The 57,671-nt window shown below is 41.8% G+C and carries 51 protein-coding genes and 2 tRNA genes (2 of these 53 only partly in view); 32 read left to right on the plus strand and 21 right to left on the minus strand.

Annotated features, from left to right (window positions below; translation table 11 throughout):
• On the plus strand, window positions 1-734 hold the 3' portion of the coding sequence (locus tag OQ289_RS11765; protein WP_002995274.1) for a sigma-70 family RNA polymerase sigma factor. 127 nt of this gene lie to the left of the window's left edge; only the last 734 of its 861 coding nucleotides appear in the window; its start codon lies off the left edge, out of view; it ends in the stop codon at window positions 732-734.
• Window positions 735-804: 70 nt separating this feature from the next.
• Here OQ289_RS11765 and OQ289_RS11770 read toward each other — a convergent pair whose 3' ends face one another.
• Window positions 805-3,675 (minus strand): M16 family metallopeptidase, encoded by a 2,871-nt coding sequence (locus OQ289_RS11770; protein ID WP_270087054.1) that lies wholly within the window; start codon window positions 3,673-3,675, stop codon window positions 805-807.
• Between the two features lie 112 nt (window positions 3,676-3,787).
• Here OQ289_RS11770 and xerD point away from each other — a divergent pair, with 112 nt between their 5' ends.
• The 5 genes from xerD to OQ289_RS11795 all read left to right on the plus strand — a co-directional run bounded on the left by xerD (window position 3,788) and on the right by OQ289_RS11795 (window position 8,541).
• Window positions 3,788-4,681 carry a site-specific tyrosine recombinase XerD gene (xerD, locus tag OQ289_RS11775; protein ID WP_270090877.1) on the plus strand — a complete coding sequence of 298 codons (894 nt, stop codon included), beginning with the start codon at window positions 3,788-3,790 and terminating at the stop codon, window positions 4,679-4,681.
• A gap of 125 nt (window positions 4,682-4,806) precedes the next feature.
• Window positions 4,807-5,088, plus strand: a complete 282-nt coding sequence (locus OQ289_RS11780) for a hypothetical protein (protein ID WP_270087055.1) — start codon at window positions 4,807-4,809, stop codon at window positions 5,086-5,088.
• Window positions 5,089-5,303: 215 nt separating this feature from the next.
• Window positions 5,304-7,637: a TonB-dependent receptor gene (locus OQ289_RS11785; protein ID WP_270087056.1), complete on the plus strand. Its 2,334-nt coding sequence runs from the start codon at window positions 5,304-5,306 to the stop codon at window positions 7,635-7,637.
• A 47-nt stretch (window positions 7,638-7,684) separates the two neighbouring features.
• The gene (locus OQ289_RS11790) at window positions 7,685-8,326 is read left to right on the plus strand and encodes a hypothetical protein (protein WP_270087057.1); all 642 of its coding nucleotides are present in this window, start codon (window positions 7,685-7,687) and stop codon (window positions 8,324-8,326) included.
• A gap of 143 nt (window positions 8,327-8,469) precedes the next feature.
• Window positions 8,470-8,541, plus strand: a tRNA-Arg gene (locus OQ289_RS11795).
• 128 nt (window positions 8,542-8,669) lie between these two features.
• Here the strand turns inward: OQ289_RS11795 and rpsU are convergent.
• On the minus strand, window positions 8,670-8,861 hold the full coding sequence (gene rpsU / locus OQ289_RS11800; protein WP_270087058.1) for a 30S ribosomal protein S21: 192 nt from the start codon (window positions 8,859-8,861) through the stop codon (window positions 8,670-8,672).
• 203 nt (window positions 8,862-9,064) lie between these two features.
• Window positions 9,065-9,697 carry an HAD family hydrolase gene (locus OQ289_RS11805; protein WP_270087059.1) on the minus strand — a complete coding sequence of 211 codons (633 nt, stop codon included), beginning with the start codon at window positions 9,695-9,697 and terminating at the stop codon, window positions 9,065-9,067.
• A gap of 86 nt (window positions 9,698-9,783) precedes the next feature.
• On the opposite strand from OQ289_RS11805, the gene OQ289_RS11810 reads away from it, so the two are divergent.
• Window positions 9,784-9,857 (plus strand) — tRNA-Ile (locus tag OQ289_RS11810).
• A gap of 105 nt (window positions 9,858-9,962) precedes the next feature.
• Here the strand turns inward: OQ289_RS11810 and OQ289_RS11815 are convergent.
• Window positions 9,963-10,118, minus strand: coding sequence for a hypothetical protein (locus OQ289_RS11815; RefSeq protein ID WP_270087060.1), 156 nt, complete (start codon window positions 10,116-10,118; stop codon window positions 9,963-9,965).
• A gap of 192 nt (window positions 10,119-10,310) precedes the next feature.
• On the opposite strand from OQ289_RS11815, the gene OQ289_RS11820 reads away from it, so the two are divergent.
• Together OQ289_RS11820 and OQ289_RS11825 are read left to right on the plus strand one after the other, a co-directional pair.
• Window positions 10,311-10,625 (plus strand): type II toxin-antitoxin system TacA family antitoxin, encoded by a 315-nt coding sequence (locus OQ289_RS11820; protein WP_270087061.1) that lies wholly within the window; start codon window positions 10,311-10,313, stop codon window positions 10,623-10,625.
• Window positions 10,594-11,088 carry a GNAT family N-acetyltransferase gene (locus OQ289_RS11825; protein ID WP_270087062.1) on the plus strand — a complete coding sequence of 165 codons (495 nt, stop codon included), beginning with the start codon at window positions 10,594-10,596 and terminating at the stop codon, window positions 11,086-11,088. Before OQ289_RS11820 ends, OQ289_RS11825 begins: the two co-directional genes overlap by 32 nt.
• Before the next feature lie 189 nt (window positions 11,089-11,277).
• Here the strand turns inward: OQ289_RS11825 and OQ289_RS11830 are convergent, their stop codons facing one another.
• The gene (locus OQ289_RS11830; RefSeq protein ID WP_270087063.1) at window positions 11,278-13,797 is read right to left on the minus strand and encodes a tetratricopeptide repeat protein; all 2,520 of its coding nucleotides are present in this window, start codon (window positions 13,795-13,797) and stop codon (window positions 11,278-11,280) included.
• A 361-nt stretch (window positions 13,798-14,158) separates the two neighbouring features.
• Between OQ289_RS11830 and rsgA the strand changes: the two genes are divergently transcribed.
• The 3 genes from rsgA (at window position 14,159) to OQ289_RS11845 (ending at window position 17,075) form a co-directional block, all read left to right on the plus strand.
• Complete coding sequence (gene rsgA, locus OQ289_RS11835; protein ID WP_270087064.1) at window positions 14,159-15,211, plus strand: ribosome small subunit-dependent GTPase A; 1,053 nt, start codon at window positions 14,159-14,161, stop codon at window positions 15,209-15,211.
• Between the two features lie 70 nt (window positions 15,212-15,281).
• Window positions 15,282-16,142: a hypothetical protein gene (locus OQ289_RS11840; RefSeq protein ID WP_270087065.1), complete on the plus strand. Its 861-nt coding sequence runs from the start codon at window positions 15,282-15,284 to the stop codon at window positions 16,140-16,142.
• A 6-nt stretch (window positions 16,143-16,148) separates the two neighbouring features.
• Window positions 16,149-17,075 carry a DUF4350 domain-containing protein gene (locus OQ289_RS11845; RefSeq protein WP_270087066.1) on the plus strand — a complete coding sequence of 309 codons (927 nt, stop codon included), beginning with the start codon at window positions 16,149-16,151 and terminating at the stop codon, window positions 17,073-17,075.
• 107 nt (window positions 17,076-17,182) lie between these two features.
• Here OQ289_RS11845 and OQ289_RS11850 read toward each other — a convergent pair whose 3' ends face one another.
• A complete protein-coding gene (locus OQ289_RS11850; protein WP_270087067.1) occupies window positions 17,183-18,511 on the minus strand; it encodes a metal-dependent hydrolase family protein in 1,329 nt (442 codons plus the stop codon).
• A 699-nt stretch (window positions 18,512-19,210) separates the two neighbouring features.
• Here OQ289_RS11850 and OQ289_RS11855 point away from each other — a divergent pair.
• Window positions 19,211-20,311 (plus strand): hypothetical protein, encoded by a 1,101-nt coding sequence (locus tag OQ289_RS11855; RefSeq protein ID WP_270087068.1) that lies wholly within the window; start codon window positions 19,211-19,213, stop codon window positions 20,309-20,311.
• Window positions 20,312-20,349: 38 nt separating this feature from the next.
• On the opposite strand, the gene OQ289_RS11860 is transcribed toward OQ289_RS11855, so the two are convergent.
• Both OQ289_RS11860 and OQ289_RS11865 read right to left on the minus strand, forming a co-directional pair.
• Entirely contained in the window at window positions 20,350-20,874 is a 525-nt protein-coding gene (locus OQ289_RS11860; protein ID WP_270087069.1) for a GNAT family N-acetyltransferase, read from the minus strand.
• A gap of 64 nt (window positions 20,875-20,938) precedes the next feature.
• The gene (locus OQ289_RS11865) at window positions 20,939-21,541 is read right to left on the minus strand and encodes an FMN-binding negative transcriptional regulator (protein WP_270087070.1); all 603 of its coding nucleotides are present in this window, start codon (window positions 21,539-21,541) and stop codon (window positions 20,939-20,941) included.
• Between the two features lie 71 nt (window positions 21,542-21,612).
• Between OQ289_RS11865 and OQ289_RS11870 the strand changes: the two genes are divergently transcribed.
• Together OQ289_RS11870 and OQ289_RS11875 are read left to right on the plus strand one after the other, a co-directional pair.
• Window positions 21,613-23,100: an aminotransferase-like domain-containing protein gene (locus OQ289_RS11870; RefSeq protein ID WP_270087071.1), complete on the plus strand. Its 1,488-nt coding sequence runs from the start codon at window positions 21,613-21,615 to the stop codon at window positions 23,098-23,100.
• A gap of 595 nt (window positions 23,101-23,695) precedes the next feature.
• The gene (locus tag OQ289_RS11875) at window positions 23,696-24,007 is read left to right on the plus strand and encodes a hypothetical protein (protein WP_270087072.1); all 312 of its coding nucleotides are present in this window, start codon (window positions 23,696-23,698) and stop codon (window positions 24,005-24,007) included.
• Window positions 24,008-24,068: 61 nt separating this feature from the next.
• Here the strand turns inward: OQ289_RS11875 and OQ289_RS11880 are convergent, their stop codons facing one another.
• From OQ289_RS11880 to OQ289_RS11895, 4 genes are read right to left on the minus strand one after another with little or no spacing between them, the layout of a single operon-like run.
• On the minus strand, window positions 24,069-25,436 hold the full coding sequence (locus OQ289_RS11880; RefSeq protein WP_270087073.1) for a RagB/SusD family nutrient uptake outer membrane protein: 1,368 nt from the start codon (window positions 25,434-25,436) through the stop codon (window positions 24,069-24,071).
• Between the two features lie 45 nt (window positions 25,437-25,481).
• On the minus strand, window positions 25,482-28,664 hold the full coding sequence (locus OQ289_RS11885) for a SusC/RagA family TonB-linked outer membrane protein (protein ID WP_270087074.1): 3,183 nt from the start codon (window positions 28,662-28,664) through the stop codon (window positions 25,482-25,484).
• Complete coding sequence (locus OQ289_RS11890) at window positions 28,654-30,597, minus strand: TlpA family protein disulfide reductase (RefSeq protein ID WP_270087075.1); 1,944 nt, start codon at window positions 30,595-30,597, stop codon at window positions 28,654-28,656. Before OQ289_RS11890 ends, OQ289_RS11885 begins: the two co-directional genes overlap by 11 nt.
• Window positions 30,567-31,454: a hypothetical protein gene (locus OQ289_RS11895; protein ID WP_270087076.1), complete on the minus strand. Its 888-nt coding sequence runs from the start codon at window positions 31,452-31,454 to the stop codon at window positions 30,567-30,569. The genes OQ289_RS11890 and OQ289_RS11895 overlap by 31 nt, the downstream gene beginning before the upstream one ends.
• Window positions 31,455-31,633: 179 nt before the next feature.
• Here OQ289_RS11895 and OQ289_RS11900 point away from each other — a divergent pair, with 179 nt between their 5' ends.
• The 7 genes from OQ289_RS11900 (at window position 31,634) to OQ289_RS11930 (ending at window position 42,686) form a co-directional block, all read left to right on the plus strand.
• Complete coding sequence (locus OQ289_RS11900; protein ID WP_270087077.1) at window positions 31,634-32,026, plus strand: hypothetical protein; 393 nt, start codon at window positions 31,634-31,636, stop codon at window positions 32,024-32,026.
• Window positions 32,027-32,874: 848 nt separating this feature from the next.
• The gene (locus OQ289_RS11905) at window positions 32,875-33,492 is read left to right on the plus strand and encodes a helix-turn-helix domain-containing protein (RefSeq protein ID WP_270087078.1); all 618 of its coding nucleotides are present in this window, start codon (window positions 32,875-32,877) and stop codon (window positions 33,490-33,492) included.
• Window positions 33,493-33,725: 233 nt separating this feature from the next.
• Window positions 33,726-34,619, plus strand: a complete 894-nt coding sequence (locus OQ289_RS11910; protein WP_270087079.1) for a hypothetical protein — start codon at window positions 33,726-33,728, stop codon at window positions 34,617-34,619.
• A gap of 18 nt (window positions 34,620-34,637) precedes the next feature.
• Window positions 34,638-36,347 (plus strand): hypothetical protein, encoded by a 1,710-nt coding sequence (locus tag OQ289_RS11915; protein WP_270087080.1) that lies wholly within the window; start codon window positions 34,638-34,640, stop codon window positions 36,345-36,347.
• 20 nt (window positions 36,348-36,367) lie between these two features.
• The gene (locus tag OQ289_RS11920; RefSeq protein ID WP_270087081.1) at window positions 36,368-37,522 is read left to right on the plus strand and encodes a PIN-like domain-containing protein; all 1,155 of its coding nucleotides are present in this window, start codon (window positions 36,368-36,370) and stop codon (window positions 37,520-37,522) included.
• Window positions 37,523-37,659: 137 nt separating this feature from the next.
• Entirely contained in the window at window positions 37,660-40,317 is a 2,658-nt protein-coding gene (locus OQ289_RS11925; RefSeq protein ID WP_270087082.1) for a hypothetical protein, read from the plus strand.
• On the plus strand, window positions 40,317-42,686 hold the full coding sequence (locus tag OQ289_RS11930) for a hypothetical protein (protein ID WP_270087083.1): 2,370 nt from the start codon (window positions 40,317-40,319) through the stop codon (window positions 42,684-42,686). The genes OQ289_RS11925 and OQ289_RS11930 overlap by 1 nt, the downstream gene beginning before the upstream one ends.
• Before the next feature lie 99 nt (window positions 42,687-42,785).
• Here the strand turns inward: OQ289_RS11930 and OQ289_RS11935 are convergent, their stop codons facing one another.
• From OQ289_RS11935 to OQ289_RS11945, 3 genes are read right to left on the minus strand one after another with little or no spacing between them, the layout of a single operon-like run.
• The gene (locus tag OQ289_RS11935; RefSeq protein WP_270087084.1) at window positions 42,786-43,553 is read right to left on the minus strand and encodes an ImmA/IrrE family metallo-endopeptidase; all 768 of its coding nucleotides are present in this window, start codon (window positions 43,551-43,553) and stop codon (window positions 42,786-42,788) included.
• Entirely contained in the window at window positions 43,540-43,947 is a 408-nt protein-coding gene (locus OQ289_RS11940) for a hypothetical protein (RefSeq protein ID WP_270087085.1), read from the minus strand. Before OQ289_RS11940 ends, OQ289_RS11935 begins: the two co-directional genes overlap by 14 nt.
• Before the next feature lies 1 nt (window position 43,948).
• Window positions 43,949-44,539: a hypothetical protein gene (locus OQ289_RS11945; protein WP_270087086.1), complete on the minus strand. Its 591-nt coding sequence runs from the start codon at window positions 44,537-44,539 to the stop codon at window positions 43,949-43,951.
• A gap of 161 nt (window positions 44,540-44,700) precedes the next feature.
• On the opposite strand from OQ289_RS11945, the gene OQ289_RS11950 reads away from it, so the two are divergent.
• The 3 genes from OQ289_RS11950 to OQ289_RS11960 are packed head-to-tail and all read left to right on the plus strand — an operon-like array spanning window position 44,701 to window position 47,045.
• Window positions 44,701-45,462 carry an SMODS-associated NUDIX domain-containing protein gene (locus OQ289_RS11950; protein ID WP_270087087.1) on the plus strand — a complete coding sequence of 254 codons (762 nt, stop codon included), beginning with the start codon at window positions 44,701-44,703 and terminating at the stop codon, window positions 45,460-45,462.
• 1 nt (window position 45,463) lies between these two features.
• Window positions 45,464-46,639, plus strand: coding sequence for a nucleotidyltransferase domain-containing protein (locus OQ289_RS11955; protein ID WP_270087088.1), 1,176 nt, complete (start codon window positions 45,464-45,466; stop codon window positions 46,637-46,639).
• Entirely contained in the window at window positions 46,605-47,045 is a 441-nt protein-coding gene (locus OQ289_RS11960; RefSeq protein ID WP_270087089.1) for a hypothetical protein, read from the plus strand. The genes OQ289_RS11955 and OQ289_RS11960 overlap by 35 nt, the downstream gene beginning before the upstream one ends.
• Window positions 47,046-47,191: 146 nt before the next feature.
• Here OQ289_RS11960 and OQ289_RS11965 read toward each other — a convergent pair whose 3' ends face one another.
• The 3 genes from OQ289_RS11965 to OQ289_RS11975 all read right to left on the minus strand — a co-directional run bounded on the left by OQ289_RS11965 (window position 47,192) and on the right by OQ289_RS11975 (window position 48,889).
• A complete protein-coding gene (locus OQ289_RS11965; protein ID WP_270087090.1) occupies window positions 47,192-47,668 on the minus strand; it encodes a DUF4405 domain-containing protein in 477 nt (158 codons plus the stop codon).
• 14 nt (window positions 47,669-47,682) lie between these two features.
• A complete protein-coding gene (locus OQ289_RS11970; protein ID WP_270087091.1) occupies window positions 47,683-48,273 on the minus strand; it encodes an NAD(P)H-dependent oxidoreductase in 591 nt (196 codons plus the stop codon).
• A gap of 76 nt (window positions 48,274-48,349) precedes the next feature.
• A complete protein-coding gene (locus tag OQ289_RS11975) occupies window positions 48,350-48,889 on the minus strand; it encodes a Crp/Fnr family transcriptional regulator (RefSeq protein ID WP_270087092.1) in 540 nt (179 codons plus the stop codon).
• 386 nt (window positions 48,890-49,275) lie between these two features.
• Here OQ289_RS11975 and OQ289_RS11980 point away from each other — a divergent pair, with 386 nt between their 5' ends.
• The 3 genes from OQ289_RS11980 to OQ289_RS11990 all read left to right on the plus strand — a co-directional run bounded on the left by OQ289_RS11980 (window position 49,276) and on the right by OQ289_RS11990 (window position 51,017).
• A complete protein-coding gene (locus OQ289_RS11980; protein ID WP_270087093.1) occupies window positions 49,276-49,965 on the plus strand; it encodes a helix-turn-helix transcriptional regulator in 690 nt (229 codons plus the stop codon).
• A gap of 81 nt (window positions 49,966-50,046) precedes the next feature.
• Entirely contained in the window at window positions 50,047-50,439 is a 393-nt protein-coding gene (locus OQ289_RS11985) for a RidA family protein (protein ID WP_270087094.1), read from the plus strand.
• Window positions 50,440-50,441: 2 nt separating this feature from the next.
• Window positions 50,442-51,017, plus strand: coding sequence for a YdeI/OmpD-associated family protein (locus OQ289_RS11990; RefSeq protein WP_270087095.1), 576 nt, complete (start codon window positions 50,442-50,444; stop codon window positions 51,015-51,017).
• A gap of 38 nt (window positions 51,018-51,055) precedes the next feature.
• Here the strand turns inward: OQ289_RS11990 and OQ289_RS11995 are convergent, their stop codons facing one another.
• Window positions 51,056-51,247 (minus strand): hypothetical protein, encoded by a 192-nt coding sequence (locus OQ289_RS11995; RefSeq protein ID WP_270087096.1) that lies wholly within the window; start codon window positions 51,245-51,247, stop codon window positions 51,056-51,058.
• A 265-nt stretch (window positions 51,248-51,512) separates the two neighbouring features.
• Window positions 51,513-52,145 carry a porin family protein gene (locus OQ289_RS12000; protein WP_270087097.1) on the minus strand — a complete coding sequence of 211 codons (633 nt, stop codon included), beginning with the start codon at window positions 52,143-52,145 and terminating at the stop codon, window positions 51,513-51,515.
• Between the two features lie 298 nt (window positions 52,146-52,443).
• Between OQ289_RS12000 and OQ289_RS12005 the strand changes: the two genes are divergently transcribed.
• Together OQ289_RS12005 and OQ289_RS12010 are read left to right on the plus strand one after the other, a co-directional pair.
• Entirely contained in the window at window positions 52,444-52,794 is a 351-nt protein-coding gene (locus OQ289_RS12005) for a hypothetical protein (protein WP_270087098.1), read from the plus strand.
• Window positions 52,795-52,826: 32 nt separating this feature from the next.
• Window positions 52,827-53,171 carry an immunity 51 family protein gene (locus OQ289_RS12010; RefSeq protein ID WP_270087099.1) on the plus strand — a complete coding sequence of 115 codons (345 nt, stop codon included), beginning with the start codon at window positions 52,827-52,829 and terminating at the stop codon, window positions 53,169-53,171.
• 506 nt (window positions 53,172-53,677) lie between these two features.
• On the opposite strand, the gene OQ289_RS12015 is transcribed toward OQ289_RS12010, so the two are convergent.
• On the minus strand, window positions 53,678-54,112 hold the full coding sequence (locus OQ289_RS12015) for a hypothetical protein (RefSeq protein ID WP_270087101.1): 435 nt from the start codon (window positions 54,110-54,112) through the stop codon (window positions 53,678-53,680).
• A 510-nt stretch (window positions 54,113-54,622) separates the two neighbouring features.
• Here OQ289_RS12015 and OQ289_RS12020 point away from each other — a divergent pair.
• Together OQ289_RS12020 and OQ289_RS12025 are read left to right on the plus strand one after the other, a co-directional pair.
• Window positions 54,623-56,359: a tetratricopeptide repeat protein gene (locus OQ289_RS12020; protein ID WP_270087102.1), complete on the plus strand. Its 1,737-nt coding sequence runs from the start codon at window positions 54,623-54,625 to the stop codon at window positions 56,357-56,359.
• Window positions 56,356-57,671, plus strand: partial view of a hypothetical protein gene (locus OQ289_RS12025; protein ID WP_270087103.1) — the 5' portion only. 133 nt of this gene lie beyond the right edge of the window; 1,316 of the gene's 1,449 nt are visible here — the first part of the coding sequence; it begins with the start codon at window positions 56,356-56,358; its stop codon lies off the right edge, out of view. Before OQ289_RS12020 ends, OQ289_RS12025 begins: the two co-directional genes overlap by 4 nt.

The raw sequence follows: 57,671 nt of genomic DNA on the forward strand, positions 1-57,671 counted from the left end.
TCCGCGAGGGCGACCAGGTAGCTTTGGAAAAATTGACGAAAACGAATTTAAGGTTCGTGGTTTCAGTTGCAAAACAGTATCAGAATCAAGGTTTGACTTTAGGTGATTTAATCAACGAAGGAAACCTAGGATTAATTAAAGCAGCAAAACGTTTTGACGAAACCAAAGGATTTAAATTTATTTCGTATGCTGTTTGGTGGATTCGTCAGTCGATTTTACAAGCCATTGCCGAACAATCGCGTATCGTACGTCTGCCCCTGAACCAAGTAGGATCTCTTAGTAAGATCAGTAAGGCATTTTCCAAATTGGAGCAGGAATACGAGCGTGAGCCATCTCCCGAAGAACTGGCTGACATCTTGGAAACAACTGTTGACAAGGTTTCAGACACCTTAAGCAATTCCGGAAGACATGTATCCATGGACGCACCTTTTGTGCAAGGGGAAGAAAATACCCTATTAGACGTTTTGGAAAATCATGATCCGGACACGGATAGTTCTTTGATTGATGAGTCATTATCTGAAGAGATCAAGCGATCGTTGGCAACATTGACCGAGAGAGAGCGCGAAATTATCGTGTTGTTCTTTGGTCTAGGCTCCAATCATCAATTGTCATTGGAAGAAATCGGCGAAAAATTTAATTTAACTCGGGAGCGTGTTCGTCAAATCAAGGACAAAGCGCTACAACGCTTACGTCACACTTCTCGAAGCAAAATTTTGAAATCATATTTAGGTTAATCCAAATATAAGAGTCAAAAAAAAGCTCCCCCTGTACAGGGGGAGCTTTTTGCTTTATGGACCAATTGGTCTATTTTTCCTCTGCTTTGTCAGGCATTAAGATAAATTTGAACAATTTATCATCCTTTAGGTACTTGTTGGCAGTCGCTTTTACAGATTCCACCGTTACCTTCCCTAAGTCTTGGATATAGGTGAGCACCTTCGTAGCATCTTCTCCATTTTGGGCCGAGTTGCTGATATGTCCCATCCAAAATCCATTCTCTCTCAATTGGACTTCCAGTTGACGTTTCTGTTCGATTACAAATTTGTCCAGATCCGTTTGTTTAGGCCCGTCGGTCTTAATTTTCTGAACCTCACCCAGCGCCGACTGGATAAGCGGCTGTATCTTATCTACCGATGATCCAAATCCAATACTGAAGCTATAACGAGGTTTCGGGAATTTGCGATAATTGGCACCTGCACCAACCCCGTATACCCCGCTCTCCTCTTCTCGAAGTTGCTCAATCAGCGTAATACTCAATATACTCTCCAAGGCATCCATGTTGATATTTTCCTCATCTGAGTACTGGTAATCCCCGTAGTAAGCCAATTGTACCGACGCCTTCTGTTCTTTTCCCTTATTGACCACCTTCTCCACTCCTTTTTCGGGCTCCACGATACCGAGGTCCTTCGCCGTTTCTTTTCTATTGGCATTCGGCAGCGAAGCGACATACTCTTCCAATAGTGGTTTGATCTCCTCTTCTGTAAAAGAGCCTACTATGGTAAAGGTAAAGTCCGACGCATCCGCAAATCTATCTTTATAAATGCTAAGCGCTTTATCTTTGTCAATCTGTTTGACAGACTCTTTAGAAGCTGGTTGGCGACGTACGTTATTGCCGTACAATGTCGTGAATACCTCTTTACGGAAGACGTAGCTCGGGTCGTTTTCCATATTCTCAAGCGAGGACAGGGATTTCATCATGTTGCTCTGGAACACATCGTCATCAAGACGCGGCTCTGTAAAGTAGCCATATAGCAATTCAAACATGGTCTTCAATCCCTCTTTATCCGAGCGACCGTTAAACCCTTCTGAACGCTCCCCGATGAATGGCGTGATGCCTACCCGTTTCCCAGTCAGGTATTTTTGCAATTCGACATTGTTCAATTGCCCCACACCACTTGCATCCACCAAACCTGCCGCATTGGCAGCTGACTGATAGTCTGCATCCGGATAGAGAGACGTGCCACCTGGGCTGAAGGCCGAAATCAGGATTTCATCATTCTTGAACGTCGTTGGCTTCAAGAGCACCTTTACCCCATTGCTCAAGACCAGCTCCTTCACGCCGATGGCATTTGCCTCGCTTTCTTTCACTACACTTCCCTTCTTCGGCGTATGGCTCAATAATGGTAGGTCCGATACTTTGTCCTCATAAGCCGTGAGTTGCTCTTTTTCGACCTCTCCCAACCAAGCATTGACAGCAGCTTCCTCCGGAAGACTTGCCTTTTGGTTATCAGGAGCCAAGATCAGGATATCCCTATTGTTGTCCACATAGTATTTCTTACCGATAGCCTCCACTTCTTGCAATGTCAAGCTTGGAAGTAGCTGCTTCGTGATCTGGTATCTATATTCATTGCTAAGTGCTGGATCTTTTTCCAAGAAATAATTCATATAGCTCTGCACGTAGCTGTCCGATTTCTTTTTATCACGCTCTATATAAGCCGTCTCATTGTTTTTACGGATAGAAGATATCACCCGATCAAATTCCGATTGTGTGAATCCAAATTTTTGTATACGTTCCATTTCACGCACCAAGGTTTTGAATCCACCTTCAAATTCGCCCGGTTTTGCCGCAAAGAACAAGCCCAAGTTGTCCAATCCGCCGAGGAATTCCTCTACACCACCACCGGCCTGTATAAATGGGGGGTTGGACTGCTGCATGATTTCGCTGAATCGCGCGTTGAGCATGCCATTGAATACGGCTTTTAGCAGCTCCCTGCGGTAGTCACCCACCGTTGCTGTTTTATCCTCCGGATGTTTAAAGATAATTTGCCCCACCGTGTAGGACATCTCTGGGTCTGTCACCACCTTGAATTGGTTCTGTCCTGTAAGGGCGATATCATATTTTACCCTTGGTTTTGGATTTTCAGGAGATTTCAGGTCCGAAAACAAGCTCTTGACCGATGCTTCCATCTCCTTTACATCGATATCCCCGACAATGATGATCGCTTGTAGATCAGGCCTATACCAGTCCTTGTGGAATTGTCTGAGTAGATCCGGATCCGACTTGGTAACCACCTCTTCGGTACCGATAGGCAGTCGTTTAGAATAATGCGAATTGTTGAGTAGCATAGGCAGATATTGATCACGCATACGCTGCTGTGCACCACGCCCACCGCGCATCTCTTCCATGATGATACCGCGCTCTTTATCAATCTCTTCGGTCGTCAACAATGCATCCTGCGCCCAGTCACGCATCACTTGCAGCCCGTTCTTCAACAGTTCAGGGTCGTCCGAAGGGATAGGCAATTGGTAGACCGTCTCGTCAAAACTGGTGTAGGCATTCAGGTCACTTCCAAAACGTACCCCTGCCTTCTGTAGGTAGTTCACGAGTTCGTTTTTAGGGAAGTGCTTTAGCCCATTAAAGTTCATGTGCTCCAAGAAGTGTGCTAGGCCCAGTTGCTCATCCGTTTCCTGTACCGAGCCTACTTTATTGGCCAAGTACATCACCACACGCTTCTCAGGTTCTACATTCTTACGGATGTAATAGCGAAATCCATTTGCCAGTGTGCCCGAGATTACCTCGTTATCAAACGGAAGCTTAGTCTCCCAAGCAATGGTATCTGCCGCTAAGATCTGTCTCGCCTCGGACTGTATGGTCGTCGGGAACGAATCTTTGGCATGGGCCAAAGCAAAAGTCGCCGGCAATAGAAAGGCCAGCGCAAAAGGTTTTAATAATTTCATAAAATCAATCTTTAACCAATGAGGTTTATTATAAAAGTTCGGGGTGAAGTTAATAATTTTTCGTGCCAATCGTTATATATCAAGATATATTTACGCTATCTTGCCTACGGTTATGAATTGGGATATTGCTATACAGGATTTCAAACGATACTTGCGGCTAGAACGAGGCTTAGCTAGCAATTCGATCGAGGCCTATTTGAATGATGTATCCAAGCTTCGGGTGTATTGTGAGGATATGCAACTCGATTTTGTACACTTGACTATTGTCAATATACAAGCTTTTTTAATTTGGGTCAATAGCTTTGGGATATCTCGCTACACGCAGTCCCGTTTGATTTCGGGATTGAAGTCCTTTTATGCTTATTTGCAATTAGAGGGGCTGATTATCGCCAATCCCACAGCGCTTATCGAATCCCCTCGTCTCAACCGCAAGCTGCCCAGCGTGCTCAGTATTGAAGAGATAGATGCGCTGATCGCGGCCTTGGACCTCAGTACAGCCGAAGGGCCACGGAATAAAGCAATTCTAGAAATCTTATACGGCTGTGGCCTTCGCGTATCCGAATTGATCAACCTCAAAAAATCTAACCTCTTTTTAGAAGTTGAGTTTATCAAAGTAGAAGGCAAAGGTAGCAAAGAGCGTTTGGTGCCTATTGGCCAGCAGGCCATCAAGTATCTCAAACTATATTTGGAAGAGGTACGCATCCATCAGGCCCAGAAAGCCGAATTTGCCGATTTCGTGTTTCTCAACAAGAGGGGTACTTCCCTATCACGTGTTATGATCTTTATCATCATCAAAGATTTAGCGGCAAAAATTGGGCTTACCAAGACCATCAGTCCCCACACGTTCCGGCATAGCTTCGCTTCCCACCTCGTCGAAGGAGGAGCCGATTTACGAGCTGTTCAAGATATGCTAGGTCATGAAAGCATCACTACTACAGAGATTTATACACATATAGATAAAGAATACCTTCACTCTATCATTACCCAATACCACCCGCGGTCTTAATAAATATCATATTTTACTTGCAACACAGTTGTATTTACTATACTTTTGTACAGCATGTAATGCATGAGCTATTGAGAGAGCCTTTACACATATCACGTCTTTTTGCATATTTCGCAATTGTGCTGATGTCGTACTTCACGGCCATCCAATACACGCACAGCCATATATCAAGTAGGACTACCCAAGAAGATTGCTCCCAGCATGAGCATGATATTGCCGTAGACTGTGGCATTTGTCATCTGATTGGTGCTAGCCGGGTATTAGTCCCTGTTTCTTTAGCATTCGACTTTACCCCTTTCGCACAAGCATATGTCTTCCGCTTTGGCCAAGCAGCACTTGTGGATTGCCTTGTCGGATACCACGGGCTCAAATCCAACAAAGACCCTCCCCATACCCTTTTCATTTAAGTAAGCGGATACGAGCTATCCCTTAGCGGCGATTTCCAGAAGCGGGATCGAAGGGCATCTGCTACATAGACATCATTGTCCTATATGCAGCTTTGGCTTCCCTTTGATACTGACTCCGAAATTGGAGCTTATACGTGCTGTCTGTGGGATTATCCCATAGGTATCCCTGTAGGCTGACTATCTTTTTTTCACAACATATAGGAATATAATCATAGATGATTAATAGAATAATCATGGCAATCGTTATCTGTTGCCTGCATTACGCTGCCATGGCGCAGCAAAGTTGCAACCATATCTTGTCCGGCAGGGTTTTGTCCAACACTACCCAGTCGCCGTTAGTAGGTGCTACGGTCGTGTTGCTTCCCGTTCACAAATCTGCCGTGACCGATGACAACGGTTACTTCATGATGACAGGCCTCTGCGCCGGCAAATATACGATAGCCATTACCTCCGTTGGATATCATGCTTCGCCTGCACAAGAGCTGCGTATTCCTACCGATCAAAAGAAGTCCTTCCTCTTGGAGCCCTTAAATATCCATTTGGATGACGTAGAGGTCACTAGCGTACAGGGAGGCGCCCTATCTTCCAGCAAGCATCAGTTATCAGCTCAAGACATCAAAGAAAGCACCGGAAAAGTACTTGGCGATGCCCTCAGTCGGATTGCAGGCGTGACCACCTTGAGTTCGGGTTCATCTGTCGTCAAGCCCGTCATCAATGGGCTGCACAGCAATCGTATCGTCATTATGAACAATGGCGTGCGCCAAGAAGGACAGCAATGGGGTACAGAGCATGCGCCGGAGATCGATCCTTTTACGGCCACTACCATCAGCGTCATCAAAGGCGCCGATGCGGTACGCTATGGTGCCGATGCCTTAGGGGGTGTCGTCTTGACAACACCTGCGGTCCTAGATCCCGAAATAGCATTGGGTGGCCGTATCGACCTCCTGGGGCAGAGCAATGGTCGTGGTGGAGCTCTTTCGGCCAGTTTGGCCGGCAATGTGAAAGCTGCCCCCGGATTGGCATGGAAAGCACAGGCGTCGACACGCAAACTGGGCAATATCAAAACCGCCGATTACTATATGGGCAATACCGGTGCCGAGGAGTTGAACTTTTCCACCCAATTGCAGTATACCTTGAAAGCAGGTCAGCTAGATGCCTATTTCAGTCATTTTGGCACCAATATGGGCATCTTTAGTGGTGCTCACGTAGGTACGTTGGAAGATATCTACAGCATCATCGACAATGGCAAGCCCTTCGGTCAGTATGACTTTGACTATACCATTGCTGCCCCTAGACAGCAAGTTGCCCATGATCTGGCTAAGTTGAAGTGGGCGCATCGTTTTGACGGCAAAGGTACATTAGAGCTCCAGTATAGCTATCAACGTAATCATCGTCGGGAATACGACCTCCGTCGGGTAGAATCCGACAATCTCCCCATGGTAGATCTCTCCCTGATGACACAGGCCCTTGACGCCGTATACCGCTTCCAGCACTTTCAGGTCGGGTTCAATGGCGCTTTACAAGTCAACAACAATAAGCCTGGCACGGGCACTACTCCCATTATTCCCAATTATGACAATCATAATATTGGCGTATTCGGGATTGCGCAACTGCATCGCGGCAGCTACCATTTTGAGCTGGGCCTCCGCTATGATTACCGATACTTTGATGCCGCCGGCTACCGCTATGACTACCAACATCCCAATCCGGATGGCGTGGTCAGTCAGGTTTTATACACCGGCAATCGTACATTCCACAATATATCCGGTACTGCAGGGATGCTGGTACATATCGCTCCCGGGTTCAATTGGAAAAGCAATATCGGACTTGCCTGGAGAGCCCCATCGGCCAATGAGCTCTACAGCGATGGTCTGCATCACGGCAGTGGCATCTACGAGGTGGGCAATCCAGACATGAAAAGCGAAAAAGGGCTGAAATGGATCAACAATCTGCACTACAATCGGGATGGACTTGAGTTGGAGGCTGATATCTATGCCCAGTACATCTATGACTATATCTACGCTGTACCCAATCCAGATTCCGTCAGGCAGACCATCAGGGGGACCTTTCCTATCTACAGCTACCAGCAGCACAATGCCTTTTTCTACGGTTGGGACCTAAAGGCAGGCTATCAACTGTCACCAAGCTGGAAGTATGACCTTTCCTATTCGGTAGTCAAAGCGCGAAATGTGTCATTGGACACCTATTTGCCTTTTATTCCGTCGGATAGAGTCGCCCATAGCTTACAGTGGACTTACGGTAGCCATACCGCACTCGGACACCTTCCTTACTTAAAGTTAACCCATCGTTATGTAGCTCGGCAGTCCCGTTTTGCGGTAGGTTCGGACTATGTAGCACCTCCACCCGCTTATCAGCTATTGGATGCCCATGCAGGCACCACCTGGAAATGGGGAGGCAGGCAGGTCGAATTGACCCTTTCTGTCGAAAACCTGACCAACAAGCTATACAAGGATTACATGGATACCTTTCGGTATTATGCACATCGAGCAGGACGCAATGTGTCCTTCCGCTTGGCGTACACTTTTTAAAAACAGTTATTAAAAACGAAACATCACATTTATAATTTTTAAATATTATGAAGACTAACATGAAACATTTCTTACTCCTGATCACCGCATTTGCGTTTATAGGTTTACAATCCTGCTCTAAAGACGACCCTACTCCTGAAGAGGACCAAGAAGAAGTTGGCGGCGCAGTATTGACCTTTACAGAAGTAGAGCGCGAATCCCATGGAGACCATTATCATTACAACGATATCGCAGATGCAGAAGTAGAAGAAGTCAAATTCAGTGGCAATCCTTTGCTTCCTCCTACTGGAGCACATTTGCATTTGGAGGTCGGAAAGACGTATCGACTCACCTTGGTAGCAAAAGATTTTGCAGGCCGCGAGACCCAGCAGACGTTTGTCGATCGGGACGACATCCACAACGTATTTATCCTAGGCGCACCCAAGAAAGAGACGCTTACCTACGTCTATGCAGACAAGAAAGCCGATGGCACTAAGGTAAATGTCGGCGTGACCGGATACCTTACCATAAATGAGGAAGCCAGTACCTTTGACTTACGTTACATCTTACGTCACCTTAATCCAGGTGTCAAATCGAGCATTACTCCTGCCGATTGGAACAATGCCGACTTCACTAAATTCTCCGGTGAGAATGACCTGGATCTACGCGTCGGGGTGCACCTTGTCAAAGAAGGCGACCACGACCATTAATGATTTTTTTGTTGAGGGTGCTGTATTCCACCCTCAACACTGTTTTCTATAAAAAATGAACAGGCTGTAAATCAAAGCATGAGGTTATATTTACAAAAAAAATATACACTTTAAGGTAAACTTACTTATATTCGCATGCTTTTGTTCCCATAGTTTAATGGATAAAATTGCAGATTCCGGTTCTGTTGATGTGGGTTCGACTCCCGCTGGGAACACATACCAAAAAGCAGACTTGCTGTGCAAGTCTGCTTTTTTTGTGTCTGCTATACCTGCGCAAGTTGCCGCCACAAAAAAAGCCATTCATACGAATATGAATGGCTTTAGTATGTTTAAAACAACGGAATTAAGCAGTTTCCTGGTTTAATCCTTGTTTGTAGATTGCTTTCTTACGGGCAATACGACGAGTGACTGATTTCTTCTCGTAAGCTTGACGTGAACGAAGTTCTCTCAATACTCCAGTTTTCTCGAATTTCTTCTTGAAACGTTTCAATGCTCTGTCTAATGACTCTCCGTCTTTGATATTTACAATGATCATGCTTTAATATACCTCCTTTCGTAGCCTTTTAATTTTTTAAAGTGGCACAAAGATACGGAGCTCTGTCGAATATCTGAAATTTAATTTCACTTATTTTCATCCCTCCTTATTCGCTATACCCTATTGCAGGTCGGCAAGGCATATCGGCTGGCCCACCCTTGTGAGATACCAGCCTTGCTGGGGGTAGGAAGTCCCTCCTATCCCTAAAGGATTCCCTCCCGTTTCAGCATTTGCGCCAAGGTGTCGGGTTGGGTCAGCAAGCGAGTATGTAGCCCCACTTCCGCTGCGGTTTTCAAATGCTGGGGGCTGTCGTCAATAAATAATGTTTCACTAGGATCGAGCGCGTGGGTGTCCAATACATATCGAAAGATATCGGCATTCGGTTTTCGCATCTTCATCAAGTGCGAGTAATAGTCCTTTTCAAAGAAAGAAGAATTGTCGTCCAAGTCATATTCCTGTTTCAGGTACCTCATGATCCAATCATAGTGGATTTCATTATTGTTGCTCAGCAGGAACAATCGGTACTTCTGCTTCAGTTCCAAAAGTAGCTCATGGTTACCCTGTGGTACACCGATCAACAAGGAGTTCCAAGCATCATCTATTTGTTGGTCGGTAAGGGTCGCAACCTTTGAAAATTCCCGAATTCCGTCACGAAAGGCTTTTGCACTGATTTCGCCCGTCTCAAACGCATCAAATAAAGAGATATGGCCTTTATGTCCGAAAAAATCTTCTACGTTTTTGATACCCAGCGAAGTAAAGGCCTCCTGTGCTTTTAGAAAGTCAATCATAAAGATCACATTGCCATAGTCGAGAATAATATTTTTAATTTTTTGCATACAAAAATTTTGAATTATCAATACAAATATCGATAATTGCATCGTCAAAACGGGATAAACCCCGCAAAAAGACAACAAAAATAACCGCGCCTATAGCTCAGTCGGTTAGAGTAGAAGACTCATAATCTTTTGGTCCCTGGTTCGAGCCCAGGTGGGCGCACTGAAAAAAACCTGAAAGTTAGTAACTTTCAGGTTTTTTTTTACAAAGGGGTTAAAGCTGAACCACGGTGCAGTGGGCAATCCCCAAAATTTGACACCATTTATCTCACCTTTGTACCACCTCGAGTTCGTCGTACCCCGTCAAATCGCTATCAAAATTATTAAACATCGATTCATTTCGATAATTATCTGCTGTAATGTGAGGTATGAAATCCATTCCGACCCTTCGAAAAGAAGAGTCTAATTGTTCTAGTAAATCCATTGCATATTCCCTTATGCGGTTACCATTCTGATACTTGGCTACAAAAACTGAAAATGCATGAATAGCTTCCCGTTTCGGATATATTAAAAATAAGCCCAAAGCATTTCATTTTTGAATATTTACGGTAATATTTTCAAGTGTTTTAGATGTACGGAAAAATAACGTACATTTGTATAATTAATGGATAGAGTTATGGCTACGTTAGTAAATGATAGGATTGATGTACGCATCAGTAAGGAGCATAAAGAACTTATAAAGTATGCCGCTGAAATCAGTGGTTTTAAGACTGTGTCAGAGTTTATCGTGACGTTGGCAAAAAATGAAGCTACTCGTATCATAGAAGAGGAAGCTAAAATCCTAAAATCTATGGACGACAAGGTTCTTTTTGTCGAAACCTTATTGAATCCACCAGCGCCAAATAAAGCACTAAAGACCGCATTGAAAGCGTACGATCAATTTTCCAACTTATCGCCCAATGACCTTAAAGGTTTTAGAAAAAAAGCATAACCGAAAAGGTTTTTATTGTGGTATTGTCGAGCTGGATAACTACATTAAACAATACGTCAGCCAAGATGTGAAGCGTAAATTGGCTGTTTGTTATGTCCTCGAAGATGAGGATGCAAATGTAATTGCCTATTATACACTATCCGCTAGCCGTATTGATCTAAACGATATTCCTGACCACCTTAAGCGTTCATTAAAGTACCCTGAAATTCCAGTTGTGATCATCGGCCGTCTTGCTGTTCACATTGACTATCAAGGCAACAAATTAGGACAAATCTTATTAATTGATGCGCTAAAGCGCATTATTGAGGTCGGTGCTCTTATTGGTAATCATGCGGTTATCGTAGACCCGATCAATGAATCCGCCGAAAAGTTTTACTCCAAATTTGGCTTTATCCAATTGAAAGACTCCAAGCGTATGTTTCTTCCCCTAAAAACAGTAGCCACATTATTTGGAATAGAATAAAGCCGAAATGGTGCATTAAGCACCTTTGTTCCACTGTGTCATTTCTTTGGATAAATAGAGCTACCCTCTAGTATTGCCCCCTTGTATTTCAACACCAGCTCCTTTAAGACTTCCATCAAAGGAACTAAGTGATCCATGGCTTAAGTTTTGACAATGGTGATATTCAAAAAGATGAAAAAAACCGATTCCTTACTTTTTCAATTTCTGCAACCGCTCTTTTGCCGAAGGTATCACATCATCATCTTCCGTATAATTCTCAATCACACTTTCCAACGTGCTCCTCGCCTGCAGCGTATCCCCCTTACGCAGATAGGTATCCGCAAGCAGAATGAAGCTCTTCGCCACCCAATAATCCTCTAACTCCATATTGTTGATCACATCAAAGGCCGCCTCCTGTGCTTTGTCATACTTCTTATTTTCATACTGCAGTCGTCCTAGACGGTACCTTGCCTCAGCGCTGACTGCTGTTTGGCTTTTCAGTGCCGCCAAGTTCAGTTCCTTCATCGTGGCCTCCACATTTCCCGCCTGCTGCATGGCCATGGCACTGTACAAGTGCGCCTTGGCAATTTCTTCGTCAGATGCCCGATTGTAATTCTTGATCAGTTTCACGTACTTATTCATCTGCTCCAAGTCACCGATTTCGAAATAGCAGATCATCAGGTTAGTTACTGCGTAGCCATAGTTGTTTTTATAATCTGAATTGATCTCTAGTTTTTTGAGGTGCACGATTGCCTCGTTGTATTTCTTCAAGTTCAAGTATAGCGCAGAGACCGTCAATAGGGCTTGTTCAGTATATTGGCTTGTCCAGTCGTTCAGGATAATGTTCAGGTCGTGTAGCGCGTCCTCTGGATGCCCCGTATGGTATAAACTCACCCCTCGGATGAAGCGAGCATGCTTCTCCTGCCTGGGTTTCGGAAACTTATCAAAATACGCGTTGATAGCCTCCACCGCCGCCGCGTATTGTCCTCTTGAAAACAATGTTCGGCCCGCCTGAAAAGTCAAGTTATCCTGCTCTGCGGCACTCAGGTTCGTGATATTAGTGGTGGTTGCGTACCGAATATAACTCGACGCATCCCCTTGATCCAGGTAGATATTTTGAATGGAAAGCATTGCTTGCGATGCTTCATCGGTTGTCGCATATTCATTCACAATCTTCTGGAAGGTGGCCATCGCTGCTTCGGTGTCATTTTTATTATATTGGACAAGCCCGATAGTCATCAATGCCCGAGGGACGTAGCTACTGCGCGGGTACCGTTCGATCATCTTCTGCAGCCCTTGGATTGCCGTATCGTAATCCCCGGTAGTGAAATGGATATAGGGAATCTCAAACGCGACGTCATCCGCATAGTTCGAACGCGGAAATTTTTCAACAACAGACCTCAGGGTATTGAGCTTCGCTACATTGTCTCCCTGTAATCCTTGGATAATACCGTGCTGAAACAAGGCGTAATCCTGATTTGGCGCTTTATCGTTGATCAATTGGTCATAGTATTCATTTGCCCGTCCATAATTGCGTATGGACAGATACGAATCGCCTAACCGTGCGATTACATCATAATGTATGCTTTTATCCGACAAACTTTCCTTAGATGCCAAAAAGCGTTCAAAATACTCTGCCGCCAAGCTATACTTGTTGATTCGGAATGCAGCATATGCCAAGGCATAGTTTGCATAATTGTATACACCCGTATTTCGTGCGGCAGGCAACTGCAGGAAACTAGAGAAGTTGTCCACCGCTTCTTTGTATTTTCGAACCTCATACATAGCCTCCGCCTTCCAATATTTAGCTAGCGCTGCCATTTCCGGATCGAATTGAAATTTTTCCGATCGCATAAACATCGAGATACTGTTTTCGAAAGCACGTTCGTTATAAAATTCCAATCCGCGGTAATAGGTTAACTTTTGATACACCATATCATCTTTACGCTCCCTATTCGGAAATGATTCCACCAAATATACAGCTGCCAAAAAATTGCTGTTACCCGATAAGACCTCGGCCATGCGTGTTTCCGTAGTCTCTACTTTTTTTGCATCACGATCACGATCTGCATTTTTCAGTGCGATATATTCTTGAAGCGGCTTCAAGGCAACTTGGACCGAGTCCAATTCATATAAAACTTTACCATAGTTATACAGCCCATCCGCTGTCAATTCTTGGTCATAAGCCATTCTAGACGCTTTATAAAACGCATTCCGTGCGCGTTGCTTATCCCCGGTTTCCAGGGCAATATGACCTAAAGCAATTATCGAGCTCTGATAAAAAGCATCTAGAGGTTTCACTTTGGAAAGGATTGATGTCGCTCTTTCGTATTCGCCCGCGCGATATGCCAAGATGCCAATCCTGTTATTATCGATATTATCGCGTAAGGCATTGGGATACCTTTCCGGCAATGGACTGTGAAAAGCTTGCCTGTAGGGGTTTCTCGCAAAATACATGCTGGCAACGGTCTTGCGCAACTCAATTTCGAGTGCTTCTCGATCAATATTCATATCCGGACTCCGGCGGACCTTTACGGCATCTGCCAGCATCGGTCGGTAATCACGTACCACTGCGATGGAATCAAAAACTGCTGATTGCGTTTCATCCCGTGGCTTTGTTGGTTGCTGCTTTTCCTCTTCCTGTGCATACCCTGTCACCAGCACAACTGAAAAGATTCCGGTAAGTATATGTTTCAGATAATTACAGCCGATTGTTTTTTTCAGTATCATCTTTCGTACGTATTTCTATATTTCTCCAAACGTTCCTTCGCAGGGGGAATAATAGCGATATCCTAATCCCCCTTAACGTGCGATACTCAAAACTAAAAAATTCCAATCACAATTAGGTGAATTGTTTACAGCGCTGTAAAATCTTTTTTTTATACGCAGGTTTTACTATCTTCGTAACTCATGCAAAAACAACTATTCACATATTATAGTTTAGCAATTGGAATGATTGCCTAATTCCGGGTGTCTTGTTCCTGAAGTTGCCGATTGGTAGTTCCTATACTATCAAAGGTGATTGCTATGGAGCAAATCGCTCGGATGACAGAAATCAAGCAATTTTATTTCATCATTTAAATTATACATAGTGAATAACTTATCATTTTATGGTTGGAACGACGAACTGTCTCAACTAAAACAGATATCACCATACAAACATCTTCTTCATGGTCGGGTTTCTGCCGTAAACAGGACCAATTATGAAGTCATCACCGAGCTGGGTCTGCTGGTGTGCGAATTAAGCGGCAATTTACTCTATAGCAAGTCATTATTTGAGCTCCCCTGTGCGGGTGATTGGATTATCGTCCAATCTTTTGACGATAACCAAGGGGTAATAGTCGATATTTTACCCCGCAAAAATACCATGTACCGAAGAAAGAGCGGCAGCATATCCGACAAACAAGCTATTGCAGCCTATATTGACAAAGTATTTATCGTTCAAAGTCTCGATGCAAATTTCAATGTTCGTAGAGTAGAACGCTTTATGGTTCAGGTATTAGAAGAAAATATCCAACCGGTGTTGATACTCACCAAGTCTGACCTAGCGTTTGATCGCCATTTGGTAGATGAATCGCTGCAACATATTGTCAACAAGATGCCCGTCTTTTTCACAAGTATTCTTTCTCCTGAAACCATACTCCCTATTAGAAACTTTATCAAGCAAGGAGAGTCGGTCGTACTCGTGGGGTCGTCCGGTGTCGGGAAAAGTTCTTTGATCAATATCTTATGTGAGCGCACGGTTTTTCTGACATCTCAGGTAAGTAAGTCCTCAGGCAAGGGACGGCATACATCTACCCGTCGGAATATGGTATTAATGGAAGGTGGTGGCGTTTTAATAGATACGCCAGGTGTAAGGGAATTTGGTTTAGCATCGGATAATCCGGAGGTGCTGGCTGATATCTTGGATGTATCTGATTTCAAGGACTCCTGTCGTTTTGATGATTGTACGCATGAAGGAGAGCCCGGTTGCGCGGTTATTGAAGCTGTCAATAAAGGTCTCTTGGCCGAAGCAGTTTATCAGAGTTACCTCAAGCTTCGAAAAGAATCCAAGTATTTTTCTACTTCCGAACATGAAAGACGCAAACGGGATAAGTCTTTTGCCCGAATTGGAAAGGAGGCTAAGCGAATCAAAAAACGGTAATTTTTTTTGATGCATCACAGGTGTTCCAACTGAAATTGGAACACCTGTCTTTTTGTATGAATATCTTCATTTGCCCCCCTATTTAAGCCCTGGTGGGCAATCCCATATCCTCCCCGCAATGCAGGCATTTTTTTGGTTCACCAGCCATTTGCCCTTTATTTGTCCATCTGCATCCATCCGAACAGCTGCTCGTCGTCGGTGCCTTATCCTTGTATCGTATCAAAAAAATATACATATGAAGACAATCAACACATTCCACAGCGCCATTGCACCCACACTGGGTTTGGCCATCGGCAGCATCCTATTGGCAAGCACATTCCTTTCTACGAATGGCTATGCCGTACCTCCTACCCATTCCGGCGTTATCCTGCGGCAGCACACTTCGCTCGCTACCACCAATTCCCTGCAGCAGTTTGTCGGGTATTACCAGCTCCCCAATAAAGTGGCTTTCATTCAATTTGAGGTAAAAGGCAATGCCCTATTCGCTACCCAACTGTGGGACAACAAGGTGTATGAACTCGCCCAGCTCGACGAGACCCATTTCGAATCAAAGAAGGAAGGCCACAAGGTCGAGTTCCTCAAGGACAGTTCCGGTCAGTTTGCTTCCGCCAAGATATTGGGGCGCATCACTACTGTAAAGGTCGGTTTTGACCCCACTACGGTCAAGCAGCTATCCGCAGCCCAGCTCAAGCAGCTTGAAGGGACGTATACCTTCAAGGACGACAACAACCTCAAGCTCGATATCCGATCGTCTGCAAATGGGCTCACGCTCAAGCAGCTCTGGGACAATAAAGAGATAGCCTTTACCCCTAGATCCGAAGCGTTCTTCGTCAATGCCGACGGTACTTTTCCGCTTACATTTTCAGTAAGCAATGGAGCAGCCACGCAGGTCACCTGCTTTGAAGACGATGTCTGGTTCAAAGCACAATAGGCAGCCATGATACGACAGGCGCTCTATCGACTTCTTATTCTGTGGGCTATGCTCGTCCTTTGCACATCCAAAGGGCTAGCGCAGCAAGTAGCAGACGAAAATTTCCACTATTCGATACCTGCCCCTATGTATGCGGCTAGCAGTGGCCCCCTGATCATATTCGATGAGGCTCATCACAATGCCTCTACCCTCAGGGGTGCCTATTCTCCGTTCGCTAAGCTGCTCAGGAGTGATGGATATCAGGTGGTAAGCAGCAAAGAGCCTGTGAGTTCAGGCCTTTTAAAAGAAGCAACGATTTACGTAACGGTCAATGCCATGTACGATCTCGAAGATTGGAATCTACCTGCGCGATCCGCTTTTTCTGCCGATGAGATCGAACTCCTCGTCAAGTGGGTGGCCGATGGCGGAAGCTTATTCCTCGTTACCGACCATATGCCGTGCGGGGCCTCCGTCCAGAAGTTGGCCGCTCGATTCGGGTTCAACATCATCAACGGTTTCGCCCTCCGAAAGGACGGAATGCCTGAAATATTTTCCAAGGAGCGAAACACATTGCTCTCCAATGACATCACCAGTCCCGCAGGCCAAGAGATAGACAGCATTATGTGTTGGGGAGGTACAGGGTTTATTGCCCCCTCGGATGCCCAAGTTATCTCCGTATTAGGAGACGACTACAACATCTATCTTCCCAGCGATGTCGCGCAAATCAAGAAGCCCCTCCCCGACACCCTGCCCTATATTTCGGGCAGAGGCCTCGTCAATGGCGCCTATCTCCACTTTGGCAAAGGGCGGATTGTCATATTTGGGGATGGCGCCCCTTTCTCGGCACAGCTACAGGGTATCAAAAGTGCCAAAAGAGGGATGAATCACCCTTCCGCCATGCAGCATGCTCCGTTTCTGCTCCACATCATACACTGGTTGGACCGAAAATTATAATCAAGCTATCCGCTACAAGCGCGTGCAAACGACAAAAGCCGTTTTTCGATATTGAAAAACGGCTTTTTCTATTCACCCAGGTTTATCAGGATACTGTCGCCAGCACCCTATTTTTTGCTGATCGTATTTTTATAGATCTGCCCATCCTTCATGATCAGCAGAAAGTTCTTTTCCGGATTCGCAATCACAGCAAGATCCTTCAGCGGATTGCCATCCACCAATAGCAGGTCCGCCAGCGCCTGCTCTTCGATGACCCCCAGTTTTCCAGGATAAGGACTGCGCAGGCCCGACAGCTGCAAGAGCTCTCCATTGTCCTGTGTGATCATTTTTAAGATTTCCCCATTCGTGAACCACTTTTGGAGGCGCAGTATGTAGCTATTTTGATCTTCGTTCAATTCAGGTTCGAAGAGGAAGTCCGTTCCCCAGGCCAGTTTTACCCCCAATTTCTTCGCCAATGGCCATACTTTATCCTGTCCGTCCAATACCGGCTTACGTTTCGCCTTGCGTTGCGCATCCATATTGTCGTTATTATCCATTAAGTTTTGAAGGCTGAGCCACACATTTTTCTCCGCCAGCAATTTCAGCGTTTCCTCATCCAGCATCTGACCATGTTCTATTGATTTGACACCCGCCTCTACCGCACGTTGCACAGCCCTTGGCGTATACGCATGCACCATCACATAGGTCCCCCAATCTTCGGCAGCCTCTACGGCAGCCTTCATTTCGTCAAGTGTATACTGCGTCACATCGATCGGGTCATAGGCCGACGATGTGCCACCACCAGCCATTAGCTTGATCTGGCTCGCCCCAAAGCGTAGGTTCTCCCGTACGGCCGTCAATACCTCGTCACGGCCATCCGCTATGAAAGTAGCCCCATAGCGCTCTGCCCTGGATACCATCCCAAAGAATCGACGCGAGCGCTCCTCTGGCGTCCTAAAGTCACCATGTCCCGCCGTTTGGCTTATTGTGGCCCCCGAAGCCCATACCCGTGGCCCCACCAACTGTCCTTTATCTATAGCCGCTTTCAACGGAAAGATAGGTCCCCCTGCATCCCGCACGCTCGTAAACCCGCGTAAGAGCATATTTGCGGCAGATTTCCCCACTTTATCCACCAAAAATTCTTCCGACATATCGCTGGTCATCATCTGCGGCATGGTGAGTGCTCCAAATACCAAGTGCACGTGCACGTCGATCAGGCCCGGCATCAACGTTTTGCCTTTACCGTTAATCTTGATTACCTCTTTATCCTGCACGGCAATAGGTGATGAGCTGATTTTCTCGATTACATTACCCGATATCAATACATTCATGGGCGCCGTAAGGTCTGCCGCCTGATGGTCCAGAAGCCTGACATTCTCCAGCAGCACATGTTTGGTCTGCGCCATCGTGGTCGAAATACTGGCAAAAAGAAAAGCAAAAGCTAATATTGGTCTCATATGTGTATAAAGTTGTTTGTTCGTTAACCTGTTCGTTTGGCGAGGCTTACACGCTCCTTTTGTGGTCCTACCCTATTTTAAAGGTCATCGAGCCCCATACGCAATTCCATAATAAATTAGGTATCTGTGTTGAGGTATATTCCATAGGTAAGCCGTTAAACTAAAAAATAAGATTAAAAATACTGGATAATTGACTTTATTTTTAAGTACTAAGATACGTCTTTTTTGTACAAAGACAATTTATTTTGAAATCCATGTCCTACTCAGCAAGGTAAGGCACATTTTTGAATACTCCGGCGTCTTGGTCGGCAATCATGCTCTTTTTGCAACAGGTTTTAAAGCCCATCTATAGATAGGCTGAGTACCGCACATCGTTACAATGAGATCCAACACCCGCCCGTCCTTAATTCAAAAAAAAGGCCTTCACATGCATATTTGCAAATATGGCGGTAGCATCCTTAGGCAGGGCGCGTCAGAAGTCCACCCCAATGGCTAATTCAAATTATGGGCATCGGCCCTGTCGAGCAAACGCTACAAAAACCCAAATAAATAGTTGAATATATCACCTTTAAAGACCTTATTTCAAATCTATTTGATAAATTAACCATATTAGTTAACCAAATTAAATACCATTATTCACCTCATCAAAAATGATGCTGTCTACACATGTGGTCAGCTATATAGCCATTTTATTATGCTATGATTACTACATTACACAAACTCCAATCCGAGTTGACCCGTTTGTATGCCGCAGACTCTTCCCGCTTACCCCAGGTGCTACAGCAGGTCGTAGCCCTATGCCAGGCCAACAGGCAAGAAGCTGTCAAAGCGCACAAAAAGTATCGCAACGAGAAGCGTGCCACGACCGCTTTCAGACAATATCACCGTCTATTGATCACCATTTGTGATAGGCTATACCGCCATACGACACACGTGGACCCTATCCATCCCGAAGCCCTATCGGCGTTAGCATCCTTGCTCCAAGAACAGGAACTGTTATTCAAAGAATATATAGACCCAGATGCCAAGCTACCCCTCCACTATCAGGCCCAGTTGTCTGATCAGTTGCAGCAACAGCTTCCCGTTATCTTGACCCAATTGGGAGCGAAAGGCATACCAAGTGCCTATCTCCTCGAAATCAAGGCCGCCATGGATAGTCTTTTTCAGAAAGGTAAGCTCCCCGACCTCCGTTTTTATCATTACGACTACCTCCCCACTTTGGTAAAAGCATTGCAAGAACTCGCCAATGACAGGCGGGCCAAGAAATGGACCGAACGCTTCATCCTGCAATTGATTGCCCACAACTTCAACCATATGGGCTTCTATAATCGCTGGTGCGAACAGGTCGATCAGATCGTGAGCCAAATGGAGCCGTTTGCATCCCAGAAATACCTGCTGAGCTTACGCATCCACCTGCGACGTGACGACCACGCGTTTAAAAGCGCCTACAACCGCGAGCGCGCCTCCTTGCTCAGCTATATGCGCGACTATGTCGAAAATAAGCTCAAGGATATCAAATCCGCCAATTGGGACAAGATCGATGGCGTGATCACCGGACTCAATTCGCAACAGCTCGCCGTCATCTTTCATTACATCTATGACTCCGACATGCTGCTCTATCCTTCCAAACGGATTGCTGCAGCCGCATTTTCCACCCACATCAAGAGCAAGACCGGCAATCATATCTCTATCAAGACCCTGCTCAAGATCGATAAACGTGAGTTTTTGGGCGCAGCCGCCATCATCTACAAGAAATTCCAACACATGGCCATCAAGATCAAAAAAGATTACGACCTGTGAAGCACTTGCTCTAAGTCTTGACCGTCACTTGAGGTTGGCTACCCCATGAGGTGCTTTTTCATCATGATATCCGTCTGCTCATCATTGCCTAATTTAAAGATATGCTTGTCAAAGGCTACAAATCCATTCTTTTCATAAAATCGAATTGCCCGCGGGTTTTTCTCCCAAACGCCCAGCCAGATATCATGCACCTGCAATGATTCGGCTATTTCCACGGCTTTGTCATAGAGCAGTTGGCCCACTCTCTTTCCATGATAAGCGCCTAATACATAGATTCTTTCTATTTCCAATGTGCTGTTATCCTGGAGTTCGGTCTGTGCACTTCCTGTATTCACCTTGAGGTATCCGATTACGTTGTCGTCCAGCAGTGCAAAGTAAAATGCTGACCCCTCCCTGTTCAGCTCTTGAGCAAGCTTTTCTTCGGAGAATCCCTCGGCCAGATAATGGGCCATATCTTGCGCACTGTTGCTTTCTGAAAATGTTTCGAAAAATGTCTCCCTACCAATTTTTTGAAGTGCTGCAATGTCATCTCGGCCCACTTGTTTGATTGCTATTTTTTCCATCACTATTTGATTAATCTAAAGATACTCCTTATCCAACACAGTTATCGCCCTCCATCCTTTAAGATCACCTTTTCATATAGGCCGCTAGCATACGTTCATGTGTATCCTCACTCTTTTCAAGATGATCCTTTATATTCTTCCTGTCGGCCTCATTTTTATTCTGACTCAATTTGGCTTGTCCCTGCAGATCCGCAACCTTAATCTCAAAAGCGACAATACCTTTCATCATACGTGCTTTATACGTATCGGGCAATTGTTGCCATTGGCCGGAATAGGCTTCTTCATACCATCCAATCATTTTTTCCAACGCATGTCGTGTTTCTTGCCCGCTTTCCAAAATTCTCCCCCTTCCATATGCGTGGACCGCGATATAATCCCATGTGGGTACATTTTCGACTTTTCCATACAAACTTGGCGAAATATACGCATGTGGTTCCGAAAAAATAATCAGCGACGTACTTTTCTCTATGGATTTGGCCTGCGCATTAGCGATTGCAAAATGGGAAGTTAAGCACACAGCACCTTCCCGTTCTTCGATTACAAAGGGCAAATGTGTTGCCGCCAAGTTGCCCTCAGCAAACGTAATAATAGGCGCAAAACTAAATTGCTTCATAAAGGAAATCATCTCCTGACGGTCGTTGATTGCAAAATGTTTAGGAATGTACATGCTTTCTAAATTTGAATATAACGCAAAACTAGTTGTATATTGGATTGCATATATACGCCAATCAGAAGAAAATGAATAATCCAATTATCGTTACTGTATTTGAAGGCATCTCTTTACAGCCTGGGACAGGAAGGGCCCTGTACCTTCAACTCGCCGATCAAATTCTAGCGCTACTCACGAGCAATACCTTGGTAGCTGGACAGAAACTACTCAGCACAAGGGATGCGGGGGCGCTTTTGGGCATTAATAGACTTACCGTCCAAAAAGCATATGAGGAGCTCGAGGTTCAAGGATGGCTGGTGAGCGGTGTCGGCAAGGGCACTTTTGTATCTAACCATGTCGCCGATCATCAACCCAAGCAGCTGGGCAGCAGCGCTCCGGTCAACAGGCAAAAGATAGCTGGATTTTCCCTACCCAGCACTCCCTATGCTACTCATGTGCCACTCAGCATCCCCGAACTACATTTTGATGACGGCTATCCCGATCCGCGGCTCTCTCCCTTGAAAGAGCTCTATCGCGCCTATCGCAATCAGCTCAGTAGAAGTGGCCTCTATGATAAATACGGCAGCTATGCCGATCCTACAGGCGCCGACTATTATCTCGAAACCATTTCACATTATTTAAATACCACGCGCGGATTAAAAAGCAAAAAACAAAATATCCTATCCACACGCGGTACATTGATGGGCATTCACTTGGTCATCCATGCATTGGTCAAGCCTGGCGATGTTGTCCTTACAGGTGTGCCCGGTTGGGGAAGAGTAGAAGGTAACATCTTGTACGCCGGTGCCACACATATCCCCATAGGGATAGATGAGCATGGTATACGCGTCGATGAAATCGCTGCTATCTGTCAAACGCAAAAGATACGAATGGTGTATGTCACCCCTCACCACCATTATCCTACGACCGTGTCCCTTCGTATCGACAGGAGGCTCGAACTCTTGCGACTTGCCAATGTACATGGGTTTATTATATTGGAAGACGACTACGATTACGATTTCCATTACAAACAGCGCCCCATTCTGCCTTTAGCCAGCCAAGATGAAAATGGGATGGTCATCTATTGCGGTTCGTTCAGCAAAAGCCTGTCTCCTGCATTCCGGATCGGCTACATCGCCGCCGCCGAAAATGTCATCCGTCATCTTGCCAACATCCGGATATTACACGATCGGCAAGGCGACCACATCATGGACAATGCTATTGCCGATATCATCAACGACGGCACGGTGCAACGTTATCTTCGGCGGACGCTCCCCATATATCAAAGACGACGTGACCTTTTTTGCACATGTTTACAAAGCGAGCTAAGCGGCAACGTCCAATTCGGTATCCCCGAAGGGGGCATGTCTGTCTGGGTACACTTTGCCCCCGATATCGACCTCAGCCAATTGGTGAAACGCGCCTATCAAAAAGGACTCTTACTGTCGGACGGTGACGTCATCCAAGATGCCCCATTTCATGAAAATGGCTTGCGGTTGGGATTTGCCTCGTCGACAGAAGCAGAAATCATCCAAGGAATCTCCATTTTGAAAAGCCTCCTCTCGTCTTCCAAGTGATATTTCGTGGTGGAGCTGTTACGATTTCTTCCCGTAGTACGGTCAGGTCGATTTGATTGGCGTTAGGACCGTGTTTTTGCGATGCCCAAATTAACCGTCCGATAGGATGCACCTGTTTACAAATCGTTAATTATGGGTGAATTTGTTCTTTATTTTCATTTAGAGGGGATAATCCCCCACTATCCCCTTTTTATCTCCACCGTAATCTTCGAAAATCAGCCCCTGTATTCTCCCAAACCCACTTTTACCAAGAATCCGTCCGCAGTTCCTCGCATACACTTTTACCCCCTTCGTCAGCAGCATACCTCCTCTAGCGTCACTAAAGCGTACCTAGCACGCCACAAACTACCCCTAAAATACCTGCATTCTCCCCCTAATTTTGATTATAACCAGTGATGGAGTGACTGACAACATACAGCGAATCCAAGGCTCCAGGCAAGCTTAGGTGAAGGGCGTGTCGGCCAAAAGACCTTTCCGACTATCCATCAGATTCAGCTCTTGGCACCGACCATCAAAAGACGCTGATCCGGATAGCATTCCTTATTCTTTTCTAGGGATTTAAAAAGAAAAGAGCAACATATTAAAACTAGCAGCAATGCGTAGATCACTAAAAAAACATGCAATAGCCTTGGTAGCCTTGGCGATTGCAGCAACCAGTTACGGCTTGATGTCATTTGGCGAAAAGCAAGCCGAAAAACTAAATCTCAAATGGTATGAGGTCCTCCCAAATGGGAACATATCCAGTATGGACGACCCCAATCTTGAAACCGAATGCCCAGCTACCAATACAACAGACTATTGTGCAGTGGCATTTGAAGAAGGTACCACACCACCCTCGCATATTTCCGAGACAGATGAAGGTGGAGGTTCGATACCTACCAATGGAGTCAGGTTCCGAAATCCATAAATTGATTTGGTAATGGGGCCACAGGTGGGCCATGTCGCTCACCTGTGGTCCCTATTTTGTATTATTGACGAGGATTTTGGGCCATCCCATTTATGTCTACGACAATCTCTGGGATAGGTAGTGTCCAGTTTTTACTAGCAGGCGGTAGGTCATATCGATCTTCATCCAGCTGTCTCCAAAGTGTCGTTGCATAGGTCCCCTCCCTATTCAAACGCTTCAGGTCGCCCCACCTCAGCCCTCTGAATACCAGTTCTTTTCTACGTTCCAGCAAAATCCGTTGGAGCAAGTCCGGCCCATTGGCCAGGTTTTCTTTTTGCAGATCCGGGTCCCTTGTGCGCAGCAGCTCAAAGAGCGTCGTCATCGCCTCCGCCTCCTTACCCTGCCGATATTGGCATTCCGCTTTGATAAGGTATACTTCGCTGGTGGTCAGTCCCGCAAACATAGCCGTACCACCCTCATAAGAACCCCTGTAAATAGTGCCTTGGGGAGTCACCCTGTAAAAGTATCCCTTTCGAAGATCTGTATCCTCGTAGCTCTCCACCAATTCACGTGATACATAGAAAGTACCCCTAAAAATAGCGGAAGAAGACATGATATTCCGATAGATGACCTCCACATTGTCGGGCATGAAGGGATAGGCACGACTTCCATCAACCTTGCTGAAATTCATCAGATCATCCTGTAAAGCCAAGCATCGTTCACTGGCATCCAATGCTTTGTCATAGCGGTACATACTCAGGTACACTCTTGCCAGCAAGGACAAGACGGCGGTTTTCCCCGGACGTACACCCTTCTCGGAAAGCGCAGGAAGATATGCTTCTGCTTCGCTCAGGTCGGCTACGATCTGCTCCAATGTCTCGGATAGTGTGGCCCTTGTGCTTTTTATCGAAATATCCGACTGTAGGCGAATAGGTATCCCCAGTTGCGAGGTGGCGATGGCAGGATCGTATTGCTCACAAAACAGCTGGCTTAACTGATAGAAAGCCCATGCACGCTGAAAGAGTGCCGTGCCCTGGATCCTTCGATGTTCTTCCACATCCGCCGCCGTAGTCGGCGATAGCAGCTTTAGCTTCTCCAACACCAAGTTGCTGTAATATATGCGCTGATAGGGCCATGCCCAATCATCGGTCACCCCTTTTATACTGTTGTCTCCATAGATATCAGACTTCCAGATATAGGTATTCTTCTCCCATGTTGCAGCGAGGGAATTCCAAAAATTGCTTGGGATTTCGTAGTCATCCGCGCTCATTTCGCCCATCACCGGGTAGCCGGCCTGCATCACCCTTGTATTGTCCAGTAGCGCCCTTAGATCTTTCCAACTTGTCGGAACGACCAGTTTTTGATCGGGTTTCGCTCCCAGCCAGTCATCTTGACAGGATATACAGCATATGATCGTGCAGATACCGACTATTATAATTCTCATTTTCATCCGTATATGTTATTTTGTTCAACTTTATTTAGTCCAGCCAATGGTTTATTGCAAGCCCATGTTCAGGCCTATCGAATAGATCCTATTGGGGGCCAAGAAGGACATCGGGTAGTCCGGGTCCACTCCCGATCTGCTTTTACGCCAGAGTATGCCCACATTGCTTACACTTCCATTTATCCTTAGGCTTTTGATGGTCTTCGACCTCAATCGCAGATCGTAGCCAACCACCACATCCTGCAAGCGCACATGGTCACCCGGCTCTACCAAGACATCGGCATATCCATATACCAAGTCCCGGTTAAAGTCAATAGGCGTGACCAAAGAAGGCACATCCGTCCATTGTTCGTCTCCCGGTTGCTTCCATCGCTTATCGTAATCGGTATGCCCTTTATTCATATAATGGAAGTTGTAGTAGTCTATGGATTGTCTACGATAGAAATACTTGAATTTATAAACCAGATTAAAACCAAGACGAATTCCTTTGTATGCAACATCTTGGCGTATGGATCCAAATAGTGTGGGTATGCTGCTACCGTGATAGATCAGATCATCGAGCTTGGCTTCCTGTCGAAATTTGGAATAATTCAGACTCGGCTCTCCATCGAGGTATACGATAGGATTTCCTTTACCGTCCAATCCATGCCATGGGTAGCTGAATAGGACATCCAAGGGATATCCGATCAGTGGCTTGGTGAATCTGCCTAGAAAATACCCATCCAGGTTGCCCCTGCCGTCGTCAAAATAGGCCGTGACCGAATTTTTGACCATACTCAACAGGTAGGTCCCCTGCCATGAAAGATTGGGCCTGGTCATTTTTTTGACCTTAAGCTCCATATCCACCCCCGTGGCGTCCATATTGGCATAGTTCTGTTTAAAAGATGCCCCTGCGCTCCCCGAGTAAAAGGCTGTTGGGTCTATGAACGAGAATCCAAAAAGATCCGTACTCCGTTTTTTATAAAAATCAAGGGTGCCCTCCACCCGCCGATCTTTGGAGGAGAAGTCTATCGCCAGGTTCAACACCGCTACTTTCTCCCAGCGCAAAGCCGGATTTCCCGGATTGGTAATCTGTGCCGACAATAGCCCGGATTGGCTGTCCATGGAATATCGAGCCGTAGGAAATGCGCTGACCGATTTATCCAGATTGCCATTATAACCATAGGTAGCCCTCACTTTCAGCTTGGGTATGGCCGCCCATTGGTAAAAATCCTCTTTGTCCATTATCCACGCACCTCCTATCGACCATAGCGGCACGCCGCGTTGGTTAGTATTCACGCCAAATAGGTTTGATGCATCCCACCTGGCGCTCCCGCTCCATATATACCTATCCTTAAAGGTGACCGCCAGATTGGAAAAGTAGGACACATATCTATCCAGCATCTGTGTATCCGACCCTGCATTCGAGGGCAGGAAAGAGGTGCCCGATGGCCGAAGGTTGTAACGAACATTGTAGTTAAGATTTGCCGTCGAGGTAAGTGTCTCCCTATCGTATCCATAGCGCAACAGACTATGTCTTAATGCCTTGAACTGCTTGACCTCCGCACCTGCTATACCGTTGATAGCTATCTCTCCGATGGATCTATCCAGCTTCAACATCGGTCTCAGGCTATGGGTCTCACTCTTGGCGGTGGATACATTTAGGATATCCCCTTCAGGGAATGCGCGGGCAAGATCGAGCTGTGTATATCTATTGACCGTATGGCGTACATAGTAGCTCTCTTTGCTGTCTATTGATTCCTGATCGGCGTATAGCTGACCATATTGGTAATTCAGGTCGAGAGATAGCCCCTTCATGATCTGGTAGCCCAAGGACATCTGCCAGTTGAGGTTCAGTGTGTTATCGATCCTGTGGTTGTTGGCCAACTCATCTAGGGGGCGATAGCTCCAATCCAACAGCCCAAGTGCCTCCTGTTCGCTCTTGTACCTGTCACTATAATCCCTGACGATGGATCCATTGGTCCCGTCCAGTTCTTTGAGTCGTGCATACGGATACAAGCGGTCACTAAGGGATAGAAAATCCACTCCATTATCGTGGCGCTTGCCCAGCGATATCAACAGGCGGGATTGCACCGTAAGGCGATCCAATAACTGTAAGCTGTTATTGAATCCTAGCGTGATCCGTTGATTGCGTGAGCGAATGGCCTGTTTCTGCTGCCCTAGGTACCCGAGGGATAGGTAGTACGTATGCTTTTGTCCGCCACCCTCCATATTGAGGTCGTATTGTCGATCGACGGCCTTTTGATAGAGATACCGGCCCGCATCCCTGCGGATATCCACCTCGCCCCATTTGGACTTGAGCGCCGCCACTTCCTCATCGGTATACTTTCCCTGCTTGTGGTCTTGGAGCACCTGTACAAAAGGGCTGATCGGCTGCTTATTGGCACTGTTGATCCTGGAATCGTACAATCCCGCATCGAAAAGGATCTCTTCCATCTCCATGAAGCTTTGCGAACCCAAGAAGGCTGGAGAATAAAAAAGATCCGGCCGCTGTTGCAGGGCTGTATGATGGGAAAAACCAAGAGTGGCCTTCTCCGACAGCTTCCCCTGCTTGGTCGTGATCACGATTACCCCATTGGCTGCTCGCACTCCCCAGATAGATGCCGCTGCGGCATCCTTCAAGATGGTGACACTCGCGATATCGCTCGGATTGATTGCTTGGATATCGCCCTCAAATGGAAAATTGTCCAAGACGATCAGCGGCTGTGTATTCGCATACATCGTACTCACGCCCCGGATGCGGATGGCCGGTGTTCCATCATTGTCTGTCATGCTGCGACGATCGAAGGCGAGGCTACCTGCTACGCCTTCTAACGAAGCCAATAGATCGGGGTTAAATTTTCGCTCCAATACGTCCTGTCCTATCAAGGTAAACGAACCCGTGGCTCGCTCCTTTGGGATATGTTGGTATCCCGTAGAGATGGTCACCTCGTCCAGCTCCTTGGCTTTGACGAGCAGCTTTGCCGTAAGTATTTTCTCAAATGGGCGGCTGAACAATACTTTTTCAAACCCCACAAGAGATATTTCTATGGACAGCAGCGTATCCGACATCGGTAGTGTAAACGTTCCGTTGGGCTCCGTAGCACCACGCGCATATCCATTCATACGTATTACGGCTCCTTCCAGCATCTTATCATTGGAGCTATCCATCACCCTGATCGTGATGGGGACTTGCGCCAACGATAGCGACCGAACGCACAGCAGTGCCATTATTATCAAGATACTAGTTTTCATACTGCCTCCTTCCGTCGGTCAATACGAGTACGGGCATCTCTCTCGTCGTTTCGCGCAGGTGTAGGCCATAGGACGATAGCGACTTATTGAAGCTCGCGACATCGTCCAACCCTTGGGAAAGCGCGACCGTGAGATCCCGCTGCCCTTCTACCCCATCCACTACATAATATCCTTTGGCCTTGCATTGATAGCGCAAGGCCCGCACCAATGCTGGCATTCCATCATATCGGTAATGGTTGCTATCCACCGTGTGAATCGTGGGCAATTTGCCAATATCCGGGGTTCGCTCCAACAGTAAGCATCTCACTGGACGCTGCGAAATATAAGCCTCAAGACCATAACGGTCACGAAAGAAAGCCGTGACATCCTGTTCCATCATGTCCAGCGCACCTTTTTTGGACAGCCCGTCTATCTTTTCGACTACATACGTATACTGTAACGAATCGGCCTGCGCCGAAAGAAGAGAATCCCGTCCAAAGTCACCCGTCCGAAGGAGCACAAAATCGACCTTGGCCTTCAATGTCGGATCGTCGATCTCAATGGCCGTACGGAGTTCCATTTCGCCAAAAGGGATGTGGTTGCTAAAGGCCAGTTGGAATAGGCTGACGATTGGAAAGTTGATGGCGGCAAATCTATTACCTTCTTTTTTGATTGCGCTCGATTCATCTTTTAACCTATGGTACAGCGCACTATACATTTCGGGACGGATATATCCATCCTGCGACCGCCTTTCCAGCAGAGCATCGAGCGTCTGCCGCCCTCCTGCTTCATAGGTCATCGTTTTCACCTGTTGGCCCGCCATCACCTTACTGATATTCGCTGCTGTAGCATATTCGGCACTCGCTTTGGTCAGCAACTTGCCGTTCTTGATCCATATCTGATGGGGCACTACCTTATGGGGAAAGTATTGTTGTATCTTTCGTTCTTCGATCACCGAGGGAAGGGACAATTGCTGTATCGTTTGGAATCTTTGCCATTTTGCTTCCGTCTCGTTGGTGATGGGTAGCACGATCAGTTCCTCTTCAAATTGCGACTGTAAGCTGCTCAGTTTCTTCAAAGATGCAATGCATGGTACACACCATGTCGCCCAGAAGTCCAGTACGATCAGTTTTTTGTGGCGGTAGTCGTTGAGCGTGACCACTTCCTTACCCATTGGGTGATTCACCACCTGCAAGGGCATGTGCCACAGCGCTTCCGGAATGGTATCCCCGATCTGCAATGGGCCGATAGCCATAGACCCATTCGCTGCCCGTTGGTTGCCGGGCAGCTCCTGAGCCGAAACATTGAACATAGAAACTATCGTAAACAGCTGTGCCAATACCATCAGCCACCTGCTATAAGCCATTAGCTTTTTCATCTTCACCACAAAGAGCAAACCTGCCACCATCATCCTTAATGTAAAACTTGCATTGTTACTAGACAAATCATTAGTTTCTTGCTGATTAACCGATAACACAAGTTTCTTACAACATGCGACCAGTAATTTGCAGTATGCTATTCGGCATCTGCTTTGTGCGATCAGTACTTTGCAATAGATGATCAAGATTTTGCGATAGGCACTCAGCAGCAAGCTGTAGACCTTGGGCATTCTTCGTTTGAGCGTAGGCAATAGACCGCCTACCATAGCGTTTATACCATTCTCGGTCCTCCGAAGCCGATAAGCGACATGCCACTGACCATTCCTGATAAGCCTTTTCTCACCACTCGACAACTTGCCTCTACCAATCAAGTTAGCGTCCCGATTACATGTGCCAGCCTTTAATAACCTTGGGCGATATCGCGTTAAGAAACTGTGAGGAAAGCCCTTGAAAGTAGATTTTTGATGCGTATATTCGCCGTCACTATCCTTCAATCTACCTTGCGCTATTTGCCCTAAATTACAACCTCTTTGATTTAAGCCATTTAGAGCCTTTTTAAGCGATGATAAAACCACACATAGTTAGTGTACAACAACCTCAATATAGTGTCGCAAATCGCTTGTGAATGCGTTATTTTCAAAGACATTATCCTATCTCCCTTTACGGGATTATTTTTACCGTCCTTGCGAGAAAGTACGACCAAGCAATCTTTGACCTTGGCATCCGCAACGGCAGCTTCTCTATCGTCCGGCACCCAAGATAGCGCAGTATTACCCTGGATTCCCATCTTATCCACGATCCACTTACCAGCAGCTCGTAGATGTCCAGTACCTCTTTGGTAGCTCTTTAGTACCTTCTTGGTGAATCTCCAGTACCTCTGCAGTACCTTTTCGGTACCTTTCCCGTGAACTAACCGTACACCCTTGGTGTATCCTTGGTGAACTATCGGTAGGCTTACCCTATCCTCATCGGAGGGTTGTTGTAGGGTCAAACCAGTGCATAGATAGTCTATAGCTAGGCTTATCCTATAGTCATTGCAGGCTTGAGGTAGGCTTATCCTATAGTCATCGCAGGCTTGAGCAAGGCTCATCCTATAGTCATTGCAGGCTTGAGCAAGGCTCATCCTATAGTCATTGCAGGCTTGAGCAAGGCTCATCCCTATTTTTCCTATCTTTTTCGGACATTCTTCGGAAGCTGTTCGCCCCCGCTTCGGAGCTTTACTACCTTCTGACCACCTTATTACTACCTTATCCTCACCTTTATTGTGGTGAAGAGGTAATGATTGGGTGATGCAGAGGTTAAGCTGAGGTGGTGGAGCACCGAATAATGGACGAACAAAGGGCGAAGTTGGCAGGAAAGCAAATTCTCCCTTTTCGCTATTGTTTGCTCGGGATTTCGTTACTGTTCCTTTGGTATTTGTTTGGTGTTTCATTGCTGTGGAAGCAAGGGAACACCCATGAAAAAGCAAGGATTTACCAATGGATTGGCCTTTCAAGCACGAACTAGCTTGCCGGATGACCCTAACAAAGGGTGAATCACCGGACGCTTGACTGATAAGGAGCATAAGTCGAAAAAAAGAAGTGATTCTGCCAAAAATCGTGATTTTCCGACATGCAGTTGTTCGAGGGTTGTTCGGGAGCTCTTCGACTCCGCTTCGGGACTTGTTCGAGACTGCTTCGAGGCTTGTTCGAGTCGGCTTCGGTGACGCTTCGAGGTTTGTTCGGTGGCGCTTCGGGAATGAGTTACAGCCAAGCCGAAGGAATGCCGAAGCTATCCAAACCTTGTCCCGACCATGTCTGGGAGAGCTGTCGAAGACTCTTCGCAGGATTGCGGAAGAAAGGGTGTCTGCTATTGTGTGGATATTCCGTTGAAAGTGGGCGGTTATCTGTTTATGCCAATGGCGGACCGTGTCCGACATTAGCGAAATATGTGGTGGTAGTAATCGGAACCCTTTGCCCTTGGTTATGGACAAAGCAATCCCGATGGAGCAGATTTGCTTCATAATATTTGGTTTAATGGCGGTGATTTTGCTGGATAGCATTTCCTCCCTACCATTATCAATAATTGGTTAATTAAAAAACCAAACCTCCCTTTTAAGAAAATACACAAAATAGTATGTAATGCTCTTGCTTTAGTGGAAAATTCGATATACCTTTAAAATGCAAACTATAAAGTGTGTCAAGAATCGACTGAAAGGAAGCTAAGAGCTATTCAAAAATACGGGAGGTTGGCATACAGGAAAACTTAAAGGATAGATAGACCAACATATAAGTACTTCGAACGTGGTTCGCTGTCACAAGATATGGATTGCGTCTGGGGAGCTGTTCTCTGCAAAAGAGACAAGCTACCTTCCTTTTGTTTTGCCCGTAATGAGGAAGGGGTACTTTATTCTGGCGGCACGATTACGTTCTTTACGAGTAATGAAAGGGAAAACCAATAACCGCGATCATAGATCGAGGCTAAGGGGTTCTGATGGATGGTTAAATTGTTCGTTCTCATAATTTATAGTTTATATGGAACGATGTAAATTGAAGAGCAAAAAAACCTTGTAAAAAACAAGGGGTGATCCGCACTTTAGAACTGAAGGTGACTAACCTTTTTGCCCTCCTTCCGAAGAAATCAGACTCATCCTCTAAAGCTTACGCGGAATCACCCACATGCTTCTTTGTATAAAAGAACTACAAATGTAGTAAACTTTTTGAGCATGGGGCGACTTCACGGTTCTCTCGAGGAATTTAGTCGTTTTCAGTTCGAGATACATCGTTCATCGAGGCAAATTGCCAAGATTTTCAAATCGCTATAACAAAGGTAATTAATAAAATATATAAGTCAAAATAAATTCAACTATTTTAATGGAAACAGGAGAAAAGTACGTTAAAGAGTACGGGAACCAAGTACAACGGTATCTAGACACATTCGAAATTGTTGAAGAAGACTTAGCTAAACTTACGGGCACTACTTCAAACAACATTAAAAATATAATCAATGGTGAAGTAGGCTTAAATATTAAAAAAATGATAAATATAGCGAGCGTATTTGGCATTCCTTATTATCATTTTGCTAACCCCAAAGCGCCAATTCCTTCACTTAATAAACTTCCTAAACCGACGCAAGAAAAAATAGCAGAACGCCAAAGAAAAGGTGTCATGGTAAGGGACGGTGAAAATAAATTTTCAAGTAAACTTGACAGTCTCATTTTAGGAGGACATTTCAATACACCGACAACATCAAAATTAACTTTGGCGGTCATGGGAGAAGAATTTAAAGATAAGAATCCATCAGAAGTTACCAGTCTCTTAAATCGTCCTCCCCGCGACGAGGATATCAAATCCATCGGAAAGCTCGGCAAACAACATATTTATATCCACGTAGACCACGCTGAAGAGTTTGAAAAGCTATCAAAAGAGGCGTTGATTGAATTAATCAAGGATAAAGAAGCTAACCTTAATTTAGCTAAGGAGAAAAAGTAAAAGAATATATGTCAAAGCAAGAATAGTAGCTTTAAACAAGCTTCTACTCATGTAAAAGGCTTTCGCTATGTAATCTACTAAATGATGAAAAACAGCTTTCAGAGCAAAGCATATTAATAGATTACAAAAGCAATAAAACAACTGTGTCTATTTCAAATTAAATCACACGTTTTTGAAGTTCTTTCAGACCTAAGTTTGAATAAATAATGAGTAAAATAAAGTAATATTAAATAATGCATTTAAGAGAAATTGTTAAAATAGCAAAGCAGGCATTGCCAAGTTTAATTTTTAAAAGTGATTATATATCAGGTGCAGGGGAAATTCAATACAAGATTAGTAATCTAACTGAATTAAGAAAAGGTTTATTAATAATTGAGGAAATTCCACTTTTTAAAGCCACAGTTGAAAATGTAAGAAATAGCACCTCTCTATTTAAGAACTATTCTGATTTTGAGACATTCAATGCGATAGACAATCACCTTATTGAAAAGTCTGTAAGCTATCTAAGAACAGCTTCAGAAGCATACATTCATCTTTATTCTTCATTTTCTATATCATCAGAAGACGAAATAAAAATTCGTCTTCCAGATTTCGAAAGCTTCGATGAATTATCTAAAATCTCCAATGACTTAAAGAAGGCTCTATCTATACCTATTTCGGACAGTAACACTAACGGCTCTATTAAAATTCAATCTGCAGAACCAGGTTCAGTTTGGCTAATTGTACTAGCTGGAACGGTGGGGGCTGTCAAGTTAGTGGGAGCAATATGTTGGTCAGCAGCCGTAATTAGAAAGAAACAATTAGAAAATAAATTGATAGAGGCAAATTTAAAAACTCTAGATTTAAAAAACGATGCTTTAGAGAGTGTAGTCAATGCACAAAAAACGCAATTACAAAATGTACTGAATGCAGAAGCTGAGGCAATAGCAAACAATTATTATGACCTCAAAGACCCAGAAACAATTAATAGATTAAAACTATCAATATCAACCACCTCTGAATTAATAGATAAAGGCGCTAAATTTATTCCAGAATCTAAATCAGAAGATGTAATAGCAAAATTTCCCGATTTCTCTAACCTAAACATGATAGAATCGTCTATTAGACAACTGAAAGAGGGAGCATAATCATAACACAGCTTAAAAATGAGTTTAAATCAATTAAGTGAAACACAAATTTGTGGTTTCAGTTTAGATAAGGATACCATAAATTTCCTGAAACATAAAAATATAGATGTTTTTAACGGTAGTCTTGGGCAAATTACTAATTTAGAATACCGCATGTATAGCAGTACTGTACAATGCCTTCCTAATTTAAAATACCCAAGCAATTTCCATGAATATGAAATTGCAATATTAGATTTGATTAACACTGAGACTGTCGATTACAATTTTTCAGACCATCAAAGAAAGGTAATTGATTCCACGTCTGATCTTCATATAGTTTGTCATCATCCTCAAAACATTTTTGATCCTCGTGCATTTTCGTTAATGATGCTAGAAGCTAAACTTAAAAACAACTTAAGTAACGGTTTTTTAATTATATGTTTCTGTGGAGAGCCTAAAAACACCACTTATCACTTTAATGATCTGCCGAAAGCACAATATGATTTATACAGTTTTATAGATAGTATCCCCGAGGTTAAGAAACAGACAGGGAGGAGAGTTCAAATTTCCACTTCCGATAGAGTTATGCACAGATTTCTTTCTAAATATAATGATACAATTACCTATCATGCTACATTTAGAGCTCCAAAAACATATGTTAAAGATCAATACACACTTGACCCCTCTTACGTACCACTTGTACATACTAATAATGGAGAGTTAGTAAGCTATTACCATCTTCAAGATAATTCTGGAGTATTTTTTTTTCCTGATATAGAGAATAAAGGGGCTTTTTTAGAAGAGTTTATTACACAAATAGCCCCAACCTATCTTCCTAACTTATTTCCAGGAATTGTAAAAAAAAACTGGTTGAATGAAAGTAGATACTCTTTGCCTAATCAAGAAAAGTTACTAAAAGAAAGGGAACTACTTAAGGAAAAGTTTGAAAAAGCTCTTGATGACAAGGATGATGAGATCGTTAGTAATCAATCGAAATACACCTTCTTACAAGACCTCATTACTGAAACTGATGATAAATTAGTTCACGCTTTAGTAGTCTTTTTAAAATGGTTAGGTTTCTCTAATGTCATGGATGCCGATACCATAGAAGGACGTAAACTAAAAGAAGAAGATGTATTAATTGAAAATGAGAATGGGATAATTCTAATAGAAACTAAAGGTATAGGCGGAACGTCTAAAGATGACGAATGTTCCCAAGTCGGCAAAATAAAAGCAAGACGTCAATCACAAAGAAAAAAATTTGATGTTATGGCACACTACATTGTTAATCATCAAAGACACCTTCCTGCTGAAAAAAGACAAAATCCACCTTTTACTCCGCACCAAATAAGCGATGCAGAATACGATTCCAGAGGTCTGATTACAACATGGCAACTCTTTAATCTATACTTTGCCATTGAAGACGGGATAATTTCCAAAGAAGAAGCGAGACTTGAATTTGAAAAAACAGGATACATTGACTTTATCCCAGATTCTTGGATCCAACTTAATAAACCTAAAGAATACTATAAAGAAAACACAGTTGTTGTAATCGAATTACAGGAGAATACGACAATTAAAAAAGGGGATTATCTAGTCATTTTGAAGAACGGAAAATTCGAACAGTATAAGATTATCTCTATACAATTGAATGGTAGCAATGTGGAAGAAGTTACTTCGGGAGAAATAGGTTTAAAGCTAGATGGTCCATTACCTAAAAATGTTGATCTCTATTTAAAATCAAAGTAATACGAAAAGAACATTTTGCCATGAAAGTGATTTCACAAGTTTCAGACGTAGATCAGTACTATAATAATTTAGCTGATATAATTATTGAGCGCAACACTGGTCATGAATTAGTCTTCATTGACACAAATATTCTCATTTGGACACTTCGCCTGGATCAAGATTCATTTCTTGAATTAACTAAATGGTTCAACTCATTAATCTCGTGTAATTCCTTAGTAATTCCCATCTGGGTGATTCAAGAATATAATAGCCTAATAAGTACAAACTCAGAATTAGTTTTTTCTCCCTATAAAAAGCGTTTGAAAGAATTAGAAAACAACCTTAAATTCTTAACTGATACAGCGAGATTGGTGATTGATAATCAAACTTCAAAGAAAAATGGTTACGTAAACAAAAAAGATTTCATTGACCAAATGATAACTGAGGTCAACTCATTAGGTTCAAAAATAAAAATCCTTACAGAAAAAAGTAACTTCAAGCTTGAGGATAGACAAAAGTATGTAGAAAGACTCATTAACAAAGGTAAAAGTGACACAAAATTAGACGAATTAATGGCTAATATATCCGATTTCGAATTTCGATTTAGAAATCTTATCCCTCCAGGATTTGAGGATAGTAATAAAACTTCCAACAAGTATGGCGATGTTCTAATATGGAGGGACATCTTATTAACTTCAAAAAGGCGAAGTCCAACTAAAGCACTGTTCCTCTCTTTAGATCTAAAAAAGGATTGGGTATTTAATCCGAATAAAATAATAATAGATGATAAAGAACAGCATAACAATGGTAGTAAGAAATTTTTCGAACTTCACCCCTGGTTGAGTAAAGAATACTTCGATTACACTTCGGGGCAAATCTACATATCTGACATCAAAACACTTACTGAAATACTTTACTCTACAAAATTTAATTTCTCAAACTTCTCGAACTATAAAAATCTCGCAAAGAGTATCGATCTACGGCTAAACAAAGATGAAACAGAAAAAACAATAGAATGGTTGGTCGTTAATGGGCATCAACTTCATTTTCTAGAGTCAACAATTTGTAAATGGGAAATAGATCCTGGGGAAGTAGACCTTAATGAGCTTAAAAAATGGTGTATTAGTAATATCAAATCATCAATAGACTGGGATTATGTTAATTGGAATGAAGTTTTTATACAACTGTTTATCTAAAAATGGAATACTATCAATAAACTACAAATTACAGCTTTTATTGAGCATTTATAAAATTGAAAGAATCCTCTTATTAATATCGACTATAAATAAATCAGACCATAGGTTTAATTTATTGAAAACTACAGTATCAACTAATGAACGAAAATAATACTATTAGACTACGTATTAATTATAGCACCGATGCAAGTGCATTTACTGAAGGTGAATTGATCCATAAGATTGAATTTGATAGAGTTCGTAAATGGATTGAAAACGACATAGAATCAGCCAAGAATCCTCCTGTGAGCACAGGACGCATAGATCGTAATAGACGGCACGATACAATTACTATATTAGGAACTAGAGGCAGTGGAAAAACCAGTTTTATATTAAGTATACTTACCTGGTTTGATAAAAACAATACAGATGTCGAAGTTCTGGAAATTATCGATCCAACTCTGATTGAAGAAAAAGGGCATATATTTTTAGACGTTCTTTCAGTAATAAAAAATAGAGTTGAAAACGTTATCGACCAGAGAGAGATTGGACATTCAACTAAAATTCAATCGGTTTACGAAGAATGGCGGGACTCAATGGAAAAACTCGCTCATGGTCTACCCCATGTTGATGGAATAGGTGGTACCCTAACTGATACTACATGGCAAGATCCTGAATACATTATGCAACGAGGATTACGCTCAGTGACTGCTGCACGCGATTTAGAGAAAAACTTCACTGAGTTTATTAGATTAGCACTTACTATATTAGACAAAAAAGCATTTATAATTGCGTTTGATGATATTGATATTGATTTCAAGAAAGGGTGGCCTGTCCTAGAATTACTACGTAAGTATTTTGTTTCAAAACAAATAATTACCATTCTTAGTGGCGATATGCGGCTTTATTCTCTTGCTGTAAGGAAAAGTCAATGGAATAATTTTGGAGAGGTTCTCGTTAGAGAGGAAGGAAGAAATACTGCACGTTTAGATCACCTACGAGAATTGATAACAGAAACAGAAAGTCAATATCTCCAAAAAGTAATGAAACCTATTCGTAGAACACATTTGACAAACCTTCACGAGAAAATTCGCGTTCGTCCGGAGATAAATATTGAGATTGTTGATGAATATGGCAGAGGATCAGAAATAAAGAGTCTATACGATGAGATTCTTAAAGGGTACGGCATCTATAATAGCTATCAAGCAGAAATGTTTAAGGTCTTTCTTCTTACATCACCTTTAAGGTTACAAATTCGTTTTTTTGAATCCAACTTAGATAGGAAAAATAAAGAAATTCTGAATATCTTAGATCCATTTATTAGTGATCTCTACGAAATGCGCATTGATATTGAACGTATCACTGGTTCTTCTCAACAGCTAAATATCACTCTATTGGAATTACTTTTACGTGAGAAAATTCTTTCCGAAACAAATCAATTGCAACCTACAACCTCAAAACTCGCGCTAAATAGCACATTAACAGCACTATCTTTCCTATTTAGTAAAACAACAGAACATGACCCTGCCTTAATATTTGATTATTTTGTCCGGATTGGTTACCTAAGAAATCTCCTAAGTAGCATTGGCTATCAACGAGAAGAAGGTATAGGTGAAGATATTGGTACCGTCCCATCAATTGAAGGGTTGTGCAAACATTCTGGTATTCTTCAAGATCGAGTCATTAAGGATAATATTGGTATGGTTACATCATACATGACAGCTGTACGCGCACTACAAGGAAACAAAGATCGACCATGGGCTGGTATGATTCCACTTCGGGGATTAGCAGGGCTATCAAGAAAAGGTTTATCTCAACGGGAAAATCGGATTGATTATGTAGCAGAACATACTAATCCACTCAAAAAAGCATTGATTTATTTACCTCTTACTATCAGTCAACATTCATTGCAACAAGGAGGGACTGTGATATATTCCTTTCATGTACTGCTAGCCACTATTGCTGAGTTTATACGTAAAGTACAGCACAATGACATTTTTAGAGGTATCTCTGAATTATCTCAACTAAGAAGTTATCCAATGCCAGATTTCCGCCAGTCCGATGGTCAATCCAACGAAGGAGACGAATCAATTATTGAAATAGGCGAAGAAGCATCTAATACTTCAGAATATGGCATCTTAGAAGAACACCTTCACAACTGGATTGAAGTTTTCCCTCAAATCCCCATCCCCCCGCATCTTTTAGGTAAAATCTCAACCCGCTTCTTCTTTGCTGCGGATGTAATACAGAATGGACAAAGAAATGAAAAACTAGGTCCAGTAATGCACGCTCTTACTGCAGCTTTTTTAAATGCCGTTCTAATAGAGGATGTACGAGAACACATACCAAGACCCGATATAAATCTGAATAACACAAGGATGTCTGATGATATTCTAATTCAGAATTTACGTAAACTAGATCATATAAGTATGGAACATCTAAGGTTTTCTAAATGGATTTTTAGTTGCCCTATTTTGCTCTCTTACCTTAACCCAGACTCACAACTGATAAACTTAATAAACGAATATAATAACAACTACTATTCATTTAAATACTCTCATTTTTCTGTATACAATGAACTTTCAACTATATCACCCAAGTATCATTTAAAAAAACCTAGAAATTATGATACGATTATTAGTCAACTACAATCTTTAGAATCTCCTTTTACTAACTTCGAGTTAGAATTTAGTGAGGACGAATCGTACTTAAGGCATGTCTTAAGAGAGTTTCAATACAAATACCCTACTGAAAAAATGACCTACGAAAAGATGTCTAAAGTTTTAGAATACTACTTTTCTCAAGATATAGACTAGTGAACAAACAAACTATAATTAGACATGTACTTGGCGATAATGAATCACTATCACAGTACGCTACCGGAGATGTAGTAACACTAGTAGATATCAAGCGCAGACTGTTCGCATTAGAACGAGGTGAAAATACGCACATTCCTGATCATCACTATAGGTTATTAGTAGAGAAATCTTTTAAAGATTTAAAAAATCTTGCTGACGTTTTAACAATTGGTCTTTCTGAACTTTCTGAAAACATACTTGATAGCGACAATGGAAGATTATTCGTTATACCAAATGCTCAACATCATTGGCAAGATCTGATTACAGAAATTACGCCATTGTTACTGCAATCTACATTTATTTGGAAACAAAATAGAGTTAAGTGGAACAATCCGGTTGATGTTCAATCCTTTTACGATCAGTGTATACTATTAAATTTTAGGCATACGGCATTGCCTTCTCCTGATATAGGCCCTTTGCAAGATTTTTGTGTAAAAAACAAAGGATTTCACGATTTGCATATGCACTTAAATGGAGCTACTGAAGTAGATGTTATTTGGCAAGATTATCTACAATTTCCAGACAAAATTTATAATGAACTTACCGAAGGCTGGAAGAGCGAAAAAGTAAGGGAACTACTTGAACAAGAAACATCACTTTTTATACCATTGAAATTTCGAAACTTACTGACTGGAGCACGTCGAATAAGACACCTACTTTATAAAATTATAGTAATAAAAAATCCAGATTCGGTACACGGTTCTCTAAAAAACGTCCTAAGAAATTTAACTGACAATTCTTCCTCAATTCCAGGTGATAATTCCAATAACCCTTTCTTAAATTTAATTATACAGGAAAAGAATGAAATAAGTCCTATAGCTGTTGAAGCTTTAATGTATGTCCGAGTTATGGATTACATATCAGATAATCCGAATAATGGAGTTTCGGAATTATTTCATTTCTATTTGCTTATTCTCGGGTTATGTAACCGCCTACTCGTTCAACAACGACATCAAAATGGGTTTGAACAATTTCAAAAAATAACCTTAAGTGGCTTAAGAGAATATACTGAACGTAAGTACGAAGATAGATTTCACCAGATAAGGGGAAATAAGTTAGGACACCTCTCTCTATTAGAGGGGCGATTTTCTCCCAAAGATACTGAAGAGAAGCTTTCCACAATGTTAAATTCAGTTGTGAATGCTTGGGATATCATGGTTTCTTCGGATAGAAAAAAAGGCATTAAAAGCCCTGATTTCAAACTAGTTGCTCACTTCATAAAAAAATCAGAGGGGAAAAACCCAGATAATAACATCCGCCATAAAAAACTCCGCATTGATTTAATGAATCGTGCTATAGTATTATCCCTTTTAACCAGAAAATATAAAAAATACAAAAAATTAGTAACTGGCATAGATGCTGCTTCTAGTGAATTTGACGCACCACCAGAGGTGTTTGCGCCTTCATTTAGACTTTTAAGGCGTTCATTTAATCATTTTACTTATCATGCAGGTGAGGACTTCCACCACATAACCAGTGGAATTAGAGCCATTTACGAGGCTATAATATTTACTGACATGCATTCTGGTGACCGAATAGGTCACGCAGTTGCCATAGGTCTATCACCTAGTCAATGGATTAAATCGATGGGTAAACAACTCCTGATAACGAAAGGGGAATGGTTAGATAATTTAATTTTTGTGTATCACTTAATTAAAAAAGACACAGAAATAACTTCGAGACCATTTCACAAGAAAATAGTTCCTGCTATACTAAAACTTGCACAAGAAATTTATCAAGAAAATTATTCTTTAGATAATCTCGAACAATCTTGGTTATATAGAAAGTATGAACCAATGTTGGTGTTTGCAAAAGATCGAGAACAAGCGCAGTATAGGACTGTATTTGACGAAGAGCAGTGGCAGGAAATTAAGCATTTAAAAATTCCAGATAAAACGAAAGAGATTCTTAGAAAATATCATAGTTCTAAAAACAGACCCTATTATGAGGAAATTATAACTATCAATAGCAACGAAATTTTCACAAATGCTGATTTACTTATATTTCAGCGTAAAGTTCTAAAATTCATGCAGGCTAGAAATATAGCTATTGAAGCCCTTCCTACATCAAACATTCGTATTGGTCACTATCAAAACTTTAAAGCTTACCACCTATGGAACTGGTTGAAATGGCATGCGATCGATAAAGAACATATACCTCCAATTGTCATAGGCACAGATGACACAGGTATTTTTGCTACAAATATTTTCAACGAGTATGCTAATATTTTTCACCATTTAACCGGCGCAGGTAAAAAGTCTGTATCTTCAGCACTGGATACAATAAAAATGCTTGAAGACAACAGTAAAAAGTTCTTCTTTAAATAGGAATTATATTTTCTTATCTAAATTACCCTACTATTGAGGGGCTAAAGGTTATTTACTACAAATGTTTTTAATCTATATCCCCTTATTTCTACAGTCAAATTAGTAAGTCCAAAGACAACTAATTATTCCTGTTGGAGATACTCTATAACATTGTTCCCAAAGTTTCCATTGCTTCTTGTATTTAATTTCAGAGTCTTCGCTAAACCATTCTATTGCATCAATTAACTGTGGTTCATCCTCGTTTACTTTATTGTAAAACAAGTCCCCAGCGACGGTATAAATAGGCAATTTTGAATCCTTAGGAATCCATGTGAACGGAAAATCTTTGGACGCTTTCTTCCACTTTACGAGGCCATTTTCTATAAAGATAATCATAACCGGATATTTACCGTAGTCAATATACCGTAGGAATGTAGCTAAAATAGAAGTATGAAAGTAAGAACTCAAATCCTCAATTAAAGATAGAGATAGCTTCTTGTTTTCAATCTTCTGAGTAAATAGACTTTGAGGCATTAAAAATTCTGTCGCAAAGTAGTTTGCTTCGTTTTCGTGATTTCCTTTTTTAAACCATTCACTCAAAGTTTTATCTGTATCTGAAAATAAGGTAAGGACATCCTTATGCATTAGAAAGTGGCCTATCTCGTGCGCAAGTACAAAGTTGCGTTTCCCTTCTGAAGCTATAGAACTATCGATAGTGATAATTCCTGAATCACCTTTTATTAAGATTCGCCCCTCTGAACCATTCAGTTTTTTCTCCTTAATTGTTATATTTAGGGAATTTGCAATTTCATCTAAAGTAAAATCATCTGGAGATAACCAACCTAAACTATTATGCAATCCCATAGCAGTATCTTTAGGTATCTTCATCAGAATCTAGTTTTTCTTTTAGTATTTCGATATAGTACAACAAGTCGCTATCTTCCAATATGTCCTTCTCATCTTCTTGCGTTAAGTTTTCGAACTTTCTAAACAGAGGAATTAACGTTGTTTGATCTTCCAAACTCAGAGACTTCTTAATCTCATCTATTCCTTTCCCCTTTAAGCTCTTGAAATACTCTATAGCTTTTTGGAATCGACTTTCATTCTCTAATGCTCTCAATCTAGCTTTCATTTGTTTAATCTGAATCAAATACTTATCAAGTGTTGGGTCATGACTTTCTTGTAATTCATTCAATACTTCCTGATCCGACCTATGATAGTTGATCTCCATCATAAGGCCATATAAATCACTTAATATCTGTTTTGCATTTTTTGAGTTCATATTATTCTTTCTTTGCACTATGTTCCTTCACCTTACGAAGCAACTTTTCTCTTAACTTGTCAAACTGTCGAACTTCCAATTCTAACAATTCTGCAATTTCACTTCTCTTTTTTCCTTCCTTCAGTGCTTCAACTAGTAATTCTAATTGAATGTCACCAATTACAGCTTCCTCAATACTTTTTATTTTCTTTGAAAAGGCTTCGGTTTCTTCGTCATCTGGCGGTTCGGCTAAATCATAAAAATGTTGTTCTACATCTAGATAAGACACCTGTAAGGCCTCACTTTTCTTAGTTTTAGTCTTTTGGATACTTTTACTTATTGTACTATCGGCTATTCGAATCATTTGTTGTCCAAGACTATACTCCTCTTTCCATTCCCATTCACCGTTCAATATCTTTTCAAAAGCTATACCTAAATAATGATCCACAGCATCCATTCCCAAATTAGATGAACTATGCGCTCCCGACAACGTCTTCTGCTTCATTCTCCACTTCAAATGCTCTTTACATTTTGCTAAAGCAATTTTCCACTCCCAGTCACTTAGTTGATCTGTTTTCTCCCGATTCTGATGATAATACTTGCCTAATTTCATAATTAATAATAACCCGAAAAATATTTTTTTACACCAATGGTGTAATTGAAAAAACTTCCGGTTATAGATACTATAGAGGTTAACATAATTAAAAATTAAATATAGGATACTAAATATGGAAATACAAACTAATAAAAAAATCAAAAGGGTTTTAACATAATATGAAAGATATGGGAATTACTTCAGCAATAGGAAAAACCGTAGTCACAAAAGGAGTTAATGTGATATGGGAAAATCGCCAGTATTTGGAGATGTACTGGAAAACTAAAATTTGGAAATTTAGTAAAATGAAAATAAGGTTTTCAATAAGTGGATTGTATAAAATAAAAATACCAGACTCAAACAATTATCTAGTCGTGTTAAATAGAAGGATAGAAAACCAACTACAACCAGTAGGTGGAGCGTACAAGCGTTACGGAGACGAGAGCCTATTCAACTCTTGGAGTTATGCGCCTGATAATAAAAAGAACGGACTAGACGTAGATAAAACAAGCAATGAAGATTTACGATTTACGGTATTAGGAAAAAACGTCTTGGATGTTTTAAAGTGGTTCGATAAGGGGCAAGAAAGAGAAACTGAACCAAGAAGAGAATTCAAAGAGGAATTGCTAGATACAGGAATCATGGATTTCTCTTTGTTTTCACATTTCAACCATCGACATATACGCCGATACTCCAAAAATCTAATTTGGAGTGATTATTTCAACTGTTATGAAATCCTTGTCTTTGATGTCTTTGAGTTGCTACCTAATGAAGAACAAAAAGAAGCGCTTAGAAAAATCGCGAAACAGCCCTTGGATTTATCTAAAGGATATGCTGTGGTAAGTTGCGATGACATAGAACAGTTACGCTTAGTCCGAGATGGTAGACAACTGGCAAGAATAGGTCAACATACAAAATTATTAATCAATAAAACTTTTTAACATGCTAGATATATTTAACAACTATCCTCTTCAACGAGAAGAGCTTTTGGCCAGGATAGCCCAAGAACTACAACTGGATAAGACTCGACTAGATCGGATGGAATCGGCTTACAATGCTGTAGCTGAACTTTTAAAGAATGACAAAGATTTTTTTGACGGATTGGTCATCGAGGTGTATGCACAGGGTTCTAAAAGGATTGGGGCAACGGTACGTCCTTTTAACAAAGCAGACTTTGACCTAGATGTGGTACTTCATATATTCGACGCGTACCATAGACATTCTCCTGAAGAAATCTATAACGCTCTTGTAAAAGCATTGGAAAAAGATGGTTACTACAAAACAATCTTAGAGAAAAAGAAACGTTGTGTACGGCTAAACTATAAAAGCGATTTCCACATGGATATCTTACCTGCATGTATGCCAGACTATTCGGAAAAAGAAAGGATTAAGATACCAGAAAAAGCTCTTCGTGGATGGTCCTCTGGAAATCCTAAAGGATTTGCTGATTGGTTTTTAAGTATTGCAAACTCCGTAAAAGAGCCTATGCTTGGTAGATATGCAGATGTTTTGATGAAAGCTCAAATAGAAACAGAAAGATTACCTGAAGAAGCCTATTTAAAAACACCATTGCAAAGGGTGGTACAATTACTCAAAAGATACCGGGATGTCTTTTTCGATAAAAAGGATTATCCAGTATCAAGTATTGTAATTACAACTTTAGCTGCCCATTTCTATAACGCAGAAAACTCTATATTCGAAGCTATGGATCATATCGTATCTAAAATAAAGAACAGCTATCAGGATTCTGTACGATACAATAAAAAATTCAAGGTATTAAACCCTGTAAATCCAGAGGAGGATTTTACTGATTCGTGGACAAATGAACACTACGTGAGTTTTTTCAGCTTTATAGAAGACTTTCACAAAAGATGGCAGAATCTAAAAAACTCATTCGAAACAAGTAATGAGGATTATATCAGGTTATTTGGAGAAGGTGTATACAAAAAAACTCTAAACGAACAGTTCCAGAATTTCGCTAAATCCACCAATAATTCTCTAGCGAAATCATCTGGCTTAATTGCAGCGAGCATAGCGTTTACTTCTCCAAGTGGTAACATCAATTCATCAAATGGGTACAAAAATGGAAACCATCACAACTTTGGCGGAAAATACTAGAGCAAAACATCAGAAAGACTGGTATACGTTTTTGTTTGTACAGAAACATTTTGTTGAAAAACATTTCAATTGGTTAAAAGTTATTTTGGATAAAAAGAACAAACAGCTCATTGGAACAGGTATATTACAGATAGGAGGCAAATCATATAAGATCCTACTCTCCTATTCTCCATTTGAGAAGTTTAGATATGACAGAATCTACATACAAGATGATTCCATCAAATATCATGATGACATCCATCTGTATTACGATAATTCATTGTGTCTGTATCATCCTGTTTTTGACAAATTATCTAACAAAAATATCTCGTTGTGCGAAATGATCCCTTGGATTAGTGAATGGCTTGTACATTATAATCAATGGAAGAAATATAGGGTATGGTTAGGTAAAGAGATTAAGCACTAACTGAGACTGTAACGTAAACTGTGTCAGAGGAATAATTCAATAAGGTTTTTTATATTTAATTATTCAAACGACATGGTCATCAAAGAAAAGACCCCTAGCTGGCGCAGGCGTTTCGCGTGTGACTCTCAATAGATAATGATTTCTAATTACTTCATAATCAGGTCAAATACTTCTTCGGGGTCGGCGTTATTTTTAATCCAAATGTCTTCAAGTCTTGTTGCTCCATCGATGGATATCCCGTTTGATTCCAATCTTTTAACAGCTTTCGAAGAATCGACATTCAATGCTTTAAAAACATCATTGATCGGTGCTTGTATAATTCTGTCTAAAAGCTTTGTGTCAACTTTAGGATGGAGTTGTTGCTGAATGATAAATAGTAAGGATATGACCGCTACTGCTATCCCAGCGGGAATGAAAACGCCTCTTTTGAAATGGATTTTCAAAGCTTTCCAATTTAATATGATATGAAAAACAGCGCAAACAACGAAGAACAGACCTAAGAACTCGTGTACAATTTCTGTATAACCGTCAAATAAATGAAAAAACATCAACACCCCGGTAAGCCCTACAACTAGGAAAACCAAGGATATGAAAGGGGTAATATAATTTCTATTCAATTTCATAAGTGATCGTATTTTTAGCGATTTTTTGAAAATCTATTTTCAAGGTTGTCTAGCCATTTTACCCGTTTTTCTTGGCTTACTGATTTTACGGATGTAAAATTTATCCAGTTGAGATTTTTATATCCCATTGTTTTAAACACACTTCTTAACACTGCTTTCTTGATTAAATTACCCATAAACAGTGAATACAGTAATTTGGGTTTATTCATCGTAGTGATGATAGTGATGCTTTTGAGGTTCTTTAGAAGCGGTACTAATCCGAATCCTCTTGGATGATGGTCATATACCACACCGGGGCTTAAAACCCGGTCAATAAATCCTTTGGTCATGGCAGGCATTTGGTCCCACCAAATCGGGAAAATAAAAATCAGGTGATCGGCCTTTTCTAACCGTTGGTTATAATCTATAACCTGAGGATCAATAGGTTTGTGAGCCACAAACGCTTTTAAATCTTCACTTGACATTGCGGGATTAAATCCATCATTGTCCAGATGCATCAGGTCAACCTCGTGATATGCGTTTTTTAGTCCTTTTGTTACAGCATGAAGTATGGCGTTGCAGTAACTTAACTCATAAGGGTGGTTAAATACAATTACTGTTCTCATTTTGTCTCTGTTTAAATACAGTACAAAATTGAGAAGAGATTAGCGCATCGGCGATAACAATTGTTAAGAAATGAACTTATTGTCTGTTTCTTATCCTGCTTAATGAAACTGATGTAATGCCTAAATAGGAAGCAATGTAATGTTGTGGTACACGTTGTACAATGTGCGGAAATTGTGTAATCAATTCTTCGTATCGTTGCTGGGGATTATTTTTTAGATAGGAAAAAGCAAATTGTTGAGTTTGGAAAAGACGTTTAAATAAATGGGCTTCAAAGTCATTTTTCATTTCAGGATTGCTTTCTATAATCTGCTGAAAATCCTTCTGAGAAAGGGTCTGCAATGTACATTGTTCTATACTTTCAATGCTGTATAGACTCGTCTTGTTTGTTCTGAAGCTCTCTATTGAAGAAACGCTTTCACCCTCAAAAAAAAATTGGGTCGTAATCTCTTTTCCATCATTATTAATCCAAGTGCGCAAACACCCTTTCTCTATGAAATACATGGTCCTGGATATTTCGCCTTCCTGCAAAAGGATGGTTTTGGCGGAAACGTCTATTTTTTTGAAGTATGGTCTGAATATTTCCCAATTTTTTGGCGCAATATATTCTTGTTTCATTGTGCGATGCTGTTTTTTAGGTTTACTTAATAGCGATATTCAGATTTGGAAGGAGTCAATCAGATAAAACTTAGCTTTATACAAAAGTAACTATAGATTTTCCTAATTCTCAAATTTACAAAAAAGAGCATATTGGTGAATATGACTAATATCATTTTAATGCTAATGTGGCGGTCATACTTCATGCTACAAAAGTAAATCAAACAAAATCAATGGATTGGGAGCACAAGTTTCAATAGTAGGGCTTTTGCCACTCCAATAGATATTTTAACGATTTGGAATACTGGAGGCAGGCGAAATCCTGCCTTTTTTATGTAGCGATATTTAGGAATGCTCTACAAGAGAAGGAGCTTGGGCTCGTGAAAACAAAAATCTATCTTTGACTTATGAATGAAAAGGATACCAAACGGCTTTCACGACTTACTGCAATTCTTACTCAATTGCAAACCAATCGGCTGTTAACATCAACGGTATTATCAGAAAAATTTGGGGTGAGTGTTCGCACGATTTACCGAGATATCAAAGCATTGGAACAAGCGGGGGTTCCGATTCTTACGGAAGATGGTAAAGGATACACATTGATGGAAGGTTATCGGGTTCCACCGGTGATGTTTACCGAGGCTCAAGCCAATGCACTCATTACAGCGGAACAATTGGTCTTAAAAAATAAAGACACTTCATTCATTAAAGATTATACAGAAGCCATTGATAAAATAAAAGCGGTATTGAAATACCATCAAAAAGATAAAGTCAATTTGTTGACCGAGAGAACTCGATTTGATCAAAACAACAATCGGGAACGCAACAGTAATAATTTATCGGATTTACAATTTGCGTTGACCAATTTTCGACTTACAAAAATCGATTATATCAACGAGCAAAACGAAAACAGCAACCGATTGATTGAACCTTTTGCTTTATTGAGTACAGAAAACTGGCTATTGGTAGCTTACTGCCGTTTGCGAAAAGAATTTCGCTTTTTTCGCTTAGATAGAATTAAAAAAATGGAAGTGCTTACCGATACATTTGAACCCCATAAAATGACCTTACAGGAGTATTTTGATAAATTTCACTAATCATTTTAGACCCCTGACATAAGGCTGTCATAATCGCCATTTAGTTTTGCATTATAATTTTAAAAAGTAAACAAAATTAAAATGGAAAAAAGAGCAATTGACCCTTGGAAATGGGGCGAGCAAACCAATTCTGCACAAGCAGTAGAAGTAACCAATGTAACCGGAACGCTTTACTGCTCGGGACAGGCAGCCCTTGATGAAAATGGCATACCGAGTAATGCCGATATGCGTACGCAGTTGGTACAAACCATTCAAAATTTGGAACAACTCATCAATGAGTCTGGTTATGACTGCAAAAACATTGTCAGACTGAACATTTACACCACCTCTACCCAAGATTTTTTCACTACTTGTATGGATGTCTATGTACCATTTATTCAAAAATATGGTATCAAACAAGCGATGACATTGCTTGAAGTTAAAGGACTTTTTGCTACCTTAACCGTAGAGCTAGAAGCAACGGTTGTTAAATAACAATGTCTGAAATAGAAATATTTTATCCAGCAAGCCCTACAGAATGGAGAGATTGGTTGGCTCAAAACCACCTTTCCAAACAATCTGTATGGCTTGTTTTTTACAGCAAAGCATCGGGTAAAAAATCCATCACTTGGAGCGAAGCAGTGGATGAAGCACTTTGTTTTGGATGGATAGACAGTAAAAAAGTAAAAATAGATCACGAAATATCGCATCAGTTTTTTAGTAAACGAAAAGCCAAAAGCACGTGGTCAAAAATCAACAAAGAAAAAGTGCAAACGCTTACGGAAAAAGGATTGATGACAGCTGCTGGCTACGAAAGCATAGCCATCGCCAAACAAAATAACTCATGGACCATTTTAGATGAAGTGGAAGCACTCATCATTCCAAACGACTTAGCGGAAGCGTTCAAAAAGCAGGAAGGAGCAAAAGACTATTTTGAAAGTTTAAGTAAATCGGCACGTAAAATATTATTAAGCTGGATCGTGCTTGCCAAGCTCCCCGAAACCCGACAAAAACGTATTGAAGAAATTGCCTCCTGTGCAGGTAAAAAAAGGAAACCTAAGCAGTTTTTGTGACGTTTGGATTATGATACATAATTTCTATAAATGGAAATCTAATTCAGATACTTAACTACGGCATTATCCAGTTCCGCACTTACAATCTTGGCATAGTCCTGAGTCTGTCGCATAGAGGAATGGTCAAGGAATTTTAGGAGTGGATGTTGAAGCAGCGTAAGTCGAAGAACAATGATGCGCTTAGCAAGAAGTTGTGAATTGCTTTCATTGCTTGTGAAATTCACAGACATCTTTTTCACATTACAAATATGGATTGAACGGTCATCATCGACTCCAACAAATGCTTCATTAAGGGCTTTAGCCCCCCTAGCTGGTGCACGCGTTTCGCCTGTATCATCAATAAAACAATAGCCACCCTGTTATGCTGGATGGCTATCTTAATTTTCTACAGGTTGCCACAAAGGCTTATAACGCCCCTGTATGATATTGCTTAACCTGAATAGCTAAGTCTTTAGGCATTCCAATCCGGCCTTCGATTTTGCCCGTTCTGAAATTCTAAAACTCAAATCCTACACCAAAGGAAAGAACTCTATTATGTCCTTTGACGCTAAAATCAGGTATATCAACATCATTGATCAAGTTGGCTAAGCCTAAACCATAACCTCCGTTAATTAAAAAGCCATTAGCCAATTTATACCCTAACTGAAAATTCAAACCGTAATCCAACAATTTTAAATCATCATCATTGCCTGAACCTATTGAAATATCATTGGATTCGCCTCCCATTTTTTCTTTACCAGACAAATGGAAACCAAGATAAGGACCTGCACCTAAAAATACAGACCCCGCATTACCGGTCGGAATGTAATAAACAGCATTAACCGGAATATCTAAAGATAGGATATTAGAGGTTGCCTTCTGGCCTTCAAGCTCAACTTTCCCACCCTTACCTTGTAAAGATAGACCAGGTTGAATTGCAAAATTCTCCGCTGCAAAGATATTGGCATAGCCTGACACATAAAAACTTGTTGAAGCTTTAGATGATGATGATACATTAGCGCCTTCGCCCGTAATTTTAACAACTTGTTTGGGCAAATTAACGCCGGCTTTAACACCGTAACTTACTTGTGCCTGTACACCTGATGCCAACAAAAATGCGGCACCCAAAGAAAGTAAAACTTTTTTCATAATTAATATTCGTTTATAAAATAAACCACTAAAATATTGTAAATATTTACAATATCAAAAAACATCTCTTTTTTTCACTGCTTGCTCGTGCATGCAGGGTTCTCTTCAATCGTAATGGAAGTCCCTTTGTCAGGAATGTCCAACTGGAATATAACGAAGGAAGATAAATTTTTACATTCGGTAGCCGAAAAACTGTGGTGTTCTGTATACGGGGTTAGTGTGTAATATGTTTGGCTCTTATTTTGTTGAAGCCTTTAAAAAAAGCAGTAAGGATTGATAAAAATTAAAAGCTAAAAGAATGAAAATACACAATGAACTTCCCGAAGGAAACGAAATGGCAAGCCTGGAACCTGCACGGTACTTTAATCTTGGCATAGAACAGGTGGAACAGATAGTCGAATGGATGGAAGATGCCAAAGGACCAACGCAGCCGCTTTTGGTCCATCTGGATATATTATTGCTATTATCTGAAAGATATCCCTCTGTGGCAGAGGACAGGATATACAAACTGGACCTGGAAAATATCAGCACCATATTTCTAGCCTGGCACGAACGCAACAGCGCTAAAATACCGACCAAATTTCGGGAAGAAATAAAGGAATCCGGAATCAAGATTCTTGAAGGATTAAAAAAATACTGGAAACCGTAATTAAAAGAGAAAAAAATAAATAGGATATACCAATGGGAGATTTCAAAGAAAATATCAAACCCTTCTTTTGGGTAGAACACAAAAACAGTGTGTCGGCATGTCTGAATGCCGGTTCTTTTAAGCCGGAGATTTTCGAAACAAGAGCAGATGAAGGATTTGAAGGAAACGGTTATGACTGGACATCGTTAGCAAAAGTATTTCTGGAAGAGCGGTATACTGATCTGACAGATAAAGTCAAATTTGATCCTGAAGCAGCTATGTTCTGTGTTTATTCTTCAGATCCCGATGCGCTGAAAGCTTTTATAGTCGCCTTCAAAGAAGCCTGCGAAAACGAAACTTTAATACAGGATGTGTTTTCAAGAGCTGAATTAGATTAAAATAAGGTTAGAACGTAGGAAAAAAACAAAACATTCAGAATTCAGCGTATCTAAATAGAGAGAGAAATTTTCTCAGTACGAGTATCGCAAATTAAACTGGGATGGTACGCAGCAAATGACTACTCTGCACGGCACTTCCATACCGAGGCTGGCCTTGGCTATTTAAATAAGCCTAAACATGGGGCTTTTGAACCTAAGAGAGAAAGAGAAATCGCAACAAACGAACGCTATTTTGAAACTGCTCCATTTTCTTTTCAAATTATCCAATGACACCGTTTGAGTTACACTTCCTGATTTCCAGAAGTAGATATCGAATTAAGGGCGCTAGAACGTCGTCGATGGAGATGACTCAACCTGGGTTGGCAGCCCCTATTTGGCAATAAAAACTATCAGGTTATAGGTCGAATCGAAGATGGACGAGTAACTCCGTCTGTATATGTTATTCCTCAAATAGCAGGGGCTTTAAAAGCGCTATCTTGAATTTGATTCCTAAGATTATATCAAATTCAAGATAAGTAAGAAAAAACAGTTATAATTCCAATAATGAGAGAAATGATTAAAAAGCCAACTAGAACCAAACAGCCTATTTTACCAACCCAGTCTTTCCATGTCTCCTTAACTGGTTCTAAATTTTCAGTGATGCTTAATTGCGGAGATTCAATAAATTCAATATGAATGTCCGAGTGCTTATAAATCCACACACTTTCCCTTGGATGAAGTTCTACTCTCTCGTATGAATTTTCTTTTTCCTGATTTGCTAAATCATTGGCCGCACACAATAACTGGTAAGCAAACAGGTTTAACCCTTCCCTATTTCCTTTAATAAAGTATTTTTCGTCCCTGGAATCACTACTATCAATGAAAATACCATAGCGCCCTACCTTAGATGCCTCATCGATTTCTAAGCTTTCTTTCAGAGAATCTAAAGTAATCTTCTTCATCTGGGCGTTAATTTAGCTTTTCGTCAATATGTTTGGAATATTTTCTATATACTTTTAGCTTATGAGTTTGAGGTTTGTATGCCGCATAGTTGCTGATGTAAGAATGCGTAGCTCCCCTCTCCTCGTGCTCATCCTCTACCCATTTGCTAGACGTGTGGGTGTCAATGGGGAATTAGTCATCTAATATTAAACCACATCTTTTCGAGAGATGCCTAAATCCAGATTTTTCGGGACAAATGATGTTTTCGATCGTCTCTTATCTTAAAACGTCACATAAAGTGACCATGAACGGAGCCCAAGGAGCCATACTAAAATTTATTGTTATGGACTATGGCAGGTTTGTCTTGCCATGAAAGATCGGGACGATATAATACATAAATTATCAGTTTCAAGAACTTCCGGCGACCAATTATTCTAAAATACAACCTGAGGTTGTAGGATTGTCATGTTGTTCTTTATAGATTTAGAAAATTTCTTTAACGTTAACGGAAGGTAAGAAAAGAAACGCAAGTGGAAATTAATTTAATATCAAATAGCAAGCATCAAGATGGCTTAAAAAAGTGGGCCGGGGTACTGTGTTTATTGGCCGTGTTGGTGACCACCCTCCATTGGCCTTCTTTTCTATTGACATCGTCCAAGGGATACGGAGCGACAGCTATTTCACTGACGATAGTACTACTGGGAATAGCAATAGGATCCCTATTCAGAAAAAACGAGCTGCAGATAGATGTGCTGGATGGCCTTGTCTTTTTGATAGCGCTGTGGACCATGGCATCATCGTATTTTCATGGACGACCACAGGAATCTTTTATACCAATCATCCAGATATGCCTCAGTTATTTCCTGCTGAAAAGCAATCGGGACCTGTTCACGCAGCAGGCCCTGGGTTACAGCCTACTGTTGCTGACTGGAGGTATCCTGCTACAACTCCTGTTTATCGAACGTATATTCCACACGTTCCAGTATACAGAATATGGATTACTGGAGAACCATACAACACTAGCTATCTTTCTTGCAATAGCACTCCCGATAATCATCACCGCCATAAAGGGAAGGCCTGCCAAGATCGTATTATCCTGTATGATAACCGGTATCATCCTATACTACTCGAGGACGGCCTTTATAGCTCTTTTGACATCTGCGATCCTCTATTTGATAATCTTACGAATCAAAAGGAAATACATCATATTATCGATCGTAGCAGCTGTAATGGTCGTAATCTTTCTCGCGGGACGTAATATGGCCCCTATCGAAGGAAGATTGCTCATCTGGAAGATTGCGCTACATGATATCGACCTTAGCTCATCCATTATTGGAAAAGGACACAACTACATCAACGACCACTATCTCGATGTGCAAGCCTCTTACTTCGCAACAACCAGACCTATCAAAGAACAACTTTTGGCAGGACAGGTACACAGTACGTTCAATGAGGCTATACGGATATTGATAGAGGGAGGCCTTATCGGACTGGGACTCTGGGGGATGTTGGTATACGTCGTATATAAGCGACTACTGCTATCTTACAAAGGATCTGCGGCCACTTTTATCAGTATCACTGCTTTCATGCTGATAGCCTCATTTTCCTATCCTCTCGCCTCCCTTTCCGTAACCTTATCGATGATATTGATCATCGTCTTGACCCTACCGGCCGTGGTCAAGGGCGATCCGCTCACGGTCACGCTACCTGTGGGGGCCAGCAGATATGCATGGGTCTGTGCTGTTCTTATTCTCGCCCCTGTAGGATACTCCTCCTATACCATGTACAGAGATATACAAGCTTGGACAGCCCTAAAAAAGAACAGGTATATCATATACAACGAAGGCCTGTATGTCGAGAGGGCCAGTGCCCTGTTCCATGAACTGGACCATCACCCAAAGATAGTGCATGGATATGCTACCGACCTGTATAGCTTAGGCCTTTACGAGCAAGCGCTGGAAACAGCACTCTTGGCCAAAGGCCTGTATGCCAACCTCCATATCAATCAATTAATCGGATCTATATACGAGGAGCTAGACGAGGCTAAAAATGCTGAATCGTACTATATGCATGCTATGGCCATGGTACCTAAGATATATGCCTCCAAGTATCTCCTATTTAATTTTTATAAAGAGCAGGGAGACAGGCACAAAGCTGTGAGGCTCGCTAGCATCATCAGCAACTATCCCGTGAAGATAGAGAGCGAGGAAACCCGGCAGATTAAAAATGAAATAAATGAATACCTAACTAAATTTAATGGATTATGAAAATTACCGATTACCTAAAACTCTTCAGCTGCATCCTACTATTTAGCCTGATGGCAACATCCTGCCAAAAAGATGACCGAATAGCTATTGAAGAACAGTCAACTACGGAATATCTTAACCTTGCAAAGACCTGGTACGAGAGCAATGGCAACCTGGCGTCAAAAAAGGTGACGGATCTCGATCTTTCCGTTCTAACGGCCGATTGGACCAATCATCGGTTCACCTTAAATGCCACTGGTGATTCGGTGATCACAATTCCCTTAAGATCGACAAGGGATACGTTCTACAGGGAAATCGGGCTGGTAAAAAACAGGGATGGCCTGCCGTTCGGGATTATAAAAGAGTATCTTGGCGATCCATTCAAGCACAATACCATCCTCAACATCTATACGGGAAGCGGTCGGCCATTGGAGTCTGCCATGTACAATGCCGAGGATAAAAATATGCAGTACATAAAGAAAAAGGGCCAGGGTGTACTCTCCTTGATAAAGGGTAAGATCGCCTGCAATGGCTGCTCTGGCAATATGAACGATGGATTTGAAATAGAAGAGGTGGTCGTCAATGGCTACAAGGATGATGATGACAATAATGGAGATGGCGAAAATCCTCCAGAGATACCTGGTTATCCAGGTGATACAGGCGGAAGTAATAGCGGTGGTGGCAATAGTGGCGGTGGTACATCGACTTCTCCTACACATGTAAAATACGTCTTTAAAGATTACGAATGTATGGTATTATTCATTGAAAATATGGAGAATTTGGCTAGCTTTGATAATGTGATAAGACCATTCAAAGGAGAAGATAACGGGACGGGTAATCCAAATCTCACTTGGGGTTATAAAACAGATTTGTCTTGGGATCCGTCGCAAGGATATGTGTATGGAGTCACTGCAGTCTCCGATAATTCTAATAGAAGCGCTCAAATCTATTTCAACACAAATGCATTGAACAATTCATCCGATTTGATTATTGCTGGCACAGCTCTACATGAAGCAATCCATGCCTATTCAAATTACTACTTAAAGACCAATAATCTTATTTCATCTGGAAACATAGATGAAAGTATAACTGATTTTTGGCTTACTTCTGCATTGAAAACACTGGAAATACAGAAACTGGCTGGAGAACATGGAGATTATAGGGACCACCAAACTATGATGTCGAAGCATGTTTTTCCGATGATGATAGGTATTTTGACCGCATGGGGTGGCAATAGATATACTGCAGATGAGTATGTCATGGCCAGTATGCTTGGACTTGGGCAGGCGGGGCAATTGCTAGGCAATCAGAAAACTGAACAAGCTACTGAGAT

The organism is Sphingobacterium sp. SYP-B4668, assembly GCF_027627455.1.
In the GTDB taxonomy this organism is placed as follows: domain Bacteria; phylum Bacteroidota; class Bacteroidia; order Sphingobacteriales; family Sphingobacteriaceae; genus Sphingobacterium.

Excerpts from the sequence above, each read along its gene's own strand:
- OQ289_RS11855 (WP_270087068.1), top strand. The coding sequence starts at position 19,211 with ATGATTACTACATTACACAAACTCCAATCCGAGTTGACCCGTTTGTAT.
- OQ289_RS11940 (WP_270087085.1), bottom strand. The coding sequence starts at position 43,947 with ATGAACTCAAAAAATGCAAAACAGATATTAAGTGATTTATATGGCCTT.
- OQ289_RS11965 (WP_270087090.1), bottom strand. The coding sequence starts at position 47,668 with ATGAAATTGAATAGAAATTATATTACCCCTTTCATATCCTTGGTTTTC.
- OQ289_RS12000 (WP_270087097.1), bottom strand. The coding sequence starts at position 52,145 with ATGAAAAAAGTTTTACTTTCTTTGGGTGCCGCATTTTTGTTGGCATCA.
- xerD (WP_270090877.1), top strand. The coding sequence starts at position 3,788 with ATGAATTGGGATATTGCTATACAGGATTTCAAACGATACTTGCGGCTA.
- OQ289_RS11950 (WP_270087087.1), top strand. The coding sequence starts at position 44,701 with ATGAAAGATATGGGAATTACTTCAGCAATAGGAAAAACCGTAGTCACA.
- OQ289_RS11945 (WP_270087086.1), bottom strand. The coding sequence starts at position 44,539 with ATGAAATTAGGCAAGTATTATCATCAGAATCGGGAGAAAACAGATCAA.
- OQ289_RS11815 (WP_270087060.1), bottom strand. The coding sequence starts at position 10,118 with ATGGATTTACTAGAACAATTAGACTCTTCTTTTCGAAGGGTCGGAATG.
- OQ289_RS11915 (WP_270087080.1), top strand. The coding sequence starts at position 34,638 with ATGAGTTTAAATCAATTAAGTGAAACACAAATTTGTGGTTTCAGTTTA.
- OQ289_RS11935 (WP_270087084.1), bottom strand. The coding sequence starts at position 43,553 with ATGAAGATACCTAAAGATACTGCTATGGGATTGCATAATAGTTTAGGT.
- OQ289_RS12015 (WP_270087101.1), bottom strand. The coding sequence starts at position 54,112 with ATGAAGAAGATTACTTTAGATTCTCTGAAAGAAAGCTTAGAAATCGAT.
- OQ289_RS11970 (WP_270087091.1), bottom strand. The coding sequence starts at position 48,273 with ATGAGAACAGTAATTGTATTTAACCACCCTTATGAGTTAAGTTACTGC.
- OQ289_RS11885 (WP_270087074.1), bottom strand. The coding sequence starts at position 28,664 with ATGAAAACTAGTATCTTGATAATAATGGCACTGCTGTGCGTTCGGTCG.
- OQ289_RS11770 (WP_270087054.1), bottom strand. The coding sequence starts at position 3,675 with ATGAAATTATTAAAACCTTTTGCGCTGGCCTTTCTATTGCCGGCGACT.
- OQ289_RS11995 (WP_270087096.1), bottom strand. The coding sequence starts at position 51,247 with ATGTCTGTGAATTTCACAAGCAATGAAAGCAATTCACAACTTCTTGCT.
- OQ289_RS11910 (WP_270087079.1), top strand. The coding sequence starts at position 33,726 with ATGCATTTAAGAGAAATTGTTAAAATAGCAAAGCAGGCATTGCCAAGT.
- OQ289_RS11790 (WP_270087057.1), top strand. The coding sequence starts at position 7,685 with ATGAAGACTAACATGAAACATTTCTTACTCCTGATCACCGCATTTGCG.
- OQ289_RS11990 (WP_270087095.1), top strand. The coding sequence starts at position 50,442 with ATGTCTGAAATAGAAATATTTTATCCAGCAAGCCCTACAGAATGGAGA.
- OQ289_RS11905 (WP_270087078.1), top strand. The coding sequence starts at position 32,875 with ATGGAAACAGGAGAAAAGTACGTTAAAGAGTACGGGAACCAAGTACAA.
- OQ289_RS11900 (WP_270087077.1), top strand. The coding sequence starts at position 31,634 with ATGCAGTTGTTCGAGGGTTGTTCGGGAGCTCTTCGACTCCGCTTCGGG.
- OQ289_RS11955 (WP_270087088.1), top strand. The coding sequence starts at position 45,464 with ATGCTAGATATATTTAACAACTATCCTCTTCAACGAGAAGAGCTTTTG.
- OQ289_RS11785 (WP_270087056.1), top strand. The coding sequence starts at position 5,304 with ATGATTAATAGAATAATCATGGCAATCGTTATCTGTTGCCTGCATTAC.
- OQ289_RS11820 (WP_270087061.1), top strand. The coding sequence starts at position 10,311 with ATGGCTACGTTAGTAAATGATAGGATTGATGTACGCATCAGTAAGGAG.
- OQ289_RS11985 (WP_270087094.1), top strand. The coding sequence starts at position 50,047 with ATGGAAAAAAGAGCAATTGACCCTTGGAAATGGGGCGAGCAAACCAAT.
- OQ289_RS11805 (WP_270087059.1), bottom strand. The coding sequence starts at position 9,697 with ATGCAAAAAATTAAAAATATTATTCTCGACTATGGCAATGTGATCTTT.
- OQ289_RS12010 (WP_270087099.1), top strand. The coding sequence starts at position 52,827 with ATGGGAGATTTCAAAGAAAATATCAAACCCTTCTTTTGGGTAGAACAC.
- OQ289_RS11860 (WP_270087069.1), bottom strand. The coding sequence starts at position 20,874 with ATGGAAAAAATAGCAATCAAACAAGTGGGCCGAGATGACATTGCAGCA.
- rpsU (WP_270087058.1), bottom strand. The coding sequence starts at position 8,861 with ATGATCATTGTAAATATCAAAGACGGAGAGTCATTAGACAGAGCATTG.
- OQ289_RS11830 (WP_270087063.1), bottom strand. The coding sequence starts at position 13,797 with ATGATACTGAAAAAAACAATCGGCTGTAATTATCTGAAACATATACTT.
- OQ289_RS11865 (WP_270087070.1), bottom strand. The coding sequence starts at position 21,541 with ATGTACATTCCTAAACATTTTGCAATCAACGACCGTCAGGAGATGATT.
- OQ289_RS12005 (WP_270087098.1), top strand. The coding sequence starts at position 52,444 with ATGAAAATACACAATGAACTTCCCGAAGGAAACGAAATGGCAAGCCTG.
- OQ289_RS11980 (WP_270087093.1), top strand. The coding sequence starts at position 49,276 with ATGAATGAAAAGGATACCAAACGGCTTTCACGACTTACTGCAATTCTT.
- OQ289_RS11825 (WP_270087062.1), top strand. The coding sequence starts at position 10,594 with ATGACCTTAAAGGTTTTAGAAAAAAAGCATAACCGAAAAGGTTTTTAT.
- OQ289_RS11895 (WP_270087076.1), bottom strand. The coding sequence starts at position 31,454 with ATGAAACACCAAACAAATACCAAAGGAACAGTAACGAAATCCCGAGCA.
- OQ289_RS11875 (WP_270087072.1), top strand. The coding sequence starts at position 23,696 with ATGCGTAGATCACTAAAAAAACATGCAATAGCCTTGGTAGCCTTGGCG.
- OQ289_RS11975 (WP_270087092.1), bottom strand. The coding sequence starts at position 48,889 with ATGAAACAAGAATATATTGCGCCAAAAAATTGGGAAATATTCAGACCA.
- OQ289_RS11925 (WP_270087082.1), top strand. The coding sequence starts at position 37,660 with ATGAACGAAAATAATACTATTAGACTACGTATTAATTATAGCACCGAT.
- OQ289_RS11960 (WP_270087089.1), top strand. The coding sequence starts at position 46,605 with ATGGAAACCATCACAACTTTGGCGGAAAATACTAGAGCAAAACATCAG.
- OQ289_RS11870 (WP_270087071.1), top strand. The coding sequence starts at position 21,613 with ATGAATAATCCAATTATCGTTACTGTATTTGAAGGCATCTCTTTACAG.
- OQ289_RS11845 (WP_270087066.1), top strand. The coding sequence starts at position 16,149 with ATGATACGACAGGCGCTCTATCGACTTCTTATTCTGTGGGCTATGCTC.
- OQ289_RS11920 (WP_270087081.1), top strand. The coding sequence starts at position 36,368 with ATGAAAGTGATTTCACAAGTTTCAGACGTAGATCAGTACTATAATAAT.
- OQ289_RS11850 (WP_270087067.1), bottom strand. The coding sequence starts at position 18,511 with ATGAGACCAATATTAGCTTTTGCTTTTCTTTTTGCCAGTATTTCGACC.
- OQ289_RS11780 (WP_270087055.1), top strand. The coding sequence starts at position 4,807 with ATGTCGTACTTCACGGCCATCCAATACACGCACAGCCATATATCAAGT.
- OQ289_RS11880 (WP_270087073.1), bottom strand. The coding sequence starts at position 25,436 with ATGAAAATGAGAATTATAATAGTCGGTATCTGCACGATCATATGCTGT.